This window comes from Nocardia macrotermitis, from assembly GCF_009604405.1.
Lineage (GTDB): Bacteria > Actinomycetota > Actinomycetes > Mycobacteriales > Mycobacteriaceae > Nocardia > Nocardia macrotermitis.
The window spans coordinates 1-57,671 of record NZ_WEGK01000006.1; the positions used below are offsets into that span (position 1 = coordinate 1).

At 67.5% G+C, this 57,671-nt stretch carries 45 protein-coding genes, 1 tRNA gene and 3 pseudogenes (1 of these 49 running past the window's edge); 25 read left to right on the forward strand and 24 right to left on the reverse strand.

The window, feature by feature from the left end:
- Positions 1-202: pseudogene (locus NRB20_RS37565) on the forward strand (hypothetical protein); the annotation flags it as partial.
- Between the two features lie 100 nt (positions 203-302).
- Here the strand turns inward: NRB20_RS37565 and NRB20_RS15555 are convergent.
- On the reverse strand, positions 303-833 hold the full coding sequence (locus NRB20_RS15555) for a class IV adenylate cyclase (RefSeq protein ID WP_227833565.1): 531 nt from the start codon (positions 831-833) through the stop codon (positions 303-305).
- Positions 834-868: 35 nt separating this feature from the next.
- Positions 869-1,900 carry a radical SAM protein gene (locus tag NRB20_RS15560; protein ID WP_319944969.1) on the reverse strand — a complete coding sequence of 344 codons (1,032 nt, stop codon included), beginning with the start codon at positions 1,898-1,900 and terminating at the stop codon, positions 869-871.
- Positions 1,901-3,082: 1,182 nt separating this feature from the next.
- On the opposite strand from NRB20_RS15560, the gene NRB20_RS15565 reads away from it, so the two are divergent.
- Positions 3,083-4,447: a hypothetical protein gene (locus tag NRB20_RS15565; protein WP_153410870.1), complete on the forward strand. Its 1,365-nt coding sequence runs from the start codon at positions 3,083-3,085 to the stop codon at positions 4,445-4,447.
- Here NRB20_RS15565 and NRB20_RS15570 read toward each other — a convergent pair.
- The gene (locus NRB20_RS15570; protein ID WP_227833580.1) at positions 4,431-4,844 is read right to left on the reverse strand and encodes an NUDIX hydrolase; all 414 of its coding nucleotides are present in this window, start codon (positions 4,842-4,844) and stop codon (positions 4,431-4,433) included. The two genes, NRB20_RS15565 and NRB20_RS15570, sit on opposite strands and share 17 nt — an antisense overlap.
- Positions 4,845-5,464: 620 nt before the next feature.
- Here NRB20_RS15570 and NRB20_RS15575 point away from each other — a divergent pair.
- On the forward strand, positions 5,465-5,671 hold the full coding sequence (locus NRB20_RS15575; RefSeq protein WP_153410872.1) for a DUF397 domain-containing protein: 207 nt from the start codon (positions 5,465-5,467) through the stop codon (positions 5,669-5,671).
- A 46-nt stretch (positions 5,672-5,717) separates the two neighbouring features.
- Here NRB20_RS15575 and NRB20_RS15580 read toward each other — a convergent pair whose 3' ends face one another.
- The 7 genes from NRB20_RS15580 to NRB20_RS15610 form a co-directional block, all read right to left on the reverse strand.
- Positions 5,718-6,878, reverse strand: coding sequence for an MFS transporter (locus NRB20_RS15580; protein ID WP_153410873.1), 1,161 nt, complete (start codon positions 6,876-6,878; stop codon positions 5,718-5,720).
- Between the two features lie 126 nt (positions 6,879-7,004).
- The gene (locus NRB20_RS15585) at positions 7,005-7,835 is read right to left on the reverse strand and encodes a Fic family protein (protein ID WP_227833566.1); all 831 of its coding nucleotides are present in this window, start codon (positions 7,833-7,835) and stop codon (positions 7,005-7,007) included.
- A complete protein-coding gene (locus NRB20_RS15590; RefSeq protein WP_153410874.1) occupies positions 7,832-8,578 on the reverse strand; it encodes a helix-turn-helix domain-containing protein in 747 nt (248 codons plus the stop codon). Before NRB20_RS15590 ends, NRB20_RS15585 begins: the two co-directional genes overlap by 4 nt.
- Before the next feature lie 133 nt (positions 8,579-8,711).
- The gene (locus NRB20_RS15595) at positions 8,712-9,797 is read right to left on the reverse strand and encodes a DUF3558 family protein (RefSeq protein ID WP_194289870.1); all 1,086 of its coding nucleotides are present in this window, start codon (positions 9,795-9,797) and stop codon (positions 8,712-8,714) included.
- Between the two features lie 230 nt (positions 9,798-10,027).
- The gene (locus NRB20_RS15600) at positions 10,028-11,311 is read right to left on the reverse strand and encodes a multidrug effflux MFS transporter (protein ID WP_227833567.1); all 1,284 of its coding nucleotides are present in this window, start codon (positions 11,309-11,311) and stop codon (positions 10,028-10,030) included.
- Between the two features lie 270 nt (positions 11,312-11,581).
- On the reverse strand, positions 11,582-12,406 hold the full coding sequence (locus NRB20_RS15605) for a hypothetical protein (RefSeq protein WP_153410876.1): 825 nt from the start codon (positions 12,404-12,406) through the stop codon (positions 11,582-11,584).
- A 256-nt stretch (positions 12,407-12,662) separates the two neighbouring features.
- Positions 12,663-13,295, reverse strand: coding sequence for a VC0807 family protein (locus NRB20_RS15610; RefSeq protein ID WP_153410877.1), 633 nt, complete (start codon positions 13,293-13,295; stop codon positions 12,663-12,665).
- Positions 13,296-13,942: 647 nt separating this feature from the next.
- Here NRB20_RS15610 and NRB20_RS15615 point away from each other — a divergent pair.
- The 4 genes from NRB20_RS15615 to NRB20_RS15630 all read left to right on the forward strand — a co-directional run bounded on the left by NRB20_RS15615 (position 13,943) and on the right by NRB20_RS15630 (position 16,740).
- Positions 13,943-15,136: a sensor histidine kinase gene (locus tag NRB20_RS15615; protein WP_227833568.1), complete on the forward strand. Its 1,194-nt coding sequence runs from the start codon at positions 13,943-13,945 to the stop codon at positions 15,134-15,136.
- A 54-nt stretch (positions 15,137-15,190) separates the two neighbouring features.
- Positions 15,191-15,913 carry a response regulator transcription factor gene (locus tag NRB20_RS15620; protein WP_153410878.1) on the forward strand — a complete coding sequence of 241 codons (723 nt, stop codon included), beginning with the start codon at positions 15,191-15,193 and terminating at the stop codon, positions 15,911-15,913.
- 1 nt (position 15,914) lies between these two features.
- Complete coding sequence (locus NRB20_RS15625) at positions 15,915-16,256, forward strand: hypothetical protein (protein WP_153410879.1); 342 nt, start codon at positions 15,915-15,917, stop codon at positions 16,254-16,256.
- A gap of 172 nt (positions 16,257-16,428) precedes the next feature.
- Complete coding sequence (locus NRB20_RS15630; protein ID WP_153410880.1) at positions 16,429-16,740, forward strand: excalibur calcium-binding domain-containing protein; 312 nt, start codon at positions 16,429-16,431, stop codon at positions 16,738-16,740.
- Between the two features lie 73 nt (positions 16,741-16,813).
- Here the strand turns inward: NRB20_RS15630 and NRB20_RS15635 are convergent, their stop codons facing one another.
- A complete protein-coding gene (locus tag NRB20_RS15635; protein WP_040820017.1) occupies positions 16,814-17,038 on the reverse strand; it encodes a DUF3618 domain-containing protein in 225 nt (74 codons plus the stop codon).
- 132 nt (positions 17,039-17,170) lie between these two features.
- On the opposite strand from NRB20_RS15635, the gene bcp reads away from it, so the two are divergent.
- The gene (gene bcp, locus NRB20_RS15640; protein WP_153410881.1) at positions 17,171-17,644 is read left to right on the forward strand and encodes a thioredoxin-dependent thiol peroxidase; all 474 of its coding nucleotides are present in this window, start codon (positions 17,171-17,173) and stop codon (positions 17,642-17,644) included.
- A 107-nt stretch (positions 17,645-17,751) separates the two neighbouring features.
- Here bcp and NRB20_RS15645 read toward each other — a convergent pair whose 3' ends face one another.
- Positions 17,752-19,116 (reverse strand): hypothetical protein, encoded by a 1,365-nt coding sequence (locus NRB20_RS15645; protein ID WP_153410882.1) that lies wholly within the window; start codon positions 19,114-19,116, stop codon positions 17,752-17,754.
- 376 nt (positions 19,117-19,492) lie between these two features.
- Between NRB20_RS15645 and NRB20_RS15650 the strand changes: the two genes are divergently transcribed.
- Positions 19,493-20,125 carry a TetR family transcriptional regulator gene (locus tag NRB20_RS15650; protein WP_227833581.1) on the forward strand — a complete coding sequence of 211 codons (633 nt, stop codon included), beginning with the start codon at positions 19,493-19,495 and terminating at the stop codon, positions 20,123-20,125.
- Positions 20,126-20,290: 165 nt separating this feature from the next.
- On the opposite strand, the gene acpS is transcribed toward NRB20_RS15650, so the two are convergent.
- Together acpS and NRB20_RS15660 are read right to left on the reverse strand one after the other, a co-directional pair.
- Positions 20,291-20,716 carry a holo-ACP synthase AcpS gene (acpS, locus tag NRB20_RS15655; RefSeq protein WP_040820002.1) on the reverse strand — a complete coding sequence of 142 codons (426 nt, stop codon included), beginning with the start codon at positions 20,714-20,716 and terminating at the stop codon, positions 20,291-20,293.
- A 195-nt stretch (positions 20,717-20,911) separates the two neighbouring features.
- Positions 20,912-30,331: a type I polyketide synthase gene (locus NRB20_RS15660; RefSeq protein ID WP_153410883.1), complete on the reverse strand. Its 9,420-nt coding sequence runs from the start codon at positions 30,329-30,331 to the stop codon at positions 20,912-20,914.
- A gap of 388 nt (positions 30,332-30,719) precedes the next feature.
- On the opposite strand from NRB20_RS15660, the gene NRB20_RS15665 reads away from it, so the two are divergent.
- The 4 genes and pseudogenes from NRB20_RS15665 (at position 30,720) to NRB20_RS15680 (ending at position 32,351) form a co-directional block, all read left to right on the forward strand.
- Positions 30,720-30,803 (forward strand) — tRNA-Leu (locus NRB20_RS15665).
- Positions 30,804-31,188: 385 nt separating this feature from the next.
- Positions 31,189-31,434, forward strand: a pseudogene (locus tag NRB20_RS15670) (Hsp20/alpha crystallin family protein); the annotation flags it as partial.
- A 32-nt stretch (positions 31,435-31,466) separates the two neighbouring features.
- Complete coding sequence (locus NRB20_RS15675; protein WP_153410884.1) at positions 31,467-31,784, forward strand: hypothetical protein; 318 nt, start codon at positions 31,467-31,469, stop codon at positions 31,782-31,784.
- Positions 31,785-32,123: 339 nt separating this feature from the next.
- Entirely contained in the window at positions 32,124-32,351 is a 228-nt protein-coding gene (locus NRB20_RS15680; RefSeq protein WP_153410885.1) for a hypothetical protein, read from the forward strand.
- 188 nt (positions 32,352-32,539) lie between these two features.
- Here the strand turns inward: NRB20_RS15680 and NRB20_RS15685 are convergent, their stop codons facing one another.
- The 4 genes and pseudogenes from NRB20_RS15685 to NRB20_RS39580 all read right to left on the reverse strand — a co-directional run bounded on the left by NRB20_RS15685 (position 32,540) and on the right by NRB20_RS39580 (position 36,843).
- Positions 32,540-32,758, reverse strand: a complete 219-nt coding sequence (locus NRB20_RS15685) for a DM13 domain-containing protein (RefSeq protein WP_153411113.1) — start codon at positions 32,756-32,758, stop codon at positions 32,540-32,542.
- Between the two features lie 122 nt (positions 32,759-32,880).
- Positions 32,881-33,531, reverse strand: coding sequence for a hypothetical protein (locus tag NRB20_RS15690; RefSeq protein WP_153410886.1), 651 nt, complete (start codon positions 33,529-33,531; stop codon positions 32,881-32,883).
- A 108-nt stretch (positions 33,532-33,639) separates the two neighbouring features.
- On the reverse strand, positions 33,640-35,109 hold the full coding sequence (locus NRB20_RS15695; RefSeq protein WP_153410887.1) for a hypothetical protein: 1,470 nt from the start codon (positions 35,107-35,109) through the stop codon (positions 33,640-33,642).
- A pseudogene (locus tag NRB20_RS39580) lies at positions 35,102-36,843 on the reverse strand (NAD(P)/FAD-dependent oxidoreductase). The gene NRB20_RS15695 and the pseudogene NRB20_RS39580 overlap by 8 nt, the downstream one beginning before the upstream one ends.
- Positions 36,844-37,494: 651 nt before the next feature.
- On the opposite strand from NRB20_RS39580, the gene NRB20_RS15705 reads away from it, so the two are divergent.
- From NRB20_RS15705 to NRB20_RS15720, 4 genes are all read left to right on the forward strand, one after another.
- Entirely contained in the window at positions 37,495-38,658 is a 1,164-nt protein-coding gene (locus NRB20_RS15705; RefSeq protein WP_153411114.1) for a molybdopterin-dependent oxidoreductase, read from the forward strand.
- Entirely contained in the window at positions 38,655-39,074 is a 420-nt protein-coding gene (locus NRB20_RS15710) for a hypothetical protein (RefSeq protein WP_153410889.1), read from the forward strand. Before NRB20_RS15705 ends, NRB20_RS15710 begins: the two co-directional genes overlap by 4 nt.
- Positions 39,075-39,143: 69 nt before the next feature.
- Complete coding sequence (locus tag NRB20_RS15715; protein ID WP_153410890.1) at positions 39,144-39,848, forward strand: flavodoxin family protein; 705 nt, start codon at positions 39,144-39,146, stop codon at positions 39,846-39,848.
- A gap of 501 nt (positions 39,849-40,349) precedes the next feature.
- Positions 40,350-41,090: a maleylpyruvate isomerase mycothiol-dependent enzyme family protein gene (locus NRB20_RS15720; protein ID WP_153410891.1), complete on the forward strand. Its 741-nt coding sequence runs from the start codon at positions 40,350-40,352 to the stop codon at positions 41,088-41,090.
- Positions 41,091-41,623: 533 nt separating this feature from the next.
- Here NRB20_RS15720 and NRB20_RS15725 read toward each other — a convergent pair.
- Positions 41,624-42,196 carry a TetR family transcriptional regulator gene (locus NRB20_RS15725; protein ID WP_153410892.1) on the reverse strand — a complete coding sequence of 191 codons (573 nt, stop codon included), beginning with the start codon at positions 42,194-42,196 and terminating at the stop codon, positions 41,624-41,626.
- A gap of 105 nt (positions 42,197-42,301) precedes the next feature.
- Between NRB20_RS15725 and NRB20_RS15730 the strand changes: the two genes are divergently transcribed.
- From NRB20_RS15730 to NRB20_RS15740, 3 genes are all read left to right on the forward strand, one after another.
- On the forward strand, positions 42,302-42,841 hold the full coding sequence (locus tag NRB20_RS15730; protein ID WP_153410893.1) for a cupin domain-containing protein: 540 nt from the start codon (positions 42,302-42,304) through the stop codon (positions 42,839-42,841).
- Between the two features lie 158 nt (positions 42,842-42,999).
- Positions 43,000-43,341 carry a helix-turn-helix transcriptional regulator gene (locus NRB20_RS15735; RefSeq protein WP_319944970.1) on the forward strand — a complete coding sequence of 114 codons (342 nt, stop codon included), beginning with the start codon at positions 43,000-43,002 and terminating at the stop codon, positions 43,339-43,341.
- Positions 43,328-44,587 (forward strand): type II toxin-antitoxin system HipA family toxin, encoded by a 1,260-nt coding sequence (locus NRB20_RS15740; RefSeq protein ID WP_153410894.1) that lies wholly within the window; start codon positions 43,328-43,330, stop codon positions 44,585-44,587. The genes NRB20_RS15735 and NRB20_RS15740 overlap by 14 nt, the downstream gene beginning before the upstream one ends.
- 116 nt (positions 44,588-44,703) lie before the next feature.
- Here NRB20_RS15740 and NRB20_RS15745 read toward each other — a convergent pair whose 3' ends face one another.
- Positions 44,704-45,069, reverse strand: a complete 366-nt coding sequence (locus tag NRB20_RS15745) for a VOC family protein (RefSeq protein WP_153410895.1) — start codon at positions 45,067-45,069, stop codon at positions 44,704-44,706.
- Positions 45,070-45,308: 239 nt separating this feature from the next.
- Here NRB20_RS15745 and NRB20_RS15750 point away from each other — a divergent pair, with 239 nt between their 5' ends.
- From NRB20_RS15750 to NRB20_RS15765, 4 genes are read left to right on the forward strand one after another with little or no spacing between them, the layout of a single operon-like run.
- On the forward strand, positions 45,309-46,892 hold the full coding sequence (locus tag NRB20_RS15750; RefSeq protein WP_153410896.1) for a DUF2397 domain-containing protein: 1,584 nt from the start codon (positions 45,309-45,311) through the stop codon (positions 46,890-46,892).
- A complete protein-coding gene (locus NRB20_RS15755) occupies positions 46,873-48,018 on the forward strand; it encodes a DUF2398 family protein (protein WP_319944971.1) in 1,146 nt (381 codons plus the stop codon). Before NRB20_RS15750 ends, NRB20_RS15755 begins: the two co-directional genes overlap by 20 nt.
- Entirely contained in the window at positions 48,015-52,280 is a 4,266-nt protein-coding gene (locus NRB20_RS15760; protein ID WP_153410897.1) for a TIGR02680 family protein, read from the forward strand. The genes NRB20_RS15755 and NRB20_RS15760 overlap by 4 nt, the downstream gene beginning before the upstream one ends.
- 46 nt (positions 52,281-52,326) lie before the next feature.
- Positions 52,327-53,454, forward strand: coding sequence for a TIGR02679 domain-containing protein (locus NRB20_RS15765; RefSeq protein WP_194289873.1), 1,128 nt, complete (start codon positions 52,327-52,329; stop codon positions 53,452-53,454).
- A gap of 15 nt (positions 53,455-53,469) precedes the next feature.
- Here NRB20_RS15765 and NRB20_RS15770 read toward each other — a convergent pair whose 3' ends face one another.
- Positions 53,470-54,678, reverse strand: coding sequence for a cytochrome P450 family protein (locus NRB20_RS15770; protein ID WP_153410899.1), 1,209 nt, complete (start codon positions 54,676-54,678; stop codon positions 53,470-53,472).
- A 72-nt stretch (positions 54,679-54,750) separates the two neighbouring features.
- A complete protein-coding gene (locus NRB20_RS15775) occupies positions 54,751-55,296 on the reverse strand; it encodes an ester cyclase (RefSeq protein WP_153410900.1) in 546 nt (181 codons plus the stop codon).
- A gap of 319 nt (positions 55,297-55,615) precedes the next feature.
- On the opposite strand from NRB20_RS15775, the gene NRB20_RS39295 reads away from it, so the two are divergent.
- Positions 55,616-56,158 carry a DUF2165 domain-containing protein gene (locus NRB20_RS39295; protein ID WP_194289874.1) on the forward strand — a complete coding sequence of 181 codons (543 nt, stop codon included), beginning with the start codon at positions 55,616-55,618 and terminating at the stop codon, positions 56,156-56,158.
- 150 nt (positions 56,159-56,308) lie between these two features.
- On the opposite strand, the gene NRB20_RS15785 is transcribed toward NRB20_RS39295, so the two are convergent.
- Positions 56,309-56,521: a DUF397 domain-containing protein gene (locus NRB20_RS15785; protein WP_319944972.1), complete on the reverse strand. Its 213-nt coding sequence runs from the start codon at positions 56,519-56,521 to the stop codon at positions 56,309-56,311.
- Between the two features lie 97 nt (positions 56,522-56,618).
- On the reverse strand, positions 56,619-57,671 hold the 3' portion of the coding sequence (locus NRB20_RS15790) for an HNH endonuclease signature motif containing protein (RefSeq protein WP_153410902.1). It continues 435 nt past the right edge of the window; only the last 1,053 of its 1,488 coding nucleotides appear in the window; its start codon lies off the right edge, out of view; it ends in the stop codon at positions 56,619-56,621.

A 57,671-nucleotide genomic window follows, 5' to 3' on the forward strand; every position in this document is an offset into this window, starting at 1 on the left:
TATCGCGAACCCCGACGACCCGACCAGCCCCGGCACCGACCTGGACCACACCGATCCAGCACTGATCACCACCGCCGCGCAACGCGATACCCGCACCGCCACGCAACGCACCCACGACGCGTTCACCCTCCTACTGGGAACGTTGATCGACCCGGATGCTGCGGCCAATGACCGGCAAGTACGACGTCGCCTTCATCGATAGCATGGGCTGCGACAGGTCAGACCCTGCGTCCAGGGGCGAACGGACGGAAGCCTGGGGTCTGCCGTTCGGATACTCGTAGGGGAGGTGGTGAACGACTTGCTCAGAAACGTAGTTCGCGGATGGTATTGAGGTCGATGCCGTGCCGGGCATAGATTTTGATCGTATTCTCGCCGGTGAGGTCGGTTTCGGTGTAGCCGAGGAGTTCGGCGATCCGGATCACGTCGTGTTTTGTCGCGGCTTCAATTTCAAGGTATGGCGGGATGTGTGGCCAGGTGTCGATTTCTAGTTGTGCGCCGTCGAGAGTGAAGCTGACTCGCTTGTTTTCCTGGTAGGACTTCGCGGTGAAGCCCAGCATTTCGAGCAGGGTGTTGGTGGTAGCGAAGTCCTCGACAATCACCTCTACTTCGTGGGTGCCGTCGATGGCGTCACTGGTGATCTCCTTGACGGCCAGCGTTGTCGTGGTTCCATTGTCGCGCAATCTGATCCATTTACCGCCGACACCGGAGGTGACGTCGTAGACGCGGCGACGCATGAACCGTTCGCCGATTTTTCGACCGCCTTTGCCCAAGATGTCCTGCTCGATAGTGTCGGGGTCTATATCGAGGATCTTGGCTTCGTGCTCGATGGGCACGGGAGGCTCCTTCTGGGTCGGTCGATGGGTTCAGGTTATCCGGCGCGGCGGGTGGTGAGCCTGTGGTACTCGGCGTTGCGCAGGTTCAGGATCTCTGTGCGCAGTGGGCTGGTCAGGAACTCGGCCAGTGGCAGGCACAGGTCCATGCGCTGAATGCATACGCCGATCTGGAATCCTGTGGTCCGGTCGTAGTAGAGCCGGACCCCGTAGAAGCCTTCCTCGCAGTCGGTTTCGTTGTTGAACCGGCACCCGGTGCAGGTGCTCGGTAGGCGGACGGGGCGGATCTGTTTGAAGTAGATTCGGCGACCGCCGGGCAGGCGGTAGGCGGTGCGCGAGTTCGAGCCGCCGGCGGTGATGTAGTGCGCCTCGGCGACTGCTCCGCGCTCGGTGAGGATGCGCTCGATCGCTTCGATGGATGAGGCACCGTGGTCGAGTGACATGAGTAGCCGGACCGTAAGATGCGTGGAGAACTCGTCAAGTAGCCTGTGCACGCGCGAAGCGTGACTATGGTCGGGCACAACGATATTCGCGCTGGCCTTGATCCCGTGTGCTTCGCAGGCGGCGATCGATCGGTTGAGTGCATCGATTTTGCGTTGGGCGAGAATAGGATTGCGGAATCGGGCGTGCTGGACCTCGACGATTTCGGCGGCGGTCGTGCCGAAGATCGAGAAGTTCACCCGATCCAGTCCGGCGGCTGCGCAATCCGGGATCACTCGCTCGCCGCGTTCACCGTTGGAGGTCATGCCGACCTGGTAACCGGCATCAACGGCGAGCTTGGTCAGCTTCGCGATGCCTGGATGCAGGGTCGGCTCTCCGCCGGTCCAGTGCAGTTCGGTTAGTTCGAGAGCGTCACGCAGCGCCAGGAGTGCACGGGTGAATTCGTCGTTGTCGGGTACAGGGGCAGGCAGGAACGTTGCGCCGTTGGTCGCGGCGTAGATCGACATGCGCCCGCTGGGGCCGGTGGACAGGAAATCGCCGGGTACTCGGTGGCGGTTGTCGATGGCGACGGGTGTTCCTTCGTTGTGGCAGAACGTGCAGGTGAATCCACAGGCGTCGTGGATCTTCACACGCAGGGTGGTGTCCTTGTCGACGTGGACAGGGATTATGGCGCGGAACATGACCGTGCCCCCTTCATTTCGATTTGCTGGGTGGTGTCGGCCGCGGCTGACAGCTCCCCGGCCTGATTTCGGTGAGTGACTGCGTGAGTGGGGCCGGTCAATACCGGCGGGAGGTGTCCGGTGTCATGTGTCCGGCGTCGATGAGTGTGCGCTGTGCTGCTGCCTTGCGTGGACACTGATCTGCGCGACATGCTTTGTGCTGCTGCATGGTTCGGTGTGCTTCGGACACGCCAAACGGTTTCTCCGGGGCCGCATGAGGCGACCCGGCAGGCCGGGCAGCCGTGCCGTGCTGCTCGGTGCGGTCTTGCATGTGCTGGTGTCCGGCACGCCACTCGGCTGCCACGCGGTCGATGATCGCTTGTGCCGACATCTCGTCGGGCTCGGCTTCGCGCCACCAATTGAAGCTCACCGTATTTCACTCCTGTCATGTGATCGACGTTTCTCGTACGCGTGCAGCGAATTTGGGTGGCATCGTCAACGTCGCCATCTAGATTGGTTGTAAGACAGCCTGTTTCGGGATGCTCAGCGCGCAACGGGGCGGTCGTGGTATATGGCGACGGTCAGCGGATGGTCGGGGTTGGTGGTCCCAGCGTCGCGGCGGCCCAAGTCATTGGCGGGCTCACCGTTTCCAGGTCACAGACGTTGCACACACGAGCAAGGGTGTTGTCCAGGGTGTCGAGGTCGTATACGGCAACGACGGCGGCCTGGACCCCTCTAGCGATGCCGAGCGCATAGCCGATGGGATCGGGATGACGGTCAGGGGGGCCGGACCGTGTAGAGGTAGTGGTAGCCCAATCGCTCTACGTGTCGGCGGATCTCGATCGCGTGTTCTAGCGCGGTCAGCCCGGATTTATCGGGCCGTACCAGGCCGATGGCCTTCGGGTTCATCTCTTCGCACTCCGTGGTGTCGTGAGCGTCGTCGGCGCGTTCTCGAATCCGCCGGGCAATTCTTCGGAGGCTTCGCGGAGGGGCAGCGCGACATCTATTGCTTCAGAACACCGCGCGGCAGGGGGCGGGCATAAGACGTGCGTGCCGGGAGGATGTGTGCAGGTGGGGTGGGGGTGTGCACAAGGGGTGTGCGCGACCGGCTGAAAGTCGCGCCCGGAGTGTTGCGCGTGCCACACTCTGGCTATGGGACGCCAGCCCAAAGAACCGAACCGGGAACTGGAGGAGCTCCTCGACGAGTCCGGCATCAGCAACAAGGGCCTGGCTCGGCGGGTGGTTGAACGAGGGCGTGCGGTCGGCCTGGAACTGGCCTACGACCACCGGTCGGTAGGCCGGTGGCTGGACGGCCAGCAGCCGAATTCCCCAGGGCCGGAGTTGATTGCGGACGTATTAACCGAAGCTCTCGGGCGACGGATCACTCCGCCTGTGTGCGGGATGTCCGGCGGCCGCGATCCGGTGGATATGGGGTTGGAGTTCGCATTGAGCTTGACCGAGGCGACGACGTCGGTGACGGCGCTGTGGAGGAGTGACGTGGAGCGCAGGCGGTTCCTGAAGGGAGCCTCGTACGCGGTGGCGGTGTACCCGGCCGCTTCGATGCGCTGGCTGACGCTGCCGGGGCCTGAGCACCCTGTGTCGGCTGGGGCGCGGCGTGTGGGTCAAAGCGACGTCGACGCGGTTCGCGCCATGGCGGCGGCGTTCCGTGACCTCGACAATCGAGTTGGCGGAGGCAAGGTTCGGCCCACGATCGTGCAATACCTGCATAGTTCCGTCGGGCCACTGCTGCGTGGCAATTACGCCGAGCCGGTAGGTCGTCAGCTGTTCACGGCGGCGGCAGAACTCACCAAACTAGCGGGATGGGCCGCCTACGACCAGGAAGAGCACGGATTGGCCCAGCGATATTTGATCCAAGCGTTGCGGTTGGCCCGCGCTGCTGGTGATCCCGGTCTCGGAGCGGAGATTCTGGCGGCGATGAGTCATAAGGCGACGTACGTCGGCCGACCCGGTGACGCGGTCGACCTGGCCCGGGCGGCCCAAATCTCTGCCCGCAGTGCGGGATTGGCGGCCCTGGAAGCGGAGTGCCGGCTGGTCGAAGCCCACGGCCATGCCGCACGCCTCGACGAGGCGATGTGCGCCACGTCCATCACTGCAGCCGAACGGACATTCGCCAAGGCGGAATCGTCCGACCAACCGGAATGGCTGGCCTACTTCGACGGCGCGTACATGTCGGCCAAGGTCGCCCACTGCTTCCGGGAGTTGGGCGACGACGCCCGATCCGCGCGGTTCGCCGAGCAATCACTGAACATGTCCGACGGATATCTCCGCGGCCGCGCGTTCAACCTGACGCTACTGGCTTCGACTCGCGTGACCGAAGATCCACAAGAAGCTGTACGCATCGGCCACCAAGCGCTCGACATCGCGGCAGGCTTGTCGTCGCGACGCAGCCACGCCTACTTGCGTGATCTGCGCCAGCGACTGGCCCCTCATGCGGGTATGCCGGATGTTCAGGATTTCCGGCAGCAGGTTCGCGAGCTGACTACGCGTCGAGACTGAGCGCACGATAGATCGCGACCACGGTGGCCGCGCCGACGATCTCGCCACGATCGATCATCGCCGCTGCATCCTCGAGCGGTATCCAGCGAATGTCTTCGGCCTCGTTGATATCGGGCTCAGTGTCGGTGAGTTCGGCGCAGCGGGCGAGGTAGATCTCCTGGGGCTGATCGAGGCTGCCGATCGACGGCTGATAGGTGACCAGGTGCTCCATTGAGCATGGCCGCCAGCCGGTCTCCTCCTGGACCTCACGGGCAGCGGCGTTCGCGACATCTTCGGCGTGGTCGACGTAGCCGCCGGGCAGCTCCCACACCCATCTGTCGATGATGAACCGGTGCCGATACATCAGCAGCGCTTCGCGGTTCTCGTTGAGTACCAGCGTCATTGCGCAGCGCGGCATCCGCGCCACGTACTGTGTGAACCTCACGCCGTCAGGCAGTTCGACATCGACGGTCGACAACCGGATGTGCCGGTTCTCATCGACAAGCTTCTCGCCGTGGATCTTCCACTGAGTGCGTTTCACGACCCGACCCTACGCCCAAGACGGCACTGACGATCTTTGATCCACGCTCCGATAACCGCCTGGTCTCGGCGGGACGAGGATGGGTCGCTCTGGACAACGGCCGTTGGTCAGGGGCGAGGCGTCCTGACGCGTCCATTCACTGTGATGTCGCCTCTGTACACGTCGGTGACGCGTCGCGGTATGCGTCAGCGAGATGTAGACGCGTCTGCCGGAGTCACCTTTGCGGGTAGCAATCAACCGGGCGGGTTCTGTTGTCTCCGTTCGATGTTCCTGATCGGGTCGACGTATTGGGATGGTGCGAGGGTTGTGAGTATCTGATCGAGGACAGTCTTGGCGGGTTGATAGGTCGGGGTGTCGAGTCTGCCGGTGAGAGCGAGCCCGAAGATCACCCTGAGCACGGCGGCGACCAGTTCCGGGGAAGCGAGGACTTCCTCAAGCGCGCGGCCGGACCTGTCGACCTCGTTGTCGAGGGGCTGAGCAAGCGATCAAGGAACGCAATGAGCACGTGGCGTAAGAGCAGCTACAGCACAGGCAGCGATCACTGCGTCGAGGTCAAGTTCGCCGACGACACGGTCTACATCCGCGACAGCAAGTACCTCCGAAACCCGGCCAACACCCCCGCCAACCAACCGATCCTCGCCGTACCCGCCGCCGATTGGGACAACTTCCTCCAACTCGCGACAAACCGCCCGCCGCACAAGTAGGCGCATGCGGAGCGGTGCCACATAGCTGCGGCCGAGCAGGTCGGCCCTATGTCCCCCCGCGACGTTGGGCGGCGAACATCACCGAACCACCGATCAGCATGCACCCGGCACCGATCGCAATCATGGTTCCGTAGGGGTTCACGACCGGCGAGCCCGAATCATGTCCGATGAGCAGATCCAGCGCCTGCGAGAGCGCGACCGTCCCGGCGATCGAGGCGAGCGCCATGACCGGAGTGGTGATCGCGGTGATCCTGCCCATGTATCCGTACGGGGTGGCCTCCTGAAGGATCGGCCCCTGGCACAGGACGTACAGCGAGAACACCGTGCCGCACACGAACATCGAGACGAAAGCCACGGGAATCGAACGCGCCAAACCATAGATGCCGTAACCGATACCCAAGCCCATCAATGCCAGCACATAGACACGATGCCGGCCGTATCGCTTCACCAAACGCACGCCCAGGATACTGGCCACCAGATTTCCGGCGGGGAACATCATCGACAGCAGACCATACTGTTCCGGTTCGAGTCCCAGAGTCTTCAAACCATAGAGGCTCAACGTCGTACTGTTTATTCCGAGAGAAATACCGTACAGCACGACACCGATCAGAATCATCCGCAGTGATGCACTACCCCAGGCCGTTCGAAATCCTTCGGCGAACTCCGACCAGAAATGCGCGGGAGAACTTTCCGCTCGGATCGATCGATTCGTGGTGAGACAGGTCATCGACAACGAAATCCCGTAGGCGCCGATACACACCGATATCGATGCCACGGTCCCGAGGACCGCATAGGAGACCGGGCCGAGCGCCGTCGCGGCCATCGCAACGCCGGTCAGCGCGAACATGCTCGTACCGGCTGCCTCCACGCGCTGCTCCGCGGGGATTATCACCTGCATCAATGCGCCACGAGCAGGGTTGAAGAACTGGGCCGACACATTACCGATCGTCAAGACGATCAAGGACGCGCCATACTGCACGGCACTGCTTTCCGAGCCGCACACCAGAACGATCAACAGTATTGCGTAGAACAACGCTCGGACCGCGTCGCTGACGACCATTACACGTCGCGCGTCCCAGCGATCGACGAGTACTCCCGCGAGCGGCGCGACAATGATGCGCGGAACAGTCGCGGACAACACCACCGACCAGCGCCGACGCACTGCCGGACGCGTCACCGAACCGTTCCAGCGCGAGAGCGGCCGCATTGGGCAACGTCAGACCGATGGACGACACCATCACGAAAAAACGACCCGCGCTACAACTACGCCTGAGCGTCGGTCCACGTACGGCCAGCAGTCCAGGCGGCTATGGAGAGCGTCCTGGCTCACCGATCACTCCGGGAGCGTGCAACTGGCCAGGAAACGCAGCAGATCTGTGGCTTCGTCGAATTCGAAGAGGGTGTCCAGGGCATTGTTGAATTCGAGTTTGCGGCTGAACGGAATGCTGACCACGTCGTAGCCGGAGGACATCAACTCGCCGGTCATCATCAGACGAGCGGTTCGTTTGTTGCCGTCGAGGTAGAACTGGCGGCGGGTCGCGGCCGCGAAATACAGCAGGGCCCGACGGCGCGAATCCTCTTCGTTGCCAAGATGATCGACAAGGTTGTCGAAATGCTCGCGCAGTACCGCCCCGGTCGGCCCCGGGTCGATGCCGGGGACGAGTCCACCATTGGCGAGGCGTACCGTGCCACCGCCACGGACTGATCCCTCGCCCCGGAATCGCCCTGACTCTATGGCCTCGTACCTGGCCGTGACCGCATGTAGTCGGTCCGAAATCGGTTTCGTGAGCTGGAATTCGCCCGCGGCGACGATCTCGTCCAGCAGGTTGTACGCCTCGCTGAGGGCGATGATCTGCTGTTCCTCCTCGATCTTCTTGCCGCCGACCGTCACTCCGTCGAGCAGTGTCCGAACCTCCGGCAGGGTGAAGGTATTTCCTTCCAAAGCCGCTGTATTCCAGATGAATTCGGGCAGGTGTGCGCGGAACCGATGGCGGGTGCGCTCGATCGGGCTCGTCGGGATGGCATCGACATCGAAGGCGGCCCAGGTGATTCCGGTGTCCTCGAACCGATGCCTGTCCTGGCGAGATGCGGAGGTGCGGGCGGGTGGCGGCCCGGATGTGGGCGCGTACCGGTCCGCGCCGGGAGCCCACTTCTTCTCACTCACCATGTCCTCGCTTCCCGCATGGCATCGTCTGCTACCGGGCCGCCCTGGGCGAGACAGTCGAGAATGATCTGAATCGGCGCCGCGTACCGGACTATTCCTCGCTGAAAGGAGCCCGCGAACAGTTCGGGCTCGGCCCTGACGATCGCGATCCGCGCACGGTCGACGCGGTGCGTGGCACGGAGGTTGGCGTCACCCAGTAGTCGGCCGACCTTCTGGACGTCCAGACACCACAGGATCGTCACCACCGGTGCGGGATCGTGCTGCGGAGGCAAGGTCAGACCGGCGGGCCCCGACAACGCCCAACTGTCACCCGAGGCGTCCCCCGCCGAGGCGAGGCGGCCCAGCGACACCGTGCCGGACAGCAGGAGCGCGCCCGGCCGATCCAGGGGCGAGGAGGCCGATGCCGCGGCCGCGGCGAGGTCCAGCGGGGAGTCGCCCTCGGCCATGCGCGTCAAACGCTCGCGCCATCTCCGCACCTCGGGATCATCCGGGGCTCGGTAACCCTCCTCGAGCAATTCCCGGGCTGCGGCGGCGGCGAACCGATCACTGACCGGACGGCTGACGATATCGAAATCGATCCCACACGCCAGGGCGATTTCCCTGAGAGTGCCGAGCGAGGGGTCGACCCGGCCGGTTTGGATTCGATGAACGGTGGAAGCGGACACACCTGCACGCCTGGCCACAGCAGCCGCACTCAGCCCGGTCGCACCGATCCAGTCTGCAACCTCATGTTCCCGTTCCATATATGGAATATTACAGGTGCCATTCCATATATGGAACAGCGAATGCTGCTCAGGATTCGATGATCACGATCTGTGACGGCCCGAATACCTCGCCGAACTCCTGGACGAGGAGGCCGCGGACGACGCTCACGCGTCAGCGGCTGGCGGGGAAGTGTTGGGACAGAGGGACTGCCAGGCGCGTGAGTTCGGCGCAGACGGCGTCGCGGCTGCTCGCGGTATCGTCTCTTGCCTCTATCTGGACGACGCCGGTCCTGACGCCGTGGATGTCCGTGGTTTGGGGGATGTCGAACAGGAGGATGCAGCCCGGATCGGTGGGGATATCGCTGTTGACGAGCAGGGCACGTCGATTGCCAACCATGACCGGGCGGGGTTGGGTGTGGACCTCGTAGGCCCAGTCCGTGAACCGGCTGTCCCAGGTAAACACGTCCACGTGGTACGAGGGGCTGGTCCACCAGCATCTTCCACTATGCGTGTCCGGGCTGTCCGCCTTCTTGGACTGTGGATTCAGGCCCGCTGCGGCGAGGTCGGCGTCGGGGATCGTGCACGGATCCCACACTGGTTGGGGCGCAGGCTTTGTCGTGGTGGCCGGGGTGGGAGCGGAGGTGGTGGTCGCGGCATCAGGCCGGAATGTCTTGCGCGGCAAGGTCTCCGAAAGATGGTGAATGAGTGCTTTCGCGATGGATTCGGCGCTGGAGGTGAGGTCCTTGCGCAGTTCTGGTGAGTCGCCGGTGGGTGCGGCGCCGCTTGCGCCGGACCAGTTGAGGCCCTGCGTATCGATCTCGAGGGAGAGGTTGTCGAGTTTGGTGTCGAGTCTCATCTGAGCTTGATTCTTCTCGAGCGGTAGGGCTGTGAGGGTGGCTTGATCGCCGATACCGCGAACCGGTGTCGAGGCCGGGCTTGCCGCGGTGGTGGTCGTGGTCTGTCCGGCAATGGCCGGGGTTGTCACAGTCAATAGGTTGATTGTCACTGTGCGCGAAAGGGATTCGGGTGTGGACACCTTGTCCGGGTGCGGAATCGGATCCTCGTAGATGACCGTGCAGTTGAGCGTGTCCCCGACCCAGGTGTCGTTCTTGAACGTGTTGACCAGCTGCGCACCCGCGGTCGGTAGGCTGCCCGCGAACTGGCGCAACTCATCACCCGCCGCGGTGAGGACCTCACCGCACGATGCGGGCAGCGCCGAATATCCGGATGTGTACTGAGGTTCGGATGGCCCGGTCAATCCCCCACACGAGCAACACGCGGCGACTACTGCCCCGACAACCACGATGCTTTGCCATGATCGCGACCCGGCCCCGATCAGCTTCCCGAACATGTTGTGCCCGCCTCGAACTCGATTCTCACCGTAGGTGTCTCACCTCGGGTATCGGCGCACGATATCAAGCTCTATCGGGCAACGACAGTCGTTTTCAGGTCGCCGGACGCACCCTGAGCATGGGCATTCGGAAAACGCTACGTGTTCGGATCCGCATCCGATCGCGTGGCGGTCGGCTCGGCGGATCGCCCACCCAACCGCACCAGCCCGACGCGCGCGACCACCGCCAGCACCGCCACACTCACCGTCACCACACCCATCGGAATCGCGCTGCGCCCACCGAGACCGACCAGCGGAGCCACCGCCGCACCCAGCACGAACTGGGTGCAACCGACCAGCGCCGACGCACTGCCGGACGCGTCACCGAACCGTTCCAGCGCGAGAGCGGCCGCATTGGGCAACGTCAGACCGATGGACGACACCATCACGAACAGCGGAATCTCGATCGCCACCGCCCCGCCGTGCGCGAGCGCCACGATCAGCAGCACGATCGCGCCCGTGCACACACCGGCGAGTCCCAGATCCAGCACCCGCCGCGGCGACCAGCGCCGCAGCAGCCGGATGTTCAGCGCGTTGGCCAGCATGATCCCGACACCGTTGACGGCGAAGATCAACCCGAAAACCTGTGCGCTCAAAGCGAAAAGGGTCTGGAAGACGAACGAGGACGCCGAGATGTAGGCGAACATCGCCGCGAAGGCCAGCGCACCGGCCAGGGCGTATCCGGCGAATTCCGGGACGACCGCGATTCGGCGCAGGGTGGCGAACGTCGCGGTGAGCTCACCGCGATGCCGGGCCTGCGGCGGCAACGTCTCGGGCACGCCCACGATCGCGATGATCAGGAAGATCAACCCCAAACCGGCCAGCACCCAGAACAATCCGCGCCAGTCGATCACCCGCAGCAGCTGCGCCCCCGCCACCGGCGCGATGATCGGCGCCGCGCCACTGACCCCGAGCAGAATCGAAAATGCCCGTGCCCCTTGGGTTCCGGACCATCTGTCGCGCACGATGGCGAAGGAGATGACAATCCCGGCCGCACCGGCCAACCCCTGCAACAGCCGCGCCCCATCCAGCAGCGCGACCGTCGGCGCGACCGCGCACAGCGCCGAAGCGATGGTGAACACCGCCATCCCGGCGATCATCGGACGTCGTCGTCCCCACCGATCGCTGAGCGGCCCGGCAAGCAGCTGCCCGAGCGCCAACCCGACCAGACACGTCGTCAGCGACAACTGGATCCCGGCCTGACTCGCGTGCAGCGACGCCGCCGCCTGGGGCAGACTCGGCAGATACAGATCCGTCGTGATCGGCCCGAACGCCGACAACGCCCCCAACACCACGATCAACCGCGCGTTCCCACGCCGCGACCCCACCGCCTCGGCCACCTCCACCGACCCGTCCCGCTCACTCATCCGCCGCTCACCCATCTACCTCGAACCTCCTCACCCACCCCGCCGACCATACCCAGGTCCGCGCGGAAAAGTGGCACGCCCGTACGCCGTGGTCGTCGGCCGCCGCGAACCTCGCAATCGCGCACCACGCCGTCATTCGGCCCCGGTCCAGGATGAACCGCAGCCGAATCCCCTTGCCTGTCACCACCCGCATCACGTGCGATGCGCGCACAGACTCTCCAGTCACGCCGAAGGGCGGGCCTCCGATGAGGAGACCCGCCCGACGTGTCCGCGAACTACACGGAACTACTTCTTGGCAGCCGGCGGCGCGGCCGGGTTGGTGCAGAACGCGCCGGGCGTGGTGCACGGGGCGTTGATGGTGCTGAAGTACTGGTACGCCGACCACAGCATCATCGGGCCGCCGACCAGGATGGTGCCCAGCAGCGTGCCCACGGTGCCGACCGTCGCGACACCGGCGATGCAGCCGATGATCGCGCCGGGAATCACGCCCGCGAACAGCGTGGTGATCGCGGTGGAGACCGAACCGACCACACCACCGGCGACGCAGCCGACGGTGACGCCGATCAGCGCGCCGACGACCGCGCCGATCAGGCTGGAGATGGTCGCGCGCGAGCCGAACGCCGACAACTCCTGCTGGTCACGGGGGGTGAAGGACTCGTCGATCTGCTTCGGATCCACCTTGGTGGCATCCTTGGCGGCGGCCATCGCCGCCGCCGAGATCGGGTGCGCGACCGGGGTGCCGCCGGTGGACCGCGGAGTCAGACGCACCTGGTGGGCGGCGATGTCGGCGTTGATCGGGAACTGGGTGTTGTCCTTGCGGTACACCAGCGGAACCGAGTCGACGACGGTGCCCTTGGTATTGGCGACGGTCAGGCTGTCACCGACCTTCTTGAACGTGGCATCGGTGGCCTTCAGGACAGCTGATCCGCCATCACGGTTCAGCGTGTAGTGAATTCCGTTGACGACCACCGTCTGCGATGCCGGAACATTCTGGAACGGCGACGCGGCGGCGGGGGCGGGGGCCGGTGTGGCCGGGGCGGCATACGCGGGTGCTGTGGCGATTCCGACGGCGCCGACCACCAACGCTGCACTCGCAGCAAACTTCCTCATCTGATACGACCTCAAACCTTTCTTTGACCACGGTGAGTCCGCGTACTCAGCACGGACACACCGATCCTCACCGGTCAATCAGGCCGTACCAATATTTCAAAAAGGTGAAATTCAAATGGAAACTCGACCCTTTCGACAGAAATCCACCAAAAAACCGGCAGCGAATTACAATCAAAGGGTGGTCAATTTCCTTGAAGGAAATTGACGAACCTTTGATTGAAACCGTTCGAATTGTAATGAAGGAAATAACGGCGAATTATGCGGCGTCGATCCGCGCGTCGATGTTCATCCGCTTGCGAACGTGCATCGAATAGGCGAACGCCAGCCCGAGCCCGACCCACTCCACCGGATTGCCCAACCCGACCACCGTCGACACCGGCAACGTGGCGATCATCGCGAACCGCACCAGCGCGACCGCCGCGAACGCCCCACCCCAGACCAGCGTCGACCGCAGGAAGATCCGCCGCACCTCGGCATCGTTGTCCCACAAGGCATTCCACGCCCGCACCTGCTCCTCGCCGGACGCCCGCAGCCGCTGCACGATCCCGAACATCGCCGGTCGCCCGAACGCGCAGGTCCCCAGCAGCAGCCCGCCGACCACCGCGTCGGTGATCGGATCCTTCGCCAACACCACCCGATCGCTACCGCTCACCAGCGCCAACACCAGCCCCAACCCGTTGATCGCCAGCACGAACCCGGCCAGCCCGTCGAACCGCCGCAGCACCGCCGCCGGAACCAACACCCACAACGCCGAAACCGCCGTAGACCACAGCAGCGCCACGAAACTGCTGTGCCCCAACGCCGTGATCAGGTAATACAGCCCGATAGGCAGCACCACCGGACACAGATTCACCACCATCCGCCGGAACCGCCCGCCCTGCGCGGACACCGAGCCGACCGGAGACCCACCCCCGGCAGCCGAACCGGCACCCCCGGCAGGAACAGAGCCGCCGCCGGACGCGAATCCGGCAGTGCGACCCGCCGCAGCACCTCGATCACCACTGACAGCCGGGGTGGCCGCCGTGACGGAACGAGCGGCTGAAGCGAAACCATCGACCCGCGCAGAACCGGGAACCCGGTCGGCACCGACAGCCGAGATCGGTTGCCCCGCAGAGACAGAACCGGCAGCGGACACCATGCCGACAACCGGTGCCGACTTCGTGCCGGACACGCCAGCAGCGGACTCCGTGCCGGGCGCGAACCACTCGCCGTGTGCCGGATCGCCGGTGCGCACGGGCTGCGCGGTGGGTGCGGGACTCGCGGTGGGCTCGAACATCGGGTTCTCCCTGGTTATCGCCGAATTGGTATGTCAATCAAGCTATTTCGCCCAGGCCCGCAGCGCGTGGACCGACGGATGGAATCCACCGTCTCCACCCCCGGGTGTAGCTCGACCCGCGACTCCACCGTCGGCAGGTTCCCGCTCACCTGTCGCACTACCTACCCTCGACACATCATCGGAACCCGCGACACGCCGCACCCGCGCTGCGCGGCCGGTGGTCGGCGACAATGCTGGCGGTACCGATCCGGAGGAGAGTGATGGCGCAGAGACTGCTGCGTGCCGCGCGACGGTTGCTCGGCAGCGATCCGGAGAACAGCCCGCTGTTCCGGATCGTCGGCGGGCTGCTGCTGGCGGCGAATCTGCTGTGGAATCACGGTGGCGCGGTGCCGATCTGGTTGTGGATCGTCTTCGGCGGCGCGTACGCGATCTTCCTGATCTACGAGTTCTACGGCGACGCCCGGCCGCGTCTGGTGACGCCCGCGCTGATCGCCTGCATGCTGCTCGCCGCGGTCGCGGTCGGCCCGTGGCCCGATATCAGCCAGGTGAGCGCGCCGGTGATCCAACTGTGGGTCACCATCGGGATCTTCGCCCGGCAGATCGCGGTGAGCACCCGCCTGATCCTGACCACCGTCGCCCTCGCGGGCGTGGTGATGGTGCTGAGCGAATTGTTCGCCGGAGATCCCGCCCACATCCTGACCCCCGTGGCGATCCTCGTGATCGTGCTGCTGATGGGCCTGTACCGCCGCGAATACCGCGTCCAGATCCATCAGACCGAGATGCTGCTCGAACAGACCCGCCGCGCCCAGCACGAACACGCCCGCGCCGCCGCCCTCGACGAACGCGCCCGCATCGCCCGCGAGATGCACGACGTCCTGGCGCACTCCCTCGGCGCGCTGACCGTCCAACTCGAGGTCGCCGAGGGCCTGCTCAGCGAGAAGGGCGATGTGACCGGCGCGCTGACGCATCTGCGACGTTCGCACCGCCTGGCCCGGGATGGGCTGACCGAGGCGCGCGGCGCGGTGGCCGCGTTGCGCGAGGACGTCCCGCCGCTCCCGGAGGCGGTGCGCGGCCTGGTCGAGGGGTATCGCCGCGATCGCCGGATGAGCGTGGACTGCCTCGTCGACGGCGACCCCCGCGCGGTGCGGTCGGACGCGGTGGTCTCGCTGCTGCGCACCGCCCGCGAGGCGCTCACCAACGCCGCCAAACACGCACCCGGTGCGGCGGTGACCGTCGCGTTGAGTTTCGCCCCGGAACGGGTGCGGCTGTCGGTGCGCAACCCGATCGTCCTCGCGGACACCGGATCGGCCGAACCACCGCGGGCGCACGACGAGGGCGGCGGGTACGGTCTGACCGGAATGCGCGAGCGAGTCGCGCTGGTCGGCGGCACCCTGTCCGCCGGACCGGGACGCGACGGTCGCGACTGGGTGGTGACGGCGGAAGTACCCGGCTGAGCGGGCGGCGACGAGACGTCGGCGGCCGAATTCCGCCCGGCCGAAAGGGAGAGCATGAGTGGGTCAGGGCCGCAAGCGACGACGGAGCCCGACACCGCGATCCGGGTGCTCGTGGCCGATGATCAGCAGGTGATGCGCGAGGGCCTGGTCGCGCTGCTCGGCCTCGTCGACGGGGTGCGCGTGGTCGGTTCGGCCGGTGACGGCGAGGCGGCCGTGCGGGCGGTGGGCGAGCTGTCCCCCGATGTCGTGCTGATGGATCTGCGCATGCCCGTCCTGGACGGCGTCGCCGCGACCGCCAGGATCACCGCCGAACATCCGGGCACCGCGGTCATCGTGCTGACCACCTACGCCGACGACGAGTCCATCCTGGGCGCGCTGCGGGCGGGCGCGCGCGGCTACCTCACCAAGGACGCGGGCCGCGCCGAGATCGCCGCCGCCATCACCGCCGCGTCCGCCGGACAGTCCACCTTCGACGCGACGGTCTCCCAGCGCCTGGTCGCCGCCCTCTCCGACGCCACCGCCGCACCCCGGCCCACCCGCGAAAACCCAACGGCCCCAACGGCTACAACGCCCAAACCGGACGGACTGACCACCCGCGAGACCGAGGTCCTGGGCCTGATCGGGCAGGGCCTGAACAACGCCGAGATCGCCGGATCGCTGTTCATCTCCGAAACGACCGTCAAGACGCACATCAACAACGCCTTCGCCAAGATCGGCGCGCGCAACCGCGCCGAGGCCGTCCGCTACGCCTACCGCCACGGCCTGGCCCAGCCCTGACATGGCCGACTACGCGCACACCGACTTCGCCGCCAAGGGCCGCGCCGACAAGGCCCGCCGCCTGGCCGCCTACCTCTGGCAGCGCGGCATCACCGGCGCCGAACTGCTCGCCCTGCCCCCGGCAACCCGCCGCAAACTCGCCCGCGCCGCGGACACCAACCCACCGAGCACCGACGAAACCTGGTCGCTGACAGCGGAATTACTCGACGAGAAGGATGCCTGGGCCCGCCGCAACCCGAATCATCCTGCGGCACAACGCAGCTGCTCCGACGAGAAGATCCTCTGGGTGAAACCGCCGGTCACGCCCTGGCACGCACCCCCGCCGGAACCGCCCGGGCGCTGACCCGGCGTGTCGCCTCGCTGGGAGCCGCCTGGGAGATTCGGGCGCACTCGGGTCACGAGGTTGACAACGGCGCACGCCATCAGAACAGTAGACTCGCAAGCCCGGCGCGAGCACCACGGGGAGTGCCGACCGGGACCCGCCCCAGTCATCCGTAGCTACTATCGAGGAATACATGAACGTTCGCAGGCTCATCGTGACCGTGGGCACGGGCTTGGCCCTCGCCGCCCCGCTGGCCCCTTCCGCCGTTGCCGGAAGCCCCAACATCCCGTCGGGTTCGGCGGGCACCGGGTCTTCGAGCATCGACGACCTGATCGGCTCCACCGGATCCGCTGGTCTGGCCCAGACCGGTTCCGCCAGCGGCCGGGTGTACAAGAACTGCGACGAGGTCCGCAAGGCGGGCAAGGCGCCGCTGTTCCGCGGCGAGCCGGGCTACGCCCCGTACCTGGACCCGGACGGCACCGGAATGGCTTGCCCCACGCACTGATCCGGCCCCTGATACACGACACCCGGTGTGGCGCAATGCCACACCGGGTGTTCGTCGTTCGGGGCCGAAATGCTCAGCGGCGGAAGATCTTCACCAGCGTCACGGCCACGACGACCGCGCCCGCGCCGATGAGTCCGTACTTCACCTTGGGCTCGTTCAACTTCGCGAGCACCGCGTGTTTGGTCTTGTCGGCGATCCGCTGCGGGTCGGCCCGAACGGCGAGTTCATCGAGTGTGTTCGCGAGCCGGTTGCGCGCGGCTTCGATCTCCCGCTCGATGCTCTCGGTATCCTTCGCCACGTTGTATCTCCTGTGATTCGTCCGATGGGCGTGCGTCGCTGCCGTGGAGTCTATCCGCCGCCCCGAGACGACCGCCGCATCCGTCGCCGCCTGCGACCCGCACCGCCTCGCGCGTGAGCTACCGTGCTGGGCATGACCGAGAACTCCCGGCTCGCTCCGGGCGATATCGCGCCCGGCTTCACCCTTCCCGATGCCGACGGTAAGCCGGTGTCCCTGGCCGACTATCGCGGCCGCAAGGTGATCGTCTACTTCTACCCGGCGGCCAGCACCCCGGGTTGCACCAAGCAGGCGTGCGACTTCCGCGACAACCTCGCCGACCTCGGCGGCGCGGGCATCGACGTGGTCGGCATCTCCCCCGACAAACCGGCCAAACTGGCCAAGTTCAGGGACAACGAGAAACTCACCTTCCCGCTGCTGTCCGATCCGGACCGCGAGGTGCTCACCGCCTGGGGCGCGTTCGGCGAGAAGACCATGTACGGCAAGAAGATCACCGGCGTCATCCGCTCGACCTTCCTGGTCGACGGGGAGGGCAGGATCGAGGTGGCGCAGTACAACGTGCGCGCCACCGGGCACGTGGCCAAGCTGCGGCGCGATCTGTCGGTGTAGTCCCCCCGAACGAATGGTGCGGCCCGGACGCCGGAAACGGCCGGGCCGCACCGTTATTCGCGAATGCCGTCGTCCACGAGGCATTCACGTATCTCGCGGCCGCGGACTCACATGCGTCGCGCCGCGTCCGGATTCTGGTTCGCGTTCTGGTTCTGGTGCGCGTTCGGATTCTGGTTCTGCATGGCGTGCGGCGCGGGATGCGGCATCAACTGCGCGGCCCACGCCAACATCAGCCGCCAGTGGTTGTTCCACCACTTCGCGAATTCCGGCGACGTGACTTCCGGCGGCGGAGCCTCACCCGGGAACAAGAGCTGCTGATTCGGCCCGACCACCGGTGAATTCGGTTCGGGCAGTGGCGGAAATTCGGTCGAGGGGCCCGCGGCGGCCGGGCCCGGCGTCACCCGCATCAACTCGGGCACCGGCTGGTGCTGGGGCTGGTGTTGATCCAGCCGCTGTCCCGCCACCGGACCCCACAGCATCCCCGTCGGATCGATCGGCACCCCGCCCGGCGCGTCGGCCGATTGCGAGGGATGTCCCGAAAGCGCTTGCGGCCGTGGCGACTTCGCCGGAGCGGGCGCGGGCCGGGCGGCCGGCTGCGGAGCCGGAGTCACACGCTGACGCTGCGGCGTGGCGTTCGCGGCATCGGCCAGATCCGGCGCGGTACCCGAATGCGAATCCGAGGTCGCCTCGTACACCCCGCCCACCGCCAGCCCACCGGCGAGCACACTGGCCGCGGTGACCAGCACCGCGGCACTACGCGACACCCGCGGCCCACGCGGCACGACCACCGGCTCGGGATGGACGGCCAACGCCGCACCCGCCGCCGCGGCCGCCGCGCCCAGCCGGCTCGGAATGACCGGCACCCCGAATCCCTCGGCCAGACTCGCCTGCACCACCGAACCGCGCACGCCCGACCCGATCGGCACCACCGCCTCGGGCTGCACCCCCGCCGCCTCGAACTGATCCCAGGCCGCCGACACCGCCGGATGCATCGATTCCACACTCAGCCCGGACCCCGCGGCCGAGATCGAGGCGACCACCCGATCCCGCCCCGGCGAGATCAGCGAGAAGCACTGGCATCCCGGCACCACCTCGCAGATCAGCAGATGCCCGAACTCGCCCGTCCACGACATCGCCCGCGCCAACGCCAGATGCGCCGATTTCGCCGACACCATGGACGCGCTGCGCCACGGCCCCGACGCCAGCCCTGTCACAATCGCGCGCCGCTCGGCCGGATCTCGGTAGGTGACCGCCACCCCGGCGACCTGCTGATCCGGCTCGATCTCCTCGGCTAGCGCCTCCAACGCGGCCTCGACCGCCCGTGCGAGATCGGTTCGTCCGGCCCCGATGGTGAACGTCCGCTGGATCGACAACCGGTCGGGCAGTGCGCCGTCGCCGTCGGACAGCGCCACCGCGTGCACCGCGCCCCGCTCGGTCGAAACACCGAAGCTCACCACAGATCGTGCTACCACAGATCAAGCCTTTCGACGTGCCGTGTGAAGCCAGCAATTACCGAGGTCGTGCTGTTACCCGAGGTCGTGCAGCTGTTACGCGGGTCGTGCGATGGGGGGCTCCGCGCACCACGCGCGCGTCAGCGCCACGCCACGGAATGCGGGAGTCGGAGCAGAGAGCTCGCGTAGACGCACGCGCGCTCGGTATGTCTTCGTTACCATTTCCGGGCCGGATGGGTCGTGAGCCGCAACGAAACCGGAATCAGACGGCGCAGCCGCGTGTCATCAGCGTGTCGCTACCGCTAGCCTGGTGGACGTGGTGGAAGCGCGCACGGCAACGAGGTCGAACCGACGTCCGGACCCGGCGTTGGAGTTGCAGGACGATCCGCAGGAGCTCATGCCCCGCCGCCGTCCCACCCAGGAACGTAGCAAGCGCAAATTCGACGCGCTCCTCCAGTCGTCCCGAGAACTGCTGGTAGAGGTCGGATTCGAATCGTTCACCTGTGAGGAAGTGGCTGCGCGCGCGGAGGTGCCGATCGGCACGCTGTATCAGTTCTTCGCCAACAAGTACGTCATCGTGTGCGAGCTGAACCGGCAGGACCTGGTCGCGGTCACCCGCGAACTCTCGGATTTCAACGGCGAGGTCCCCTCGATGGACTGGCTGCGCCACATGAACAAGTTCGTCGACCACATGGCCGACCTGTGGATGACCGACCCGTCCCGCCGCGAGGTCTGGCTGGCCATGCAGTCCACCCCCTCCACCCGCGCCACCGGCACCATCCACGAGAAGGAATTCGCCGAGGTCGTGCAGCAGATGCTGCGCCCCCTGATGCCCCGCACCCCGCGTGCCCGCCGCTCGATGATGGCGCAGGTCCTGGTGCACGTGGTCTATTCGATGCTCAACTTCTCCGTCCAGGACGGCCTGCGCCACGAGGACGCCGTCGGCGAACTCAAACGCCTGATGGTCGCCTATCTCCTGGTGGCGGAGAAGGAATCCCGCTCCGGCGGGCAACGTCAGCCCGAAGCCTGAGCCGTTCTTCCGGCGCGCCGCAATCACTTTCGGTGCGTCGGCGGGGTTCCCGGCGCGAAATGAGCACGGCCGCAACGTCAGCCGAGCGCCACGCCCGGAACATCCTGTGACGACACAGAGTGTCCGGGCGCGGCCCCGTGCTGCGGTGCGGCCGCGACGTGAGAGCTAGGAACGCTCGATGAGATCCGCGAGTTCGCCCGGGTCCTCCAGGACGACCATGGCCGCGGCGGTGTCGCCGTCGTGGGTCAGGGACAGGTGCACCCGGACACGCGGCAGGAATTCGGCTGCGAGACCGTGCAATTTGATGCTGGGGCGGCCCCAGGCGTCGTTGACGACCTCGATGAGCGGATAGGGGTTGTCGCCGATCTGCGGGCTGCGGGCGAAGCGCGAGGTGGCCCACGCCTTGAGCACAGCCTCCTTGGCGGCCCAGCGGGCGGCGTAGCTGCGCGCGGGATCGGTGCCCTTGCTCTGGCAGTAGCGCCGCTCCCCTGCGGTGAAACTCTCCCGCAGCATGGTGGTTCCGGCGCGCTCGAGTTGTTCGGCGAATTCGGAGATGGTGACCAGGTCCAAGCCGATACCCAGGATCGTCAAGGCGAACGAACTCCTCGTCGTAGTGCGGGGGGTGAAGTGCGGGCGACGTGAGACGGACGGGTTGTCCCACGACCGTTTCCGCCGCGACTACCCGCCGACCTTACGGGATCGGCGCGCGGTCGCGGCGGAAACGAGTTGGTGTGCGGCCCGGCGTCGTTCCTCCAGGGGACGAACGACGCCGGGTGCGATATGTCGTTATTCTGCGAGAGCGCCTGTGCTGCAACCACCCTGGGCCAGATACAGCCCGTCCGAGCCGAGGCGAGCCTGCTCCGAGAGCAGCACATCGGCCTCGAGCTGACGGGACTGCTTGGCCGGGGTGCCGTCACCGCCGAGCCGCCGGTCCGCCGGACGCTCGTACATCGGCGCACCGCCGCACATGGCCTCGGTGAACCGCTGCCGACCGTGCACCCGACGTTCCTGCGCCCGCCGCTGGTACTCCTCGCGACGCTCCGGGTCGATCGCCTCGAGGAACGCCTGCGGGTGCACGATCGCCAGCAGCCCCGAGACGTGCCCGAAGCCCAGCGAGGTGACCAGACCGGCCTTGAGCGCGAACCGATCTCCGAACCGCAGCGGCTCGCGCGCCCACACCAGGTGCGGGTACTCGGCCATCTTCTCGTCGACGCAGTCCAGGCTGCGGTTCGGCGGCACGACGCCCTGTTCGAGCACCTGGCACAGACCGATCATCTGGAACGCGGCCGCACCGCCCTTGGCGTGCCCGGTCAGCGACTTCTGCGACACCACGAACAACGGCGCGCCCTCGGAACGTCCGATCGCCGTGGCGAGACGCTCGTGCAGCTCGGACTCGTTGGGATCGTTTGCGCCCGTGGAGGTGTCGTGCTTGGACACCACCGCGACCTCGTCCGGGGTGACACCCAGCTTGCGCAGCGCGGCCGCGAGCCGGGACTCCGCACCGCCACGCCCCGCGCCCAGCGCACCGAGTCCGGGCGCGGGGATCGAGGTGTGCACGCCATCGGCGAAGGACTGCGCGTAGGCGACCACGCCGAGCACCGGCAGGCCGATCTCCAGCGCGATGTCACCGCGAGCCAGCAGAACCGTTCCGCCGCCCTGGGATTCGACGAATCCGCCGCGGCGGCGGTCGTTGGCGCGGGAGAAGTACCGATCGCTGATTCCCTTGGCGCTCATAGCCGCCGAGTCCGCGGTGGCCGACATGTCACCGAAGCCGACGATGCCCTCGATTCCGAGATCGTCGTAACCACCGGCGACCACCAGATCGGCCTTGCCGAGGCGGATCTTGTCCACACCCTCCTCGACCGAGACCGCCGCGGTGGCGCACGCGGCGACCGGGTGGATCATGCCGCCGTAGCTGCCCACGTAGGACTGAACCACATGTGCCAGAGCGACATTCGGCAGCGCCTCTTGGAGGATGTCGTTCGCCCGCGGCTCGCCGAGCAGGTTGTCGATGTACAGCGAGCGCATCGAGGACATGCCGCCCATACCGGTGCCCTGGGTGTTGGCCACCAGCGACGGGTGCACCCAGCTCATCAGTTCGGCCGGGCTGAAGCCCGAGGACAGGAACGCGTCCACGGTGCAGACGATGTTCCAGAGCGCGACCCGGTCGATCGAGGCGGCCATATCCGCGGAGATACCCCACTTGGTGGGATCCCAGCCGGTCGGGATCTGCCCGCCGACCGTCCGCGACAGCTTGGCCCGGCGCGGCACCCGAATCTCGGTGCCCGCCTGCCGAATCACCTGCCAGTCACTGGAATCCGCGACGGGCGTGATCACGGTGTGCTCCGGATCCGCGGCGTAGAACGCGCGCGCCTCGGCCTCGCCGTTGACCACGAAGGTCAGATCCTTGTCCAGGAACACCGAGGTCAGCAGCGGCGCGGTGTTCTCGGCCATCGCGCCGTCGTCACCGTAGCGGCGCACGCCACAGCGCTCGACCACGATGTCGTGGTACCGCTCGGCGATCTCCGACTCGTCCACGTACTCACCGGATTCGGCGTCGTACCAGCCCGGCTTCGGGTCGCTCTCCCAGGTGACCAGTCCGGTCGTCCAGGCCAGCTCGAGCACGCCCGCGGCCGAAAGCTCCTCGGAGACTTCGAATTCGAAGCGGGTGCGCGCCGAACCGTACGGGCCCAGCTCGCCCGCGCCGACGATCACCACCATATCGCTGAGATCCGCTGTGACAGCGCCCCATTCGGGCGTCGGCAGCGCCGAGCTCAGGGTCGGCGGGCAGGGCAGCGCGGCGATGGTCGGAGTCGAATCCTGTTCCTCCGCAGCGGATTCGGCCTCGGCCTGCTCGCGGGCCTGCTTGGCCAACTCGGGCAGGTCCAGCTTGGCGCGGGCCAGTCCGCCGGTCAGGTCGATCTGCTGCGGGCCGGATTCGCTGACCACGCGGGCCTGTCCGGTGCACCACTGCAACAGCTGCTCGGCCATCTCCTCGGTCGACCAGGTCTGCACCCCGGCCGCTTCCACGGCCTCGACCAGCGGATCGTTACCGCCCATCAGGCCGGTGCCGCGCACCCAGCCGATCAGCGCGTGCACCAGGGTGACCCGCGCCGACCAGGACTTCTCCGCACGCCACTTGGCGACCACCGCGTCCAGCGCAGCCTTGGCCTCGCCGTACGCGCCGTCGCCGCCGAACATGCCGCGGTTGGGCGAACCCGGAAGCACCACATGCAGTTTCGCGTCGACATCGTGATCCGCGCCGATCGCGGACAGGCCGCCGATCAGCCGCTCCACCGACCACAGCAGCACCCGCATCTCCATTTCGGCGCGTGCACCGGCGTCGGAGAGGTCACCGGCCACCCGGGGCGCGGCGAAGGGCAGCAGCAGCGTCGGGGTCATCGCCGGCTTGACGAGAACCTTTGCGCCACCGGCATTGTCGATCTGCTCGTTGCCGACCCACTCGATCAGGGCGTCCACGTCGGCGTAGGAGGCCATGTTCGCGGGCAACACCCACAGCGCCGCGCCGTGGCGGGCATTGTCGCGGTAGAGCTTCTTGTAGAACGCGAGGCGCGCGTCGTCCAGCTTGGAGGTCGTCACGATGACGGTCGCGCCGCCGGACAGCAGCCGCCCGGCCGTGGCCGCGGCGATGGAACCCTTACTGGCGCCGGTGATCACGGCGATATCCGCGGACCAGGTCCCTGGCTCGACGGTGTCCAGCGCGGCCTCGGCGATGCGCTCGTACTGCGCGGCCAGCACCGACCGGGCCTCGCCCATCGCGCGCTTGCGCCACCAGTTCGCCTGTGCGGCAACGGCTTGTCCCGCACCGACGAAACCGTCGACGCTCTCCTCGCCATCGCTGCCCAGCCACAGCCGGGCCAGATCCTCACGGGCGGTCGCCCAGCGGTCGTCGATCAGCACCGCGCGGCGAGCGTCGAAGGCCGGGGCGACCAGGCGCGGCCAATCCGAACCCAATTCGGCGGCAACGAGATCCACCAGCGAGTCGTCCGACGCCTCGGGCGCGGAGACCCGGTCGGACAGACCGAGCTGATCGAGCACCACGCGGGCCGCGGTGGCGAGCACGCCGTCGCGTCCGGTGATCTGCTCGGTGAATTCGCCCAGCGCGGCGGCATCGACGGTCGCACCGCCGCCACCACCGGCCGCGGGCAGCGACACCGCCACGCCGCGACGCGCGGCCACCGACTGCACGGCCGCGTCGATCGCGGCGTCCACGGCGGCGCCGTCACCCAGCGCGCCGGATACCAGTCCGCCCAGGTCACCACCGCGAATGCTGGCACCCTCGCGGGTGCCGAGGGACACCTCGGCGGTCACGTGGTGCGCCCAGCCGTCGCCCAGTTCCCAGACCTTCTTGACACGTTCGGCGATCGCGGCGGGCCGCTTGCCGGACGGGCCGAACACCTTGCGCAGGTGGTCGCCGATGGCGTCGGACAGCACCGAGCCGAATGGCTTGTAGGTGCGGGCCAGCCGCTCCACCGTGCCCGACAACGCGCCCATATCGGCGTCGGCGGCACCGTCGATCGCGCCCAGGGACAGTTCCGAACCCAGGTCGACCAGCAGCTGGTTGCGGCGCGAGGACACGCCGTCGCACAGGCCCTCGATGGTGTCCACCGGGCCGATCTGATCCATCCGCAGCTTGGTCCACAGCGCGATGAGCACGCGGGTGGCGTCGGCGGCGGTGAAGGAGATGTCGTCGGGGCGCGGGCCACCGGACGGGGCCGCCGGGGCGGCGGCAGCGACGGGAGCCGCTGCGGCAGTGGCGGTTTCGGCCGGAGCCGCGACCTCTTCCGGCTCGTCGACCGGGGCGGGATCGGTGTCGGTGGAATACACCACACCGGCCTCGCGCTCGATGTTGAGCACCTCGACCTTCGCACTGCCGAACTGCGGCAGCTTGAGGGTGTTGCTGGCCAGGTTCGCGACGGTAGGCGTTGCGGCCAAACCGATTTCGACGAACCGCTCGACGTCCAGACCACCCTGATCCGCGCCGGTGAACAGCAGATCCTGCGTCTCGATCCAGCGCACCGGGCTGGCGAACTGCCAGGCCAGCAGCTCGATCAGCACCACCCGGCACAGCTCCGATCCGCGCGCGGACCAGCTGTCCCAGTCCGCCAGTACGGCCGAAAGCGGTTCGGAGGGAACGTAATCGGCGATCTCGGCGATGAACTCGCGATCCAGCGAGAACGGCCGCGGCACCAGGTTCGGGATGTAGCGCCCGGTCAGTACCTCCGGGTGCAACTCCTGCGGCAGCAGCTCCTCGAGCTTGCCGCGGAATTCCGGAACGCCCTTGCGCAGCACGGTCGAGTGGAACGGCACGTCGATGCCGGGCACCAGGATGAACGCGCGCTTACCGCCGAATTCCGCACGGCGACGCTCGATTTCGTCCTCGAGCCGCTCGAGTCCCTTGACAGTGCCCGCGATCGCGTACTGCGCGCCGCGCAGGTTCAGGTTGACGACCTCGAGGAACTCCCCGGCCTGCTCGCTCACGCTCGCGACCCAGTCGATCACCTCGGCGTCGGGCAGCCCGATCTGCGACGGGCGGATGGCGGCCATCCGATAGTCGCTGCGGCCCTGGGCATCCCGCGGCACCAGCTCGTGCATGGCCGAACCGCGCTGGAACACCACCTCGAGCACCGCCTCGAGCGGCAGCACACCGGCGACCGCGGCCAGCGCGTTGTACTCGCCGACCGAATGTCCGGCCAGCATCGCGCCCTCGACGAACGCGCCCGCCTCACGCAGCTCCTCGACCTGCGCCACACCGAGCACGGCCATGGCGACCTGGGTGAACTGGGTCAGATGCAGCACGCCCTGCGGGTGCCGGTACTCGACGCCGCGCGCCTTGAGGTAGGTCGGGTTATCCCGGACCACGGCCAGGATGGAGAAGCCCAGCGCCTCGCGGGTGTGCTTGTCGGCGCGCTCCCAGACCTGCTTGGCGGCCTTGGAGCGGGAGCGGGCATCCAGGCCCATCCCCTTGGTCTGGATGCCCTGTCCGGGGAAGGCGTAGACGGTCTTGGGCGCGGCCAGCCGGCCCGTACCCGTCATCACCAGGTCGCCGTCGATACGGCAGGACACCTCGACGATCTCGCTGCCCGCGTCGACCGCGACACGCTCGACGCGCACGTCGATCTCCGCGCCCGGCCGCACCATGCCCAGGAACCGGGTGGTCCAGGCGGTGACGCTGCGCGGGGGCAGCGGGGAGGACGGGTCGATCGCCGAGACCGCGTGCTGCGCGGCGGCCGAGAGCCACATGCCGTGCACGATCGGGCTACCGAGGCCCGCCAGCTTGGCGGCGTTGTCGGAGGTGTGGATGGGGTTGTGGTCACCGGAGACCGCGGCGAACGCGGCCATCGCGCGCGGGGCCAGGATCTTCACGTCGCGGCGACGGCGCCGCGGGGTGTCGGTCGCGTCGTCCGAGACCGTTCCGGCGGCACGCGGCGGATCGGTGAGTTCACCGCTACCGTTGCGACCGCGAATCGCGAAGCGCTCCACCAGCTTTGCCACCACCGGGGTGTCCAGCCCGTGATCGCGCATGACGCCGACGGTGACGCTCACCTCGACCACCCGGCCCAGGTCGGTGTCCAGCACCGCACCGGATTCCGCGCGCACGGCCAGTACCGCGTGCTCGTCGGGCAGGGCATCGGCCAGTTCGATCCGGTGATCGAGGTGGACCAGGTCCAGCATGCCCTCGATGACGCTGCCGCCCGCTTCGGTGCGGGTCGCGCCCAGCACCGCGAACACTGCGGGCCAGCACGCGCCGACCAGCACGTCCGGCACGATGCGGCCGATGGTGCTCAGCGCGGCGGGCAGACCCGAACCGGTGACACCGGCGTGGTCGGCGATCAGATCCGGCGTCCAGGCCAGATTGACGTGCGCCACATGGGTGCTCTGCTCGATGCCGCTCGAGCGGGGGCCTTGCGTGGTTACGCAAGCTGCCTCCTCCAGGCCCTGACCGCTCGAGCGGGCGGCGGACTTGACCTCCGGCAGCGACTGCCCGGCGGCGACGGCCAGCAGCGCGGACATCGCGGCCGAGGCGTCGTCCTCGGAGACGACCGGCGCGCCACCGTTGTAGGCCGAGGCGGGCACGGTCAGCCGAATGCGAACGCTCGCACCGGAATTCGTCTCACGCCCGGTCAGACGGGCCAGCGGCACGCTCAGCTCGACGTACGCGTTGTCGGCGTCGGGCCCCTCGACCGCGGCCAGCGTGGCGCCGGTCGAGCGGTGGTACGCGCCCGCCTCGTCGACGACCCACTCGCGCGGGTCACCCAGGCGGTGCACCGGGTTCGGCGCGGTGCGTCCGGCCCACTGCACGTCGGGCGCGGCCAGCACCAGATCCACGGCGCCGGCGATGACGTCAGCGCGGCGGCGGCCGTCCACGGCCAGCGGCGTAACACCCTCGCGGACAAGCGAATACGCGGCGTCCTGCTCGAAACGGTCCAGCAGCTCACCGACCGGCTCGTCGACCCGGGTGATCCCCGCGACCGCGACGGTGCCCGGGATGACGCAGACCTGATCGGCCGAGTAGCGCGGATCGTGCGCCTGCCACAGCGAATCCGAACGCCACCAGCGGCGCACGTCGCGGTCCACGACGGGCACGAAGTTGACCGGCTTGCCCGGGGTCTTGCACAGCGAGACGAAGAACGGCACGTCGGCGGGGTGCAGCACGGCCTCGGCAACGGCCGGGTACTGCTCGGTCAGCGTGCAGATCGCCTGCACCGGAGCCTCGAACGCGTCCTCGCTCGCGAAAAGCGTTGCGATTTCCCCACGGTCGGCCGGGTTGAGCCGGGATTCGGTGCGGCGCACCATCTCCGCGAACCGGTCACGCCAGGTGATGTCCAGCCAGACCGAGCTGGTGGCGTCGGCGATGGCGTCGCCCAGGTCGGTGCCGCAGTCGAAGTCCTTGCGGCGATCCAGGCCCACGGCCAACTCGACGTAGCGCTCCAACCAGTCCAGGTAGGTCATCGTGGTCAGATCGCCGAAGTACGGCTTGGCGGTGCCGTTCAGCGCGGCGATGATCTCCTCGCGACGCTCGGCGACCGCGTCGGCGTCACCTGCGACCTCGTCCAGCAGACGGCCGGTGCGCGAGGCGGCGTTGTCGATCTCGTGGATGTCCGCGCCCAATTGGCTACGGCCCGAAGCCATTCCGCCGTTCGCGGTGCCCGCGCCGACCCAGTCCGGGGTGCCGGGGGTGTCCACCAGCAGCTGCTTGACCTCCGGCGCGGTGGTGGCCTCGAGGGTCGCCATCGCGGCGGTGCCGACCAGCACGCCGTCCAGCGGCATCACCGGGTAGCCGTGCACCTGCGACCAGCGGCCGGTCAGGTATTCGGTGGCGCGCTCGGGGGTGCCGACGCCGCCGCCGACGCAGACCACGACGTTCGCGCGGTTGCGCAGCTCGGCGTAGGTGTCCAGGAGCAGGTCGTCCAGGTCTTCCCAGGAGTGGTGACCACCGGCGCGACCGCCCTCGATGTGCATGATGACCGGGTAGTCCGGCACGGCGTCGGCGATGCGCAGCACGGCGCGGATCTGCGCGACGGTGCCCGGCTTGAACGCGACGTGGCTGATGCCGACCTCGGTCAGCTCCTCGATCAGCGCGACGGCCTCGTCGAGTTCGGGAATTCCGGCGGTGACGATGACGCCGTCCAGCGGCGCGCCGGCCGCACGGGCCTTCTGCACCAGGCGCTTACCGCCCAGCTGCAACTTCCACAGGTACGGGTCCAGGAACAGCGAGTTGAACTGCACCTGACGGCCCGGGTGCAGCAGCGTCTTCAGTTCGGCGACGCGATCGGCGAAGATCTGCTCGGTCACCTGACCGCCACCGGCGAGCTCGGCCCAGTGGCCCGCATTCGCCGCCGCCGCAACGATTTTCGCGTCGACCGTGGTCGGAGTCATGCCCGCCAGCAGGATCGGCGAACGTCCGGTGAGCCGGGTGAAGGAGGTTTCGACCACGACCCGGCCGTTGGGCAGCCGAATCGGCTTGGGCGCGAACGCCGTCCACGGCGCGGCGACCGCGGGGGCCGCGCCCGGGGTGAACAGCGCGCGCTGGCCCGGCCGGGTGGCCGCGGCGACGATGCCGACGCCGGTGCCCTTGAGCGAACCCTGCGTCAGACGGGTCAGCAGATCGCCCGGACCCAGATCCAGAATCCATTGCGCGCCTTGTGAAACCGCGCTCTCGACGATGGACACCCAGTCCACCGGATCGACCAGGATCTGCCGGGCGAGTTCACCGGCCAGTTCGGCGTCGATACCGCACTTGGTGGCCCAACCCGACACCAGATCGACGGTCTCGGCCAGCGCCGGGTGATGGAAGCCGATCTCGACCTCGACGTCCTCGAACACGGGCGCGAACACCGCGCCGCCGCGCTTCTTGGCCTCACGATCGTGGGTCTGCTCGGCGTTGATCTCCGCGCACCGCTGCCGCACCCGATCCAACTGGGCGACGGTGCCGGACAACACGACCCGGCGACGTCCGTTGCGAATCGACAGCACCGCGGCCGCGGCCGGATCCACACCCTCGGCCACCTCGGCGACGATCGCCTGCAACTGCTCGGGGTCCACATTGGACACCGCGACCATCGGGGACTTCTCGCCCACCGGAATCAGCCCGCGCCGCCGCGCCACGAGAGTGGCTGCCGCACCGATCAATTGGGCCACCGCGAGCAGTTCGGCATCGCGCGAGCCGTGCTCCTGCGCGGCCTTGGCCGCCAGCAACCCCTGCGAATGCCCGACCACCGCGACCGGCGCCTGCTCGGCCGGATCCAGCCCCTGCAACCGCAGCGCCCGCAGCGCGGCAACCTGACTCAGGAACACACCCGGCATGGACACCGCCGCCGAGCGCAACATCTGCGACGAGGGCGCGCCGGAGATCTCCTCGGAGTCCTCGTCGGCGAGTTCGTCCTCCAGCATCCAGGCCACCGGGTCGAACCCGACCGGCCGGACCACCAGCAACTGCTCGGCGACCGGCCCCAGCAGCGCTGCGGCCTCGTTCACCAGCGCGGTCAGCTCGGGCTCGAGCGCGCTGTCGCGCCCGATCTCCTCGAGCTCGCCCAGCCACTGCGCCCCCTGGCCGCCGAAGGCCAGCGCATAGGCCTCACCGGCCAGCAGTCGGTCCACAAGCGACGACTTGATACCCGTATCGGGAACCCCCCCGGAAACCTTCGCGGTAGATCCGGTCCCGGTGCTCTCGTTGATCGTCAAGACGTTCGACTTCCTTCTCGTGGTGGCTCGCCCCTGCACTCGGGACCGCACCTGGCGTGCACAGCGCACTCCTCGGCCCTGAGGACTGATCACTGGCGAGGATGGCACAAAATCATGAGGAAATCCTCACGTTTGCCACCTCCCCGTCCGGCTACCGCCGAGTATTCCGGCACACCCGTACAAGAATCCCGCCAAACATGACCCTCCCTCACGTTTGAACCCCCAGCTGAGACGGGTAACCCCCGTTCAGAAAAGCTGAGGCCCCCTCACATTGACCGTTACCCGATCGTTATAATACCAGGTGGTGTTACCCGCGAGTACGAAACGCCGATCCAGCGCTTCGCTCCAGCCGCCCCGCCCGGTAGAGTTTGGACGGTCGTACCATCACGCGCGAGTGGCGAAATTGGCAGACGCGCTGGATTTAGGTTCCAGTGTCCTAACAGACGTAGGGGTTCAAATCCCCTCTCGCGCACAGATTCCCGGCAGATTTGCTGGGTTTGCGTGCCGTGTGTTCGAGCGCACTCGAACACACGGAGGTGACCTGGGAAATGCGCACCCACCTGCGGCAACTTCTGACGGATCCGCCAGGATCGGCTACCGATGACCCCGGTGTTCCGGACACCGGACGGGAACGGGGCCGCCCGTGATTCCCCCGCTCATTCCGCCGCAGGCACCGTTGGAACAGCTGATCCGGGGTTCACTGCCCGGTCCGCCGGAACCCAGCCCCGTACCCGATGACGACATCCTGTACGGCGTTTCGACACTCGGCGAGGCAGGCAGAGTCCTCGACCGGTATGTGATGGCAGCCCGGGTCCCGAAGGGGTGGCGCCGAGTCGCGGTGGGGGTGTCGGTCACGACGGGTCGTGGTGGCCGTGCGCGCCTCACGCCCGGAACTGGACCAGGGACGGTCGATGATCGCCGCGGAACGCACCCGCGGGGTGTTCTCCCGTCAGTTGTTCCTCGGGGAGAATCTCGACACCGACGCCATCCGCGCCGACTACCGCGACGGCGTCCTGCGCCTGGTGATCCCGGTCGCGGAGAAAGCCAAGCCCCGCAAGATCGAGATCAGCCGCCACGACGAGCATCAGGCGATCAACGCCTGACCCGGGCCGCAATCACGGGAGGTCCTGTGATGATGGCTGAGACGGTGTGCACGACCGGTTACGCGCCGACCGAGGTCGCAGACGAGCTGTCGTGGCCCGATGCCCGGCTGCTGGAGTCCGATCCGGATCTCGAGGAGTTGTTCGCCGAGATCGACGAGGTCCTGTGCCGGGCCTGGGCCCGGTGGCGGTCCCGGCCGCCGCGCGAGCATCGCGCGCCCCGGGACCGGCCCGGGCACGCGGTGGCCGCGCAGGCGGCACTGTGTCCGGGACGCCGACCGGCCGCCGTGCCGGGCCGCCCGCGCGGCCCGCCCCTCCGCGGGCGCGCGGCGCTCTCGGTGCGTTCCCGATGACGAGACGAAGTGAGGTGATGCCCGTAGCAGACACCGAAGACCCGCACGAAACGTTCTCGCACAGAAGCATTCTCGCGACAATCCGGGTCGGCGACCCGAGCCCGAGGCCCGCTCAGCGATACAGGCGCGTCAGGACTCCCCTTCTCCGGCGCGTGCGCAGCCACTGTGGTGGCATCAGCGGCAGGGCCCGGTTCGCCACCCCGTGCGGGAACATCACAGCAGTCCATGTTCAGACTCTTCCCGTCCACGGGTGAGCCCGGTCAGCACGAACGCTTCCGGGCTCACCCGGCCCCTTTCGCTCAAATCGATCACACGATGATGTTCGAGGGAGGGACCGCCGTGACCAGTACCCGGACCACCATCACCCCAGCAGGCAGCGACTTCGACCGCGCCGGGCAGAACCTTCCCGCCCACGACGGCGACCGCGACATCGGCCTGGACACCACCACGCTGACTCCACCAGCCGAAACGGTGCGCGCCGCGATCGACCCCGCCGACCGTATAGACCAAGCCTGGATCACCCCACTCGACTGCGATGACGACCACGACTACAGCCCCGCCGACTGACCACACCCCGAACAGAGGATTCGGCACCCCACCCTGTTCCGAGGAGCGGTGTCCATCCGAACGAGTGCAGGGTTCCTCCAGGGCAGAGACGTGGTGTCCTGTCCGGCCAGGGCCTCCGCAACATCACGAGAAGAGGTGGCATCGCTCGCCATGACGGGGCGATGCCGGACCGTGGGTGTCGTTGGTGATCAGGGCCGGGCGAGAGTGGCGGCGCCGGAGGACACGCTGAAGCGCTCGCACCAGATCGCCACTGTGGGAAAACCGGTGAGGTCCGTTCCGGGCGGGACCTCGTAGTTCTGGTTGCCCTGGTTGCCCTTCAATGCGCCGAGGTCGATGTGGCGGCCGTCGTCGAGGTTGTGCCAGTCGTCCGGGCTCAGCGGCTGATCGGTGAGCCAGACGCCGATCAGTGGTCATCGCGCCGCACGGCGTTACAACGCCACAGATGTGGACTCACCGGGGAGCCCGCAACAGCGCCGCCACCGCCCGGCCGATGATGGCCGAGCGGCACAGCGGCGAAACTTCTTACGGCTCAGCCATTCTCGGCCGATTCAAGCGGGGTCGCGGCTACCGCGGGACGCAGATGCTCGGGTTCGATCTCCGTGGAACTCTGCGCGCGCACGGTAGCCAACCGGTCGGCGGTCTCGTTACGAATCCGATCGACCTGCGCCGCGAATTGCGCTTCGGCCTTTTCCAATTCGGTGACGGCCAGATCTGCCGCCTGCTCGGCCAGCAGAGCACGCCGCTCCGCGACCAGTACCTGCTCCGCCGCCGCGCGGGTGATCGCCTCGATCCGAGCCTCGGCGACCGCGGAATCGGTGATGACCGCCAACTCCTCCAGGTAGCCGGGCAGATCGGCGGACAGCCGTTCCAGCAGATGAACCAGTGCGGCGCGAGACTGCATCGCAGCGTCCACGGCCCTATCCGGCGCCGGTTCCGGCACGTCCGCGGCGGTCGGCGCAATCGAGCTGCCATTCTGTGTCCCAACGGATTTCGCCTCCTCACGCTCCGACTTCCGCTGCTTGCGGCGGGCCCGGAGTCGGCGGAATACGCCCAGTGAGTTGTGGTCCGGGTTCGCGCAGTACTGTGGCGCGGCCGCCGGAGCGCCGGGCTCGGCCGGTTCGGCACGGTTTTCGCAGCCTGGGTAGGCGCAGGTGGGGATGGATTCGGTCGCTTGTGTCATCGTGTCTCCAAACTTCGCGGGGATTCCGGCGGCGGTGCGATGCACGGGCCGCTCGCAGTTCAGTGGTCGACGGGTCGCGATCGTTACGGCGCCGTCGTGCCGAATCGCTCAGGAAACCAGCACCGGAATCAGAGCGGCAACGAACACCGTGAGGCTCCACAAAGCCGGTGCGGCCGTGCGGATCTGGTTGTCTCGGGCGAGGGTTCGCACCGCCGCCGCCCGGCTGCGAGGCGGCGGCGACACCCGTTGTTCCAATCGCTGATACATCAGGCCGAGCACGGCCCCGTACGACAGGTGGCCGACGAGCGAGGGAAACGCCTCCGCCACCGTCTCGGCGGACCAGTGTGGCACCTGCCCGAGCAGCAGCGGCAGCAGGAGCAGGTCGCCGAGTACCCACCACAGCAGGCCGTAGGACACACCCCATCCGATCCCGGCTGCGGCATCGAAACTCCTGCCGCGGAAGAAGATCGCATACGTGACACCGATCGTCAGCGAGATCAGCAGGTGCACGACCAGTCCGACGAACACCGATCCGGAATCCACCAGCGCCGCCACCGTCGGCAGGAATCCGACCGCCACCATGACGCCGGTGAACACCACCCCGCCGGTCAGACCGGCGACGATGCCGTGCAGCACGGACACGGCCCCGCCCGCGATCAGGCGGTCCGCGTACCGGTCGCGAACGTCATCGGACAGCACGGCCCGCGTGACACCGTCGAACAACCCGAACGCTCCGGCTGTCCCCGCGCCTACCAGGAGATACCCCGGTAACGCAGGAACCGCTTCGCGAGCCGCCTGCGCGGTCCAGTCCAGACCGTCACCGGCGAGCAACGACGGCAATGTCAGCCCGGCGACCAGCCACCACAGCAACCCGTACACCGTGCCACGGATCAGCGCGGGACCGGTTCCCTCCCGGCGAGCGCCGAACAGCAGGCCGTAACCGGCGCCGAGGAACGATCCGGTGATCACCAGCGTGTAGCCACCGCCCTGCATGGGCCGCAACACCGCCGACAGCAGCAGTCCGGAGACGATCCCGGCCAGCGTCGCGAACGCGGCGGTACGGATATCCACGCCCCTGCTCGACCGACCATGAAACCGCTTGGCGGCCACGGCGAATACGGCCGCCGTCACGGCGCCGTACACCAGGTGGCCGACCAGGCTGGGGAACAATTCCCGGGCGTCGGCCACGGTCCAGCGGACCGGATCGCCGGACAGCACCGGCAGCAGCGTCAGCGGCCCGGCGAACCACCACGCCACACCGTAGATCAACCCCCAGAACAGCAGGTCGCCGCCATCGATCGTCTGCCGCGAGGCCAGCACGCCGAATCCGGCGCCGAGGATCGCCGCGATCGTCATGTACACCACGGTCCCCACCACCGGGCTGTCGGATCGCACCAGGGCGGCGACGGTCGGCAGGAATCCGATCAGCGCCATGATCGCACCGAACGCGACGCCGCCGGCCGATCCCGCGACCGCGCCGAACAACGCACCCGGCGCCAGCGGTAACGACCTGCCGCCCAATGGGTTCGAGCATTCCGCTGCGGCGGAAGGACCGGTAACTTCGAGCGATTCACGCATGTCGATTCCTGTCCGGTGCGGTGGTGGAGATGATCTCGTTCGAGGTGAGCGCTATGTCACGGGAGAAGCCGAGATCCAGCAGCCAGTCGACGGCCACCCGCAGTCGTTTTTCGGCCCCGGGCAGTTTGCCCAGATACACCGCGCGCCACAGCACCCATCCCGTGAGACCGGAGACCCTGTGTCCGAATACCTGCCCTGCCGCCCTCCGGTGCCCGAGCGATACGAGAATTCCCAGCCCGCCGAAACGGAACGGCGTCGGCGCACGTCCGCGGACGACCGCGGCGACGTTGTCCGCCACCGCCTTACCTTCACGAATGGCGTGCTGCGCGGTCGGCGGGTAGTAGGTTCCGGGCTGGGCCGGATCCGGAATCCGGGCGCAGTCCCCGATGGCCCAGACCCCGTCTACACCGGTCATCCGCAGGCACTCGTCGACCCGCAGCGGGCCGCTGTCTCCTACCGGCCCGATGCGTTCGACGAGCGGGTTCGGCCGAGTGCCGGCCGTCCATGCGAAGGTGCGCGCCTCGATCTGAGCACCATCGGAAAACCGCACGCTGCCCGGCCCGGCCGCGACGACTCGCGTACCGAGCCGGAATTCGATCCCCCGGCCGCGCAGGGTGCGCAGTGCGTAATCACCCAGGTCTGCGGGCAGTTCGGGCAACAGCCGGTCGCCGGAGTGCACGAGTACGAAGCGCGTCTCGGCGTCGTGCAGCCGCGGGTAGTGGTGCAGCACACCGTGTACCAGGTCGAACAGCTCGGCGATCAGTTCGGTCCCGGCGAACCCGCCACCGGCCACCACGAAGCTCAGCAACCGACTCTGTTCGGCCGCATCGGTTTCCAGATCGGCTTGTTCCAGGGCGGCGAGCACGCGGTTGCGCAACCGGTTGGCGTCGTCGATGGTTTTCATCGTCAACGCGTGCTCCGCCACTCCCGGCAGATCGAACAATCGTGGCACCGCCCCACGGCAAGGATCAACTCGTCGTAAGGAACCCGCTGCCTGCCTCGGCTTCCGGCGGCGACCACCAGCTCCCGGCGATCGGGGTCGACAGATTCCACCCTCCCATGCAGGAACGAGGCATAACGCAGCGCCGCCCGCACCGGTGCGCTGACATGCCGCGGTTCCAGCGTGCTCGCGGCCACCCCGACCAACAGCGGCGTGAACAGCAGGAAGTTCGATTCGCTGATCACCGTGATCTCGATCTGCAGGCCGCGCGCGACCAGGGCGTCCAGCCGACGAGCCGCGCCGACGCCCCCGAATCCGCCGCCGACCACGACGATGTGAGGCTTGCGCGGCACCGTCGCACCGGTGACGGCGCGACGGTGCCACAGCGCGACCAGCCCGTACATCACCGGACCCGCGACGGCGCCCAGCAGTACGGTCCGCACGAGTTCGTCGAATGTCGAGACCGCTTCGGCCAGTGTCCATTTCGGTACCGCTCCCGAAACGAGGACCGACAGTGTCAGCTGCCGGAACAGCCAGTCGGCCAGGCCGAGCAGCAGACCCGCCGCCAGCGAGGACCCGAGGCTCTGCTTCCGTCCTCCGCCCAGCAGACCGAGCACCGCGCCGAAGATCACCGCGTGCACCATCCACGCGCCCCACGGTGGCGCCTCGGCTCCCCCGCCCGGCACCGTCGCGAGCAGCCCCACCGCCACGCCCGCCGCAACCGCGGCGACCACGCCCGCGGGCAATCGCGGCAGCACCATCGTCCGTATCCGTTCCATCTCAATCTCCGTCATCCCTGGCGCGGCAAGCCATCACGCGGCCGGCAACGCCGCCATCGAGCCAACCTCCGGGCACAGTGCCCGCGAGCGGGTACCGCGTTACACCCGTCCGGTTGACCCCGGACAGGAACCGCGATCATCGACTTCCGTTGCACACCAATATGATTCGATCCACCTACCGAAAGGCAGGCCCGGGTGACCGCGCCGTTCTCGGGCTCGCCCCGCCGTGACAGTCCCGATGCCCGGTCCCGCCGGGCAAATCGCCAGGAGGCCAACATGATTCATACCGCCGAGGTCGACTCGTACGGCCGATCCGGCACGGGTTGTCGATGTGGCTCACCGCACGCAAATCCCAAGTCACATCATGGCCGATACGCGCCCGGGAGACACCCCCGGATTCGGTGACGAAATTGTGACGGCGTACCGCGGGCACCGAACAATCAGCCGCTCAACGCAATACACGGCTTCGACGCCCTCGGACGTCACAATTTGTTCATTCCTTTCGGAGTGATTTACCCCGTGTGCCGACCGTAGCGTCTAGTACGTGATCGACGTAGACAGCAAGTCGCTCGCTATTCCGGGCGCCGATCGTGTCGCCGGAACGCGAAGGAACGACAGTTGAAAACATCAGCCGCACAGGATGATCCCGCGACAGAGGCGGACCTGCTGCTACCCGGGACCGTCAGCCGGCGAATTTCACCCGCACGGTCGGCCGCCGTCGCCGCGCGGGTGGGCATCGCGCTGGGCATCGCGGTCACGGTCTGTTTCGTGACCGGTCTGATCAGCCACTGGGTGCAGCATCCGACACCCTGGTTCCACTGGCCGGCCAATCCGCCGTGGCTCTACCGCGTCACCCAGGGCGCACACGTGATCTCCGGCGTCATGGCGATCCCGCTGCTGATCGTGAAGCTGTGGTCGGTATTCCCGCGGTTGTTCGCGCGCCCGCTGATCGGCAATCCCCTCCGGCTGCTCGAGCGCGGATCGATTGCGGTACTGGTCGGTTCGATGATCTTCCAGCTGGCGACCGGGCTGTTCAACACCGCGCAGTACTATCCGTGGGAGTTCTTCTTCACCAGCACCCACTACGCCATGGCCTACGTCGCATTCGGCGCACTGGCCGTCCACCTGGCTGTGAAGCTACCGGTGGTGCGGACCGCGCTGGCGCGGCCGGCCACAGACGCCGGACGCACCGATACCGGAACCGATACCCCCGGCACCGACACCCCGGACAGCGGCCGGCCCAGCCGGCGCGGCGTTCTCGGCGCCGCGATCGCCGCCACCGCACTCGCGGGAGTCGCCGTGGCCGGGCAGTCCGTGCCGTGGCTGCGGTGGATCTCCGTGCTGTCACCACGCACCGGCGAAGGGCCCCAAGGGCTTCCGATCAACCGCACCGCTGCCGCCGCGGGTGTCACCGACCGTGCGCGGGAGGGTGCCTACCAGCTCACCGTAGCCACCGGCGGCACAGAACGCGGCTTCTCCCGGGCCGAACTGGAGGCGCTGCCGCAGACCTCGGCCGTGCTGCCGCTGGCCTGTGTCGAGGGCTGGAGCGCGTCGGCGCACTGGTCCGGTGTACGGCTGCGCGACCTGCTCGCCGCGGCCGGTGGCTACCGCGGCGGCGATGTCGCGTTCCACTCGCTCGAACAGGGCGGCCTCTACAGCAACACACTCCTCCCGGACACTCACGTCGTCGATGACCAGACGTTGATCGCGTTGTGCCTCAACGGCGAAGAGCTCTCGCTGGACCACGGTTACCCCTGCCGCCTGATCGCCCCGAACCGGCCCGGCGTGCTGCAGACCAAATGGCTCTCCAGGATCGAGGTGCGGACATGACCGCCATCCGGATACTGCTCGGACTCGGCGGAATCTGGCTCGCCTGGTACGGAATCGACCTGGTACTGGAACAGAACCCCGCGAGCCTGATGTCCACCGCCGCCTGGTTCGTCGGGGGCATCCTGCTGCACGACGCGATCCTCGCTCCCGTGTGCGCGGTCGTCGCCCTGCTCGCCCGCCGGTTGCTCCCGGCCGGCTGGTGGGCATCGATCGTCTGGGGCGGGCTGTGTACCGTCACCCTGCTGTTTGTCGCCGTCCCGGTCGTGCAGCGATCCGGTGCGGTGGCGGGGAACCCGACCATCCTCGACCGCGACTACCCCGTCGGACTGCTCATCGCGCTCGCCGTGGTCTGGGCATTCGTCGGCCTCGACATCGCCCGCCGGTACGTCCGCCGGAAACCGCGGCGACAGCTGTAACACCTACCACCCCACCACCACCGCAAGACCCCGTAACGCACGACACCGACCCGGTAGGAGAACACCACCATGACCGCATTCGACGACCTGCGGGCACTGTTCATCAACTGCACCTTGAAACGATCCCCGGAGACGAGCAATACCCAGGGACTGATCGATGTCAGCGCAAACATCATGCGCAAGAACGGAGTCGAGGTCTCGCACCTGCGCCCGGTCGATCACGACATCGCCCCGGGCGTGTGGCCGGACATGACCGAGCACGGCTGGCCGGCGGACGAGTGGCCCGCGCTCCAGGAGCGGGTGATGGCCGCCGACATTCTCGTGCTGGCGGGCCCGATCTGGCTGGGCGACAACAGTTCCGTGATGAAGAAGGTCGTCGAGCGGCTGTACGCGAACTCCGGAACACTCAACGACCGCGGCCAGTATGCCTATTACGGCCGCGCCGGAGGCTGCCTGCTCACCGGCAACGAGGACGGCGTCAAACACTGCGCGATGAATCTCCTCTACAGCCTGCAACATCTCGGATACACCATTCCGCCACAAGCCGATGCGGGCTGGATCGGCGAGGCAGGGCCGGGACCGTCCTATCTGGATCCCGGATCGGGCGGTCCGGACAACGATTTCACCAACCGCAACACCACGTTCATGACCTGGAACCTGATGCATCTGGCGCGGCTGCTGAAGGACAACGGCGGCATTCCGGCGCACGGCAATCAGCGGTCGGAATGGGACACCGGCGAGCGGTTCGACTTCGAGAACCCCGAATACCGATAGACACGAAATGATCAGCACTGCCGCAACTTTCACTGGACGAGACGGAATTCGACTGGCCGGGCGACTGGAACGGCCCACCGACCGGCGCATCGCCACCGCGGTGTTCGCGCACTGCTTCACCTGCGGCAAGGACATCGCCGCTGCGGCCAGGATCGCCCGCGCGCTCGCGAAACGCGGCGTGGCGGTCCCGCGGGCTCAGCGACGCGAACAGGTCGGCTCCACCGAGCGGCACCATGCCTGTGCCGCTACAGTGCCTGGGGTCGCACCCAGTTCGAGGAGATCCTGTGAGTTCCGAGGGGACACCTCACACAGATCCGGCAAACCACACGCTACGTCCGGAAACTCGCGAGCGAGCCGACGGCGGGCACACAGCAGTCCGACGGACTGAGCGTCGCGACCCGCGACCACCTCCTCGCCGCATTCCGGGAGACCAGTGCGCGCCGCTGGACCGACATCATCGAAACCGCCTCGGAGTACTGTCCGTACGCGGCGCAGGTTCTGGTGCTGGACAAGGTATTACGCAAACTGTCGGATACCGATTGGCTCCGGCCGGTGGCCCACCGATGGAATGCCGACGACTCGGGCCCGCCGGTGCGAGAGGTGGTCAGCCGTCTGGCCGCCGTGGACAGCTTGCTCGCGCAGCACATCGGCCTGGAGACAGCACTCGCCACCCCGGACGATGACGTGGCCGCTCCGACGGCCCCGGGTTTTCCGGCCGACGGGATGCCGTCCGTGGAACAGCTCCGTACACAGTGGCTCGCGCAGGCGGCCCGAATCTGCGCGGCCCTCCCGCGGACACCCATCGAGACGGTGATCCGGCTGTCGACCGATCTGCCACTTCCCGACGCGGTGGTCGCGCGCGCCTTCGAAATCTGGCTGCGCACAACCGATATCGCGGGAACAGCGGGTTTGCGAACTCCGGTTCCGAAACCCGAGAATCTCGCATCCATGGCGAACATGAGCATCCGGACGCTGCCGGCCGCGTTCCGGTCCCACCGCGGCGCACCGGGCGGCGGCACGGCCGAGATCACCCTCTCCGGCCCGGGCGGCGGGCAGTGGATCATCCCACTGACATCCGGCGCGCCCCGAAACCCTGACACCCGGATCGCCATGGATGTCGTCGATTTCTGCCTGCTGGCCGGCGGACGACGCGATCCCGCGACCGTGAGCTACACGGCCGAGGGAGACCTCGGCCTCGCACGCGACATCGTCGCCGCCACACCCGCTGCCGCCGTGCCGTAGCCCACCCCGGTCACCACCGTGGACCACCGCACCGGCGCGCCCAGCGCTTCCAACTCGCCCTTCGCATCACGATCGCCGGCCTCACCACGCTGATAGATGAAGAGCGCCAACGGAGTTCATCTGCCGCAACGGGCTCGCCGTGAGTGTGACCGCGGTGATGCGTCCGGCGAACCGGGTGAGCCGGATGCGCAGGAGAGGGTCGCGGCCGTGCGGCACACCAACCCCCGCAATGCTGGCCGATGACCAGGACCGGTCCCTGGTGGCGGCGTTTCCCTCCAGTGACGGTGCCGGGCGGTCGCCGACGACGGCGCTGGACGCCTTCAGGAAGATTCTCGGGGTGGCGCTCGGGAGGAATTGATCTCCCCGAAGCCTGGAAGCGCGGCCCGAGCTGCGGGCTTTCGGCCCGCAGGCGCTCTGCCACCCCGACCGCACACCCCAGGCCAGCCCAGCATTGCCGCCGGCCATCGACCAACATCGTCAACCTCGACGACCGGTTGCACGAGACAATCGACCGCAGTCGGCTCGGCGAACTGCTAGCTCAAGCTGGCCGCGGCGTGGACGGTCCGGTCGAGTTCGCGGCGGGCGAAGGCGGCGAAGCCTCGATAGGTCCGGCTTGCGGCCCAGCGTTCGTATGCCGCGTCGAACGCCGCGGCGCCGCCCAGTCCGGCCAGCTCGGCCGTCCCGCCGGTGACGCCCCGAGCCTGTAGCGCATCGGTTATCGCCTGGGCGAGCGCGGCGCGCTTGAGCACGGCGCGCTCGTGCAAGGTCGGCGAGGAAGCTATCAGGCGTTGACGGGTCGCGGCGTGGTGGTGCCGGTCGGCGTCGAAAACGGGGGCGACGGCGAGGACCGCGGCACGCACGAGCTCGAGCGGCGAGGCATCTGGCGCGCCGTCCGCGATGGCCTGCCTGAAGGTGTCGGCCAGCAGGTCCCGGCCCCAGAACAGCACCTCGGGCTTGTCGGGGAAGTGGCGGAAGAACGTCGCCTTGCTGAGTCCGGCGCGGGCGGCGATCTCGGCGGCCGACACCGCCTCGAATCCGCGCTCGGCGAACAGCTCGAGGGCGGCGTTTTCCAGCCGTGACTGTGCGTCCGGTTGCCAGCGGGCCATGACGTCACTATAGGCGCATTGCGACTCGGTCTCATCACCATGTACGGTGACGAGACCCAGACTCATCACTGGGTCTTGTTCGGACACATTCGAGGAGAGCGCAACATGACTGTTCGCCGGGTCGTCACCGGGCATGACAGCGAGGGCAGGTCGCGGGTGGTCGACGACCGGAACGTGGAGCCGATCACCTCTGCGCTGACGCCCGGATTCGCCGCTTACCGGCTGTGGGGAGGCGACGAGCCGCCCACGTTCCCGGACGACGGGTCGCCCAGCGCCGTCGAGACGTACTTCCCGCCGCGGGATGGATCGCGCTTCGTGATCATCACGCATCCCCCGGAGCGAGCGACCCCATCGCCGGACGTGGACGCAGCCGCGGCTTCCGCCGAGTTGGAGCGCCAGATGCCCGGCGTGACGGCCTCGATGGAGCCCGACGGCTCGGGGATGCACACCACCGACACGATGGACTACCTGATGGTCGTGCAAGGCGAGGCCACGCTCGAACTCGACGACGGCGAGCGAGCCGTATTGCGGGCAGGCGACGTAGTCGTCCAGAACGGCACCCGGCACGTGTGGCGCAATTACGGCACCGAGCCCTGCACGCTCGTCGCCGTCTCGATCGGCGCGGACCGCACACCAACCCGTTAGTCCCACGCACCCCAGGGACCTCGAACCTGTCCGCCTTCAGCGAGCAGGGCCTCTTCGACATCGCGGCGACCGAAGCGCATCGCGATCGACCGTCATTAACTACGTTATAGTGTCTCTTAACACTAATTACTGACATTGAAACGTAGGATGTGAGTGTTGTGGTCAAGCGTGGAGTGTCCCCGTCGCGTGCCACTAGGGACGCATTGGAAACCCTCGGCAACCAGATCAAGGTCGCGCGGGTTCAGCGCGGCTGGACTCAGGCCAACCTCGCCGCCAGGGCCGGGATCGATGCCCGCACAGTGTCCGCGATCGAGAAGGGTGCGCCCACGGTGAGCATCGGAACGGTGTTCAATACCGCATTCATCACCGGCGTGAACCTGTTCGGCCTGGAAGGCGACGAGTTGGCTCTGGCCCGGCGCCGCGGACAGGAACACCTCGCTCTACTGCCCAAACGAATCCGCGACCACTCGACCGAGGACGACACCGATGCCGACTTCTGACTCCGCGACACCGCCCAGTGAGGCATACGTCTGGGTGTGGTTACCGGATCGAACGGAGCCGGTGGTCGCCGGCCGCGTGCAACTCGACGGGACGCTGCACCGGTTCATCTACGGCCGCAGCTACCTCGAACGCCCCGACGCGATCAGCCTGTATGGACCGGAGTTGCCACTTCGCCCAGGTTGGATCGAACCACCCGACGGCCTGGATATGGCCGGATGCCTCTGGGATGCCGGCCCGGACTCTTGGGGACAGCGCGTCATCGACGTACGCCTGGCCGGCGGCCGACACGGTGACGCCGCAGACTCGGCCGGCGCCACCAAACTCACCTACCTCTTGGAATCCGGATCCGACCGCATCGGCGCGCTCGACTTCCAAACCAGTGCAAGCGAATACACCCCACGCACCGAGGACGCGAGCCTCGACCAACTGCATGGCGCGGCCCAGGCACTCGAGCGCGGCGAACTGTCGACCATACTCAGCGATGCTTTCGTACACGGCACCTCTGTCGGTGGCGCCCGTCCGAAAGTGTTGTTGCACAACGACGATCAGCACCTCATCGCGAAACTGTCGTCCTCGACCGACCACTATCCGGTCGTGAAAGCCGAAGCAGTCGCCATGACACTGGCCACCGAGATCGGAATCAACACCGCCCCAACGAGTCTCACCACCTCACTCGGCCGAGATGTGCTCCTGGTCGAACGATTCGATCGCCTCGGAGGCGGACACCGCCGAATGCTGATATCCGCGCTCACACTCCTCGGATTCGGTGACTTCCTCGGCGCCCGATACTCCTCCTACGTGGAACTCCTCGACATCCTGCGCAAACGTGGGCGCGACGGCGACACGGCCGGACGCCAACTGTACGAACGCATCGTGTTCAACATCGCCATCGGCAACACCGACGACCACGCACGCAACCACGCGGCATTCTGGGATGGCCGCCAACTCGAACTCACCCCCGCCTACGATCTCTGCCCCCAACCACGATCTGGCACCGAAGCGCGCCAGGCAATGGACATCACCGGCGACGGCCGCCGCGACAGCCGATTCACCACGTGCCTCGAAGCAGCACCCGCCTACGGGCTCACCGAGCAACAAGCCCGAAACATCATCGACCACCAGATCGAAACCATCCACACCCACTGGACCGACGCCGCCGACCGGGCCCGCCTCACCCGTGACGAACGAAACCAACTCTGGGGCCGTCAATTCCTGAACCCCTACGCAACCAGGGACTATCGGTGAGCGCCCCGGGTGGTGGATCACCCACTGCTGTCGGGTGATCCACCAGCGTCGATGAGGCCGTGACGCCGGTATGAGCCGATCGCGGGTTCGTTGTCGGATTTGACCGACAAGACTGCTCAGTCGAGGCAGAACTCGTTTCCCTCGACGTCCTGCATCACCAAACACGACTCGTTGACGTCGTCGGCAGGCAGCAATCGCAGGCGCACCGCGCCGAGCGCCACCAGTCGCGCACATTCGGCCTCGAGTACAGCCACACGCTCCGCACCCACGAGCCCGGTACCCACCCGCACGTCCAAGTGAAGCCGATTCTTCACGACTTTCCCCTCCGGCACCTGCTGGAAATACAGACGCGGGCCGACACCCGAGGGATCCACACATGCCGTACCTCGATGCTCGTACCCCAACACCTCACACCAGAAACGAGCGACACGCTCCGGCTCCGCACAGTCGAAAGTGACCTGAATCCGCTTGACCGACACCATCAATCAACTCTAGAAACGGAACCTCACATCGTCTCCAGTTCGAATCCCCACTCTCACAATGTGATACACGATGGTACGCCGAACTCGAGCCGGAGTGTTCGTCTGTTTCACCGCTGTCCGATTCTGTGGCCAGGTCGTGACGGCAAGGTCGCGGCACGCCAGCGCCGACCACGCGGGGGTTTGGGAGCGCCCTCCAGTCACACCATCAGCCGGGAAAACCCCCGGGCTAAAGTTGGTCCATGACCATCGGGGACGAGTGGGCTGAATCATCGGGGGTGGACCCCTGGGCGGCGCATCTCCCCGGGCAGGAACTTGTTCCGACCTATCTCGCCTCGCGGTACGCGGCCCAGTATCGGGCGATCGTCGATGTGATGCTGGAAGCGCAGGACACCAGCCTCACGGGTTTGTCCTACAGCGATATCGAGACCCGGTTGCGCGCGCTGCTGGCCGAGCGCACCGAGGCGGTCGTGGCGGATCGGCTGTTGCGCGAGGAGGTTTTCGCGCTCGACGCTCGCCTCGACAGCCTGGTGAAATGGGAAGTACTGACCCGATGGCAGGAACCCGCGCGTACCGGAGAAGACTTCCTGCGCCGCCGGGACCGTTTCCAGCTCACGCCGAAAGCGGCTCGCCTGCATACGTTCTGGACCTCCGAGCTCACCTCGGACGAGGACGCCGCCGCCGACCTCACCTTGGCGCCGCGAGCCATCCACGATCGTCTCGCGCAGTTCGCCGCCGCGGTGCGGGAGCGCCGGTTTCCGGCCGCGGCCGCGGAGTATCAGCAGATCATCACGGTCCATCACGGTATGGCCGTGGCCGCCCGGACCTGGCAGCGGAGTCTGGCGCACGCGCTGTCCGGCGGCCCGGACGCCGATAAGCAGGACGCGCTGTGGCGGACCTTGCAGTCCTATATCGGCATGTGGGGAGAACAGGTCGACATCTACACACCCGCCGTGGCCGAGATGATCGCCGAACTGGAGCCGCAGCTGACCGAATCGGTATGGCGCGCTTGTGTTCTCGGCGCACTTCCGGGGGATGCGGCGGCAGCGGTCGTCGACAATCAGGCACAGCGCTGGGCCCGGACCTGGGAGGCGCTGCGCACCTGGTTCGCCGGAGCCGACGGACAGGCGCGACGTTTGCGGCGGCAGCTACGTGACCTGGTCGCGCCCTGGGCGCGGAACATGCACATCCTGATGGATACCGGAGGCGCACTGACTCGTGGCAGCGAGCTGCTGGCGCTGGCCCGCGCGATCGAACGCGCGCCGGACGACGAGACCGCCTGGCAGATGTGGGACACCGCCGTGGGGGTTTTCCCGGCCCGGCATCTGCTGATACCGGCGGACGGGCCCGATGAGCACACGGTCGGCTGGGAAGACGCCGAGGCGGCCCCGATCACGGCCAGATTCCGGGAGTTCGGGCATCGGGCGGCGGTCGGCAAGCGCACCCGCGCGATCGACAACTCGGCCGGACGCGCGGCTGCCCGCCGGGCCCGGGTGGCCGCGCTGGCACAGCGCCGCGCCGCGGAAGCCACCCTGCGTACCCGATCGGGCACCGCCATGGCGGACTGGGAGCCGTTGTCGGCTGCCGAACTCCAACTGCTGCAAGAGTTTCTGGCCGTCGCCCGGGTGCGATCGGGCGAGTCGAAGCGTTCCGAGGTGACCGAGGACGGACGCTGGCGGGTCACCCTCACCGGCCCTCCCGACGGCACCGTCGCGGAATTGCCGTCGCCGGTGGGGCGCTTGGTCACGCGGAACTGGCTGTTCGAGCTGGAACCCACCGGTTCGGAGTCGACTACTCTGGAGCGGCGTGACCGCAACCAGGGATGAGGTGAACAGACGCCGGGCATTCGTCGGACTACTGGCGAATCCGGTGGTGGATCGGCATCGCGATGCCGAGCTGTTCGGGCTGATCCGGGATCCGCGTCACCGCGCGGATCTGATGGGCTGGTTCAGTAACCGGCTGGGTTATCGGCTGGTGGTCACCGACACCTCGGCACGACTGTTCCGTCTTCCATTGGGCGACAAGGTGATTGCGCCACGGAGGCTGACACTGACCTCGCGGCGGGCACTGGTGCTGGCCTTACTGGCCGCGGCCGCCGCCGAAGACGCGGAGGACATCACCAGCACCCAGGATCTTTCGGACCGAGTGCGGGTGCTGTCCGGCCGGGAGGACACCGGTGTCGCGGAATACGATCCCGACCGCTTCGCCGAGCGAAAGTTGTTCGCCCAGGCCGTATCTCTGCTCGTGTCGACCGCGGCGCTGATTCCGGCCGACAAGTCGGGAGACGAGCAACGCGAGGGCTGGGCGCGTAAGACCGACAAGGTCGGCGGCACCTTCGGAGTTCAGCGGGAAATGTTGTTGCGCATGGTCGATCCCGCGTCCTTGGCCGCCGCACTCGGTGAGCGGGGTGCGGTGGTCAACGACAGTGCCGAACGGTTCACCGTGATGCGTCGTCTCATCGAATTGCCGGTCTGCCTGTACAGCGACCTCACCGAGGCCGAACGTGCGTATCTGATCCGGCAACGGACCCGCGTGGTCGCCTGGTGTCACGAAATGACCGGGTGGACAGTGGAACAGCGGGTCGAGGGCCTGGCGCTCATCGCCGCCGAGGAATCGCAGACCGACCTTCCGTTCCCGCGTTTGCGGGCGGTCGATTTCGTCGCCCTGATGGTCCTGGGCGAGTTGTATCGGCGGCGTGACGAGAACTCGGTGGTGACCGAGGACGATCTGGTCGCCGCGGTCACCGAAGTCGCGAGTGCGCACCCGAAATCCATTACGGCCGAGATCTCGGCCGCGTCCGCACGCCGCGATCGAACCGTGGAACTGCTTCGCGCACTGGACTTGTTGCGGCCGGGACTACGCCCCAGGTTGTGGCAGCTCACACCCGCCGCCGCCCGCTACCGCGATCCCCGAATCCTGTCGGTAACTGCTCGTTTGGAGGAAGCCGAATGACGCAAGCGCCCGCCGATCATTCGCCGAACGGCGCGGTGGTCGCCGAGTCTCCGGAAATCGAACAGTTGGGTTCGGCCTGGTTACAGTCCGCACTGTCGGGCGGTCTGCCGACACCGGGACGCCTGCGCTGGCAGCCGCTGCGGGTCGGCATCGCGAATCTGTGGGAATACGACGACGCCGAATTCTGGTTCGCCGATGGAAGATTGGTGCTGCGCGGCGGCAACGGTGCGGGCAAGACCAAGGTGCTGGAGCTGACCACCCTGCTACTGCTACGCGGTGAGATCGCGCCGTCGGTACTCGACCCGTTCGGTTCCCAGCACCGCACCATGCGATTCAATCTGCTGCCCACCGGCGACGGTGACGATCCGCGAGCACCCGCCGACGCCGGACTCGGTTACGCCTGGGTGGAATTCGGCCGCCGCACCGAGGCCGGATCCATGGAGTTCTTCACCTGCGGCCTCGGCGCTTCGGCCCGCGCAGGTACGGGTTCGACTCAGGTCACCACCTGGCGGTTCGTCACCAGATCCCGGCTCGGCCGCGATTTCCGGCTGATCAGCGAGGGCCGCGCCCTGGCCCGCAAAGACCTCGAGAAGATCGACGGCATCGAACTGCCGGTCAACGCCGCCGCGTATCGATCACGGTTGGCGAGCGAGCTTTTCGGCATTACGGCCGAGTCCTATGACAACCTCACCGAGTTGCTCAAACAACTGCGGAAGCCGAAATTGGGCGAACGGCTCAACCCCGCGAGCCTGGCGGCGACCCTGCGCGATGCGCTCCCGCCGCTGGCCGCACACGAGGTGGACCAGTTGGCCGACGGGTGGGAACACCTGGAGCAACTGCGGACCGCGGTCCAGCGCACCGAGGATGCCGCCCGCGCCATCGCGCAGTTCGTCCGTACCGGATGGCGCCCCTGGGCGCGCGTGGTGATGCGCCGACGCGCAGATGAAATGACCTCCGCGACAACAGGATTGGACAACACAACGGCGGCGAAGAAGGACGCCGAACAGAAGCTCGAACAGGCGCGGGTGACGCTCGGGGATGCCGAAGCCCAACTGCGCGAGCGTGACCGCGAACGCACCGACAGCGACACCGCATTACGTGAGCTGCTCGAATCGGATGCCTATCGTGACGCTGTCACGGCGAACCAGCGCGTCGAAGGAATGCGGCGAGATCTCACGAACCTGCGGGATCGACGCCGTGCTGTCGGGGACCGTGTGGAGCGGGACCGCACAGCGGAATCCACTGCCGCGCAACTGGTTACGACCGAGCGTTCGAAGTGTGAACGGGCGGGCGAAGCGGTCCGCGAGGCGGCGGGCGTCTTGACCCGCAGCGCCGATCAGGCCGGTCTCGCCGAACCTGTCGCCCAGTACCTGCCGAACGATGATGTCGATGCGATCACCGCCGCGCACGCGGCGCGCACGGAGAAATTCCAGCATCTGCGCAGGCTCGACCGTGCGCAGTCCGACGCGGACGCACGCGTCCAGCGGTCCGCGCATGCCGTCGAGATCGCGGAGAACGCACTGGTGAAGGCCCAGTCGGAGGAGAACGAAGCACAGGAGGCCGTGCAGCGGAACGCCGACAACCTGACAGAGCAGATCCGGGTGTGGAACGGTGTCGCCGAGGTGGCTGTCGCCACGGACGAGGTCGCCGGGCACTGGTACGACCTGGTCGCGGAGATGACCGTCGTCGACGACACCGGCATGCGGGAACCGCAGGAGTCGGTTGTCGACGCCATGCGCGGGCATATTGCCGGTATCCGGAACATCTGGACCGAACGGCTGTCGGCACTGCGGCTCGAACGCGCGCCGGTCGAGACCCGTCGCACCGAGGTGGTGCGGGACCTCGCCCGCACCCGGGCCATGACAGAGGCGGCGCCGCCCGCTCCGGCGACGTGGCGTCGGCGTGATCGACCGGAGCCCTCCGAGCAGGCCGGGGCACCGCTGTGGCGGCTGGTCGATCCGGTGCCGGGTCTCGACGCCGGGAAAGTGGCGGTGCTCGAGGCGGCGCTGGCCGCTTCCGGGCTCTTGGATGCATGGGTATCACCCCACGGCACAATAGATTTCGATACAGCGGATGTGATGGCCGGGACGGGCGGCGGGGCCGGTGTTCCGCGCGGTGCGACCCTGCTGACCGTGCTGGAACCGGCCGCGGCCGGTGGCGTCGAACCCGCGGTGATCGAACGGGTGCTGTCCGCGTTCGGGTGGTCCGAAGGCAGTGTGGCGGATGCGGAACCGGACGGCGACAGGTTCGCCGCCGACGGAAGCTGGCGGCTGGGTGGTGTGGCGGGCCGCGCCGAACCCGCCGGCCCCGCAGCCTATCTCGGGGCGGCGGCGCGCGAGGCCGAGAAGGCCCGGCGAATCGCCGTGCTGGAAACCGAACTCCAGGAACTCCTCGCGCGGCTGTCGGAACTCGACGAGCAGATCGGCGCGGCCTCCGGCGCGTTGGAGCAACTGCGCGCGGAGCAAGACGCACTGCCGGCGCGGGGTGAACGAGAACTTGCCGATTCCGTGGTGCGGTGGGGCGATCGACAGCGCGCGCGAATCGCCCGCGAGGGTGAGCACCGGACCGCCGAGACGACCCACGCCGACGATCGGGCCCGCTACGACGAAGCTCGGGCCAAATTCGCGGAATATGCTGCCACACAACGCTTTCCGATGACCGGCTTGGATGCGCAAGGAGAGGCGCTCACCAACTTCCGGAATCACCTGAACAGCTACTCCACCGCGCTGGTCACCCAGGACCTTCAGCAGAACGCCGTCGACGCGGCCGTGACCCGCCACACCGAAGCCGCCGAACGCCTGCGCGACGCGGAGCAGGAACTGGACGGGGTGAGCACCGCCTACCGGCAGGTTCAGGTGCGGCTCGAAACAGCCGAACAGGCGCTGCGTTCGGACCACCGCCAGCAACTCGATCGGAAAGCGACACTGGACAATCGGGTGCGCGAACTGGGCAAGGAAGTGAACTCACTGACCATCCGGGTCAGCGATGCCAAGGTCGCACAGGCCACCGCCACCGAGGTGCTGCAGAGTCACGAAGAACGCCGCGCCGAGGCCGAACAACGCCGGGACACGGCCATGACCGCGCTCTGGGAGGCCGTCGACAGCGGCCTCCTGCAGGCGGTGGATCTCGAATCCCCCGAGCGGCAGAACGTGCAGAACGCACGTGAACTCGCGACCGCCATTCGCCGTCAGGCCGACGTGCAGGCCGGTGACGCCGACGTCGAACGGGCCTGGCGCAGTTGCTCACAGAAGATGGAGGCACTCCGTCAGAACCTGCTTCCCCAGCAGGATGCGCGGGTGCTCGACGACGAGGGCACCCTGCCCCGGGTCGAAATCCACACCGGCGCCCCGCACGGCTATCAGCTGCCACCGGCGGCCACCGACACTCTCGCCGAACGCGTCCGGGAGCAACGCGCCGGCTACGACGCCGAACAGCAGCGCGTCCTGGCAACCCTGCTCGGCTCCACTTTCATCGAACATCTCAAGGACAGACTGGATTACACAACCAGGACCTTCACCAATATCAACACCCATCTCGCGGCGCATCCGACCCGTCAGGGCCACGCGGTCAAGGTGGACTGGGAAGCCGATCCCGCCGACCCGGACGCCGAATCCGTTGTCGGAGCTCTGAGCAGAGGCTATGACCAGCTCTCGCCCGACCGTCAGCAGATGGTCCGTGACTTTCTCACCCGCAAGATCGATCAGGCCCGCGCGGAAGCCGACGCCGAAGGCGCCTCGGACTGGAAACAACAACTCACGCAGGCGCTCGACTATCGGCGCTGGCTGAAGATCAGCCTGCAGTACCGGCCCGGCGCCACGAGTCGCTGGAGTCGTTTCGACGCGGCGAAACACGGTGCGAAATCCGGCGGTGAAAAGGTGGTGCTGCTGTCCCAGCCCCTGTTCGCCGCAGCGGTGGTCGCCTATGACGCCGCCGCCCCGCACGCTCCCCGGTGTGTCTGGCTCGACGAGGCGATGACCGGTGTCGACGCCCAGGTCAAGGCCTCGTTCATGGGCCTGACCGTCGACTTCGAACTCGACATCATGCTCACCGCTCACGACGAATGGTGTACGTACGACACGGTTCCCGCGGTCGCGGTCTACGATCTGGCCCGCGAACGGCATCTCCCCGGTGTCGATGTGCTGCCGTATCTGTGGTGCGGCGGGACGTGGACCGAGGTGGATGTGGATCGTCTCGGTGCGGCGCAGGCCCGGGAGCCGATGCCCGCCGCGGGCTTGTTCGGGCTCGGCGATGACGGATCGTGAACTTCCCGACGGCCTCCGGTCTTGGGCCCAACTTCCCGGCCCCGCAATGGTATTCGAGGCCCTGCGTCGGCGCGCGTATCGCGGCGGACAACTCGATACCGGATCGGTGCGCGTCACGCTCACCGGTGAGCAGCGTCGTCAGGTGGCACGGATGCTCGGCACGGATTGGGAGGTCTCCGGGCGTCAGGTCAATGTCCGGGTACTGAACGCCAGTCTCGCCGAACATGGGCTCACCGTAAGGCAATTCATCGAAGCGCTGGATGGCCGGCCGCTCCCGGTACGCCGGGACGAGGTTGCCGAACAAGAGCGGGAGGAAGCGGCGGAACAGGAGTTCACGGTCCGAACATTGTGTGCCGCAGGGGTTTCGGAGCCGGTGGTGCGGTCATGGCTCGCGGGCTCCGGGGCACCCCGGCTCGGCACCGGCAAAGCCGCCGATCTCGCTACCGAGGTGGCCGCGGTGTGGCCGCGACTTCCGTGGTCGGGCCCGCCGATGCGCTTGGCGCAACTCGCCGCAGCCGCCACCGACAACGCCCACGCCCTCGACCACTCCACCGATCTCGGACGAACCACCGCGCGCCTCATCGCCGCCACGACCGGCATCGCCGGTCCGCGCAGACCCGGACGCGAATGGCGGGCCGCCTGGAAATCGGCCGGAATCCGCTGCGACACAGTCTCTTCCCGGGTCCTCACCCTCAACCTCCCCCTCGATATCACCGCGGGCCACCGGCCGGGCGCACCGGCCTGGCTGACACTGCGAGACCTGCTCGGCCCGTGGAGTTTCGACCCGGTACCGGACCGTCTGTACGTCTGCGAGAACCCGACGATCGTCGAAAGCGCCGCCGACGAACTCGGCCCCACCTGTCCCCCACTCATCTGCACCGACGGCGTTCCCGCTCTGGCCGCACTGGACCTCGTGGCCGCCGCCGCCGATCACCACATCGACATCCGAGTACGAGCCGATATCGACCGGACGGGTCTCATCATCGTCTCCGCGCTTCGCTCCGTGGCCCCGCACGTGTCCCCATGGCGATTCGACACCCACACCTACACAACGTATTTCGACCTCGGAACGAGCGAGAGTCCACTGGCGGAAATATATGAACGCCACGGCCGGGACCTCCACGAGGAAGCAATTCTTCCCCAGTTGCTCGACGACCTGCGCGCTACGCCGTGATCACAAGCCGCGCGCTCAGGGCCTGGAGTCCAGCCATCGCACTGCACCGCGGTCGGCGTCACCGACGCCGGTACTCACGGTGAGCTCCGCCAGGCTATAGGTCATCCAGGACTCCCGGAGCCGATATTCCTCCCGTGGTCCGGCGACTCGCAGGTGGGGGTACTTCTCCAGCACCGCGCGGGCGGCGTGATCGGCCTGCAACTCGGCGAGTTTCGCGCCGAGGCAGTAGTGGCGGCCGCGACCGAACACCAGGTCGGGGCGGCCGTGAGCGGCCGGGTCCAGGTGGGCTGAACGCAGTGAGGCGAATACGGTGTGGCCGCGGGGAATGACGACGCCGTTGATCTCGATGTCGGTGAGTGGGAAGCGACGCAGCGCGTAGTTCATCGGTGCCGCTTCCCGGATCAGTCGACGGGTCAGAGCGGCGAATTCGCTTGGCCTATCGAGCATTTCGCGAGCGTGGCCCTGATGCGAACGCACGAGTTCATCCAGCACGAAGGCGGTCGAACTGATCGTGTTCTCGAATCCGCCGATGATCGTCAGGAATGCCAGGCTGACCAGTTCGTCCTCGGTGAGCCGGTCTTGTCCGTCACGCGCCGCGATCCACACCGAGAGCAGATCCTGGCCGGGCGTGCGCCGTTTGTCGGCGAGAGCGGCCGAGATCAAACCCCACAGGGTCATCATCGATCGGCGCAACGCGTCCTGCTCGTGTGACGCGTCGGAGCGCAGCAGTGGCGCGGACGCGTCGCGGAAGGCTCCCAGTTGCTCGGGCGGCAGTCCCAGCAGAGTGCCGGTCACCCGCGCCGGGAGCGGTTCGCACAGTCCGTTCATCAGATCGATCGGGCCGTCGGAGGGCAGGTCGGCGACCAGTTCACGCACCGTGTCCGCGACGATCTGCTCGTGGAATCGGTGGTGGCGTGGGCCGAATGCCTCGGCGGCGAGCGTCCGCAGGCGGCGATGGGCCGGACCGTCCAGGTTGAGCAGGTTGGCGTCCAGTGCGGGCGGAAGCCTGTTGCCGCGAAATCCGGTGGTGCTGTCGGCTTTTGCCGCCGAGACGGCCGTGTCGGTGAGCAACCGCGTCACGGCGTCGTAGCCGGTGACGACCCACGCCTGCGATCCGTCGGGCAGAACGGCCCGGTGCACTCCGCACCCCTCGGTGCGCATTCGCTCGTGCAGCACGTCGACATCGTGTGTGCTCGCGCCGAACGGACAACTCCCCACTGTCATGACGCCAGCTTGCCAGCCCCGATGGGAGATTGCCGCGTTTCGGGCGTCAGTGCGGTCGTGGGTCGGGCGATATCAGTCGGTGAGAAGCGGTGGGGTCGTGTGGGTCAGACGCGGGTCGGGTGTGGTCGCGGACATCCGCAACGCGCCGCCGAGAGCACGCATCAGGGTCAGCAGGTCCTTCGGGTTCTTGCGGTCCAGGCCGCCGAGAAGCTGTTTCAGGATGCTCAACTGGTCGAAGTAGATGCGTTCGGTGACCAGGTTCTCGTGCTCGTCGAAGACGAAATACGCGGTCATCCGGGTGCGATGCGCGGCGCCGGTCGGCGGGATCGGGCCCAGCGGGCCCAGATGGGTGCCCAGTAGCCAGAACTCGACGATCACCGCGTCGTGGCTGTGCCGGAAGGCGATGATCTCGTGGTTCTGATCGGGGAAGGCGACGCGGGTGTCGCGGTAGTAGTCGCGCACCTCGTTGTCGCCGTCGTGGACCAGCATCTGCGCGATCAGCTCGTAGTGCGGGTGCGGGAACGTCGAGAGGGTGGCGTCCCAGTCCTGCGCGACCTCGTCGTTGAAATGGTCGAGCACCAGCTTCTCCCGGGCGCGCAGCACATCCTCGGATGGCATCACGAAACGCGCTGGCGTGGTCGGGCTCGTCTCGGGGTCCAACTCGGATCCACCTTCCGATAGATATCCACAGCGTGGATCAACTGCGATCACGGTATACCCGCGTCGTGAGATCCGGGCCGCCCCACCCGACTTCCCGCGGGAGGTGGGTACGGACCGCTGCCGTTCGATCACGTGCGGCACAATTCCCGTGCCGGGCACGCCGCGCGGCCCACGCACCGAACGACCGGCAACGTCCGGAAAGCCTTGTAGGCGAGTGGAATCGGCCGTGTCGACGGGCGAGGGGTCCGCTCGCGACAACCGACCGAGAGGAACCGACGTGAACATCGCCAGGCGCATTCTCGACGTGATCGGCACACGTCACGCCGCGGTAGCGGTGCTCGCCGCCATCACCGGGCTCTACTACCTGATCGTGGCCGTCACCAACTGCGTCGACACCACGACGAACCGGCGCGGTGTCGCCGACGTGCTGTCGATGCGGTCCACCATCCACACCCATGCCACGGACTGGCACGCCATCACCAATAGCACTGTGGCACTGGTCGTTTACATCCTGATCGTCGCGTGGGAGTACCTCACCGCCGGCGCGCTGCTGGCCGGTGCGGCGATGTGGGTGCGGGCGCTGTCGAGCCGCGCCCGGCGAGGCCCCTCGATCGATCTGGCCGCGAAACTGTCCAGCCTCGGTTGGACGATGGCGATCATGCTGTTCCTCGGCGGATTCCTCACCGTCGCCGGCGAGTGGTTCCGGATGTGGGCCAACAAGGAGGTCAACGCCTCCTCGGCCGCGTTGCAGAACTTCCTGGTCGCGGCGATCGGCCTGATCCTGGTACATCTGCCGTCGACCGACCGCGTGCGGGCATAAACCCTTGCGGTCCAGCTACTCCCAGCTGCCCGCTTCCGTGCGCTGGATGTTCCCGCACAACGGATTTCGGGGAGGACGACGACGAAGCGGTCCCACCCTGTTTTCAGGTGAGACCGCTCGACTTGCGTGACTTCCGGCTGAGGGCTGCTGTTACGCGCTCGGCTGGTTGAGGTCGCCGTTTCGTACGTCGGCGGCGAAGGTGTCCCACTCGCTGGGGGTGAAGATCAGAGCGGGGCCGGTGGGGTTCTTCGAGTCGCGGATGCCGACGTGACCTTCGCTCAACCAGGCGACCTCTACGCAGGCGTCCTTGCTGGGGCTCTTGCTGGATTTGAACCACTGGGCCCCGGATAGGTCAGCGATCACGAACGAACTCCTCTGCGATCTCGGTACGGACGGAGTGGGTGGCGCTCCGTCCCGGGGCAGGCGGCGACGCCTCGGGGCAAGTGGTGATGCCCCGGGGTCAGGCGGCGAGGTCGCCGGGTTTTCGTTCTCGTAGCCAACGCTGATGCGCCGCGCGTTCTCGTTCCCGCCGGGTGTGGATTCGCGCGACGATCTGGGCGAGGAGTTCGCCCGCGTGGTGGCGGTGGTTGACGCGTGGGGTGCCGGTCGGGTCGATATGAGCGGGCGCGATCCATGCGGTCCGGCCCGGGAATTGTGAATCCTCGTCCAGGACAATGGTTTTCCAGCCGGTGTCGGTGTCGTTGATCAGGGCGTGGCAGTGGTCGCACGCCAGAACCAGGTTCTCGATGTCGGTGGGTCCGCCTTTGCTGTGATCACGCACGTGGTGGACCGCGCACAGGGATGCGGGTGCGTCGCAGCCGGGGCGGGAGCAGCCACCGTGTGCGGCGATCAACGCGAGTCGTTGCGCGGGGGACGCCAGCCGCCGTGTCCGCCCCAGATGCAGGGGTAGCCCGGCGTGGTCGAACACCGCCAGGTACGGGCGTGAACGCTCGGCCAGGCGTAGTGCGTCACTGATCGGGACGGTGCCTCCGGTGGCGGTGGTCGCCACCCCCGCACCTTGTTCCACGTCTTCCACGCGCAGGGTGAGCACGGTGGTGACCGGTATCCCGCGATGCGCGCCGAGGGTGTCGGGGTCGATCAGTGAGCCCAGCAGGAAGGTGAACGCGTCGTGGGTGCGTTGCGTGGCGGTGCGGGTATCGCGTTGCGCGGCGGTGGTGATCAGTGCTGGATCGGTGTGGTCCAGGTCGGTGCCGGGGCTGGTCGGGTCGTCGGGGTTCGCGATACCGGGGCGCGCGTATTTGGCCAGGACCGGGTCCAGCAGTGCCCGCAGGACCGGGTCGATGTCGCCGCTGATGGGGGACATTCCGTCGGGGCGTTGGCGGCCGATGCGGATTCCGCGCATGCGGGCGCGATCGGTGGAATCGGTGAGTTTCCCGTCGGGGTCCAGGTGCGCCAGGATACGGTCGCCGATTGTGCCGATGTCGTCGGGGGAGCCGGTGACCGCGAACTCGGCCAGGATCTGTTCGGCCGCGACCCGGTCATCGGTGTCGGT

Coding starts and splice junctions, on each gene's coding strand:
- NRB20_RS15565 (WP_153410870.1), top strand. CDS start 3,083: ATGGGACGCCAGCCCAAAGAACCGAACCGGGAACTGGAGGAGCTCCTC.
- NRB20_RS15570 (WP_227833580.1), bottom strand. CDS start 4,844: ATGCCGCGCTGCGCAATGACGCTGGTACTCAACGAGAACCGCGAAGCG.
- NRB20_RS15575 (WP_153410872.1), top strand. CDS start 5,465: ATGAGCACGTGGCGTAAGAGCAGCTACAGCACAGGCAGCGATCACTGC.
- NRB20_RS15580 (WP_153410873.1), bottom strand. CDS start 6,878: ATGCGGCCGCTCTCGCGCTGGAACGGTTCGGTGACGCGTCCGGCAGTG.
- NRB20_RS15590 (WP_153410874.1), bottom strand. CDS start 8,578: ATGGAACGGGAACATGAGGTTGCAGACTGGATCGGTGCGACCGGGCTG.
- NRB20_RS15600 (WP_227833567.1), bottom strand. CDS start 11,311: ATGGGTGAGCGGCGGATGAGTGAGCGGGACGGGTCGGTGGAGGTGGCC.
- NRB20_RS15605 (WP_153410876.1), bottom strand. CDS start 12,406: ATGAGGAAGTTTGCTGCGAGTGCAGCGTTGGTGGTCGGCGCCGTCGGA.
- NRB20_RS15615 (WP_227833568.1), top strand. CDS start 13,943: ATGGCGCAGAGACTGCTGCGTGCCGCGCGACGGTTGCTCGGCAGCGAT.
- NRB20_RS15620 (WP_153410878.1), top strand. CDS start 15,191: ATGAGTGGGTCAGGGCCGCAAGCGACGACGGAGCCCGACACCGCGATC.
- NRB20_RS15625 (WP_153410879.1), top strand. CDS start 15,915: ATGGCCGACTACGCGCACACCGACTTCGCCGCCAAGGGCCGCGCCGAC.
- NRB20_RS15630 (WP_153410880.1), top strand. CDS start 16,429: ATGAACGTTCGCAGGCTCATCGTGACCGTGGGCACGGGCTTGGCCCTC.
- bcp (WP_153410881.1), top strand. CDS start 17,171: ATGACCGAGAACTCCCGGCTCGCTCCGGGCGATATCGCGCCCGGCTTC.
- NRB20_RS15650 (WP_227833581.1), top strand. CDS start 19,493: ATGCCCCGCCGCCGTCCCACCCAGGAACGTAGCAAGCGCAAATTCGAC.
- NRB20_RS15675 (WP_153410884.1), top strand. CDS start 31,467: ATGGCTGAGACGGTGTGCACGACCGGTTACGCGCCGACCGAGGTCGCA.
- NRB20_RS15690 (WP_153410886.1), bottom strand. CDS start 33,531: ATGACACAAGCGACCGAATCCATCCCCACCTGCGCCTACCCAGGCTGC.
- NRB20_RS15695 (WP_153410887.1), bottom strand. CDS start 35,109: ATGCGTGAATCGCTCGAAGTTACCGGTCCTTCCGCCGCAGCGGAATGC.
- NRB20_RS15710 (WP_153410889.1), top strand. CDS start 38,655: ATGACCGCCATCCGGATACTGCTCGGACTCGGCGGAATCTGGCTCGCC.
- NRB20_RS15715 (WP_153410890.1), top strand. CDS start 39,144: ATGACCGCATTCGACGACCTGCGGGCACTGTTCATCAACTGCACCTTG.
- NRB20_RS15725 (WP_153410892.1), bottom strand. CDS start 42,196: ATGGCCCGCTGGCAACCGGACGCACAGTCACGGCTGGAAAACGCCGCC.
- NRB20_RS15730 (WP_153410893.1), top strand. CDS start 42,302: ATGACTGTTCGCCGGGTCGTCACCGGGCATGACAGCGAGGGCAGGTCG.
- NRB20_RS15740 (WP_153410894.1), top strand. CDS start 43,328: ATGCCGACTTCTGACTCCGCGACACCGCCCAGTGAGGCATACGTCTGG.
- NRB20_RS15745 (WP_153410895.1), bottom strand. CDS start 45,069: ATGGTGTCGGTCAAGCGGATTCAGGTCACTTTCGACTGTGCGGAGCCG.
- NRB20_RS15750 (WP_153410896.1), top strand. CDS start 45,309: ATGACCATCGGGGACGAGTGGGCTGAATCATCGGGGGTGGACCCCTGG.
- NRB20_RS15760 (WP_153410897.1), top strand. CDS start 48,015: ATGACGCAAGCGCCCGCCGATCATTCGCCGAACGGCGCGGTGGTCGCC.
- NRB20_RS15765 (WP_194289873.1), top strand. CDS start 52,327: ATGGTATTCGAGGCCCTGCGTCGGCGCGCGTATCGCGGCGGACAACTC.
- NRB20_RS15770 (WP_153410899.1), bottom strand. CDS start 54,678: ATGACAGTGGGGAGTTGTCCGTTCGGCGCGAGCACACACGATGTCGAC.
- NRB20_RS15775 (WP_153410900.1), bottom strand. CDS start 55,296: ATGCCATCCGAGGATGTGCTGCGCGCCCGGGAGAAGCTGGTGCTCGAC.